Source organism: Pseudomonas sp. H1_F01, from assembly GCF_054681425.1.
In genome coordinates this window covers 1669144-1725382 of record NZ_CP162823.1, presented here as the reverse complement: position 1 = coordinate 1725382, position 56239 = coordinate 1669144, and the positions used below count along the sequence as shown (strand labels likewise).

The 56239-nt window shown below is 60.5% G+C and carries 55 protein-coding genes, 1 tRNA gene and 1 pseudogene (2 of these 57 running past the window's edge); 33 read left to right on the top strand and 24 right to left on the bottom strand.

The features are described 5' to 3' along the window. Both nth and AB4O09_RS07885 read left to right on the top strand, forming a co-directional pair. Positions 1-89 carry the end of an endonuclease III gene (nth, locus tag AB4O09_RS07890; protein WP_003204935.1) on the top strand. It extends 550 nt beyond the left edge of the window, so the window shows 89 of its 639 coding nt (coding positions 551-639); its start codon lies beyond the left edge, outside the window; it ends in the stop codon at positions 87-89. Positions 90-196: 107 nt separating this feature from the next. After that, positions 197-379: a PA3496 family putative envelope integrity protein gene (locus AB4O09_RS07885; RefSeq protein ID WP_003204937.1), complete on the top strand. Its 183-nt coding sequence runs from the start codon at positions 197-199 to the stop codon at positions 377-379. 55 nt (positions 380-434) lie between these two features. On the opposite strand, the gene AB4O09_RS07880 is transcribed toward AB4O09_RS07885, so the two are convergent. After that, positions 435-1061 (bottom strand): response regulator transcription factor, encoded by a 627-nt coding sequence (locus AB4O09_RS07880; RefSeq protein ID WP_003204939.1) that lies wholly within the window; start codon positions 1059-1061, stop codon positions 435-437. 470 nt (positions 1062-1531) lie between these two features. Here AB4O09_RS07880 and AB4O09_RS07875 point away from each other — a divergent pair. After that, positions 1532-1789 (top strand): annotated as a pseudogene (locus AB4O09_RS07875) (hypothetical protein); the annotation flags it as partial. Positions 1790-2105: 316 nt separating this feature from the next. Here the strand turns inward: AB4O09_RS07875 and AB4O09_RS07870 are convergent. Together AB4O09_RS07870 and AB4O09_RS07865 are read right to left on the bottom strand one after the other, a co-directional pair. Continuing rightward, on the bottom strand, positions 2106-3323 hold the full coding sequence (locus AB4O09_RS07870) for an argininosuccinate synthase (RefSeq protein WP_003204943.1): 1218 nt from the start codon (positions 3321-3323) through the stop codon (positions 2106-2108). Between the two features lie 128 nt (positions 3324-3451). Then, positions 3452-4429, bottom strand: coding sequence for a flagellar protein MotY (locus tag AB4O09_RS07865; RefSeq protein ID WP_038857903.1), 978 nt, complete (start codon positions 4427-4429; stop codon positions 3452-3454). Positions 4430-4619: 190 nt separating this feature from the next. On the opposite strand from AB4O09_RS07865, the gene pyrC reads away from it, so the two are divergent. Then, entirely contained in the window at positions 4620-5666 is a 1047-nt protein-coding gene (gene pyrC, locus AB4O09_RS07860; protein WP_003204946.1) for a dihydroorotase, read from the top strand. Next, on the top strand, positions 5663-6340 hold the full coding sequence (gene rnt / locus AB4O09_RS07855; RefSeq protein ID WP_003204947.1) for a ribonuclease T: 678 nt from the start codon (positions 5663-5665) through the stop codon (positions 6338-6340). Before pyrC ends, rnt begins: the two co-directional genes overlap by 4 nt. A gap of 217 nt (positions 6341-6557) precedes the next feature. Here the strand turns inward: rnt and AB4O09_RS07850 are convergent, their stop codons facing one another. Beyond that, positions 6558-7160: a peroxiredoxin gene (locus AB4O09_RS07850; protein ID WP_003204949.1), complete on the bottom strand. Its 603-nt coding sequence runs from the start codon at positions 7158-7160 to the stop codon at positions 6558-6560. Between the two features lie 313 nt (positions 7161-7473). On the opposite strand from AB4O09_RS07850, the gene AB4O09_RS07845 reads away from it, so the two are divergent. Together AB4O09_RS07845 and bfr are read left to right on the top strand one after the other, a co-directional pair. Beyond that, the gene (locus AB4O09_RS07845; protein WP_003204952.1) at positions 7474-7692 is read left to right on the top strand and encodes a bacterioferritin-associated ferredoxin; all 219 of its coding nucleotides are present in this window, start codon (positions 7474-7476) and stop codon (positions 7690-7692) included. Between the two features lie 208 nt (positions 7693-7900). Continuing rightward, positions 7901-8374: a bacterioferritin gene (gene bfr, locus AB4O09_RS07840; RefSeq protein ID WP_003204954.1), complete on the top strand. Its 474-nt coding sequence runs from the start codon at positions 7901-7903 to the stop codon at positions 8372-8374. A 167-nt stretch (positions 8375-8541) separates the two neighbouring features. Here bfr and grxD read toward each other — a convergent pair whose 3' ends face one another. The 3 genes from grxD to AB4O09_RS07825 form a co-directional block, all read right to left on the bottom strand. After that, positions 8542-8883 carry a Grx4 family monothiol glutaredoxin gene (gene grxD / locus AB4O09_RS07835; RefSeq protein ID WP_003204956.1) on the bottom strand — a complete coding sequence of 114 codons (342 nt, stop codon included), beginning with the start codon at positions 8881-8883 and terminating at the stop codon, positions 8542-8544. 89 nt (positions 8884-8972) lie between these two features. Beyond that, positions 8973-11081 carry a molybdopterin oxidoreductase family protein gene (locus AB4O09_RS07830; protein WP_460108073.1) on the bottom strand — a complete coding sequence of 703 codons (2109 nt, stop codon included), beginning with the start codon at positions 11079-11081 and terminating at the stop codon, positions 8973-8975. A 131-nt stretch (positions 11082-11212) separates the two neighbouring features. Further along, entirely contained in the window at positions 11213-11500 is a 288-nt protein-coding gene (locus AB4O09_RS07825) for a hypothetical protein (protein WP_003204960.1), read from the bottom strand. Between the two features lie 403 nt (positions 11501-11903). Here AB4O09_RS07825 and argF point away from each other — a divergent pair, with 403 nt between their 5' ends. After that, positions 11904-12824, top strand: coding sequence for an ornithine carbamoyltransferase (argF, locus tag AB4O09_RS07820; RefSeq protein WP_003204963.1), 921 nt, complete (start codon positions 11904-11906; stop codon positions 12822-12824). After that, positions 12821-13930: an ABC transporter ATP-binding protein gene (locus tag AB4O09_RS07815; protein ID WP_013694102.1), complete on the top strand. Its 1110-nt coding sequence runs from the start codon at positions 12821-12823 to the stop codon at positions 13928-13930. Before argF ends, AB4O09_RS07815 begins: the two co-directional genes overlap by 4 nt. A 177-nt stretch (positions 13931-14107) precedes the next feature. Here the strand turns inward: AB4O09_RS07815 and AB4O09_RS07810 are convergent, their stop codons facing one another. Then, complete coding sequence (locus AB4O09_RS07810; protein ID WP_003204966.1) at positions 14108-14890, bottom strand: PhzF family phenazine biosynthesis protein; 783 nt, start codon at positions 14888-14890, stop codon at positions 14108-14110. Between the two features lie 174 nt (positions 14891-15064). Further along, positions 15065-15535 (bottom strand): Cys-tRNA(Pro) deacylase, encoded by a 471-nt coding sequence (gene ybaK, locus AB4O09_RS07805; protein ID WP_003204968.1) that lies wholly within the window; start codon positions 15533-15535, stop codon positions 15065-15067. Between the two features lie 321 nt (positions 15536-15856). On the opposite strand from ybaK, the gene AB4O09_RS07800 reads away from it, so the two are divergent. The 11 genes from AB4O09_RS07800 (at position 15857) to AB4O09_RS07750 (ending at position 28448) form a co-directional block, all read left to right on the top strand. Beyond that, positions 15857-16708: an MIP/aquaporin family protein gene (locus AB4O09_RS07800; RefSeq protein WP_003204970.1), complete on the top strand. Its 852-nt coding sequence runs from the start codon at positions 15857-15859 to the stop codon at positions 16706-16708. Between the two features lie 76 nt (positions 16709-16784). Next, positions 16785-18290, top strand: a complete 1506-nt coding sequence (gene glpK, locus AB4O09_RS07795) for a glycerol kinase GlpK (RefSeq protein ID WP_003204972.1) — start codon at positions 16785-16787, stop codon at positions 18288-18290. Between the two features lie 85 nt (positions 18291-18375). Then, complete coding sequence (locus AB4O09_RS07790; RefSeq protein ID WP_003204973.1) at positions 18376-19131, top strand: DeoR/GlpR family transcriptional regulator; 756 nt, start codon at positions 18376-18378, stop codon at positions 19129-19131. 316 nt (positions 19132-19447) lie between these two features. After that, on the top strand, positions 19448-20986 hold the full coding sequence (glpD, locus tag AB4O09_RS07785; protein ID WP_003204975.1) for a glycerol-3-phosphate dehydrogenase: 1539 nt from the start codon (positions 19448-19450) through the stop codon (positions 20984-20986). Positions 20987-21434: 448 nt separating this feature from the next. Next, positions 21435-22349: a glutamate/aspartate ABC transporter substrate-binding protein gene (locus tag AB4O09_RS07780; RefSeq protein WP_003204977.1), complete on the top strand. Its 915-nt coding sequence runs from the start codon at positions 21435-21437 to the stop codon at positions 22347-22349. 190 nt (positions 22350-22539) lie between these two features. Next, a complete protein-coding gene (locus AB4O09_RS07775) occupies positions 22540-23286 on the top strand; it encodes an amino acid ABC transporter permease (protein WP_003204979.1) in 747 nt (248 codons plus the stop codon). After that, positions 23286-23957: an amino acid ABC transporter permease gene (locus AB4O09_RS07770; RefSeq protein ID WP_013694103.1), complete on the top strand. Its 672-nt coding sequence runs from the start codon at positions 23286-23288 to the stop codon at positions 23955-23957. The genes AB4O09_RS07775 and AB4O09_RS07770 overlap by 1 nt, the downstream gene beginning before the upstream one ends. Continuing rightward, entirely contained in the window at positions 23954-24688 is a 735-nt protein-coding gene (locus tag AB4O09_RS07765) for an amino acid ABC transporter ATP-binding protein (RefSeq protein ID WP_003204983.1), read from the top strand. Before AB4O09_RS07770 ends, AB4O09_RS07765 begins: the two co-directional genes overlap by 4 nt. A gap of 172 nt (positions 24689-24860) precedes the next feature. Next, positions 24861-26765 (top strand): two-component sensor histidine kinase AauS, encoded by a 1905-nt coding sequence (aauS, locus tag AB4O09_RS07760; protein ID WP_013694104.1) that lies wholly within the window; start codon positions 24861-24863, stop codon positions 26763-26765. Beyond that, positions 26762-28090: a two-component response regulator AauR gene (gene aauR, locus AB4O09_RS07755; protein ID WP_003204987.1), complete on the top strand. Its 1329-nt coding sequence runs from the start codon at positions 26762-26764 to the stop codon at positions 28088-28090. The genes aauS and aauR overlap by 4 nt, the downstream gene beginning before the upstream one ends. A 28-nt stretch (positions 28091-28118) precedes the next feature. Then, positions 28119-28448: a GlpM family protein gene (locus AB4O09_RS07750; protein ID WP_161796659.1), complete on the top strand. Its 330-nt coding sequence runs from the start codon at positions 28119-28121 to the stop codon at positions 28446-28448. 121 nt (positions 28449-28569) lie between these two features. Here the strand turns inward: AB4O09_RS07750 and AB4O09_RS07745 are convergent, their stop codons facing one another. Together AB4O09_RS07745 and AB4O09_RS07740 are read right to left on the bottom strand one after the other, a co-directional pair. Beyond that, complete coding sequence (locus AB4O09_RS07745) at positions 28570-29184, bottom strand: NAD(P)-dependent oxidoreductase (protein WP_003204990.1); 615 nt, start codon at positions 29182-29184, stop codon at positions 28570-28572. 145 nt (positions 29185-29329) lie between these two features. After that, positions 29330-30208, bottom strand: a complete 879-nt coding sequence (locus AB4O09_RS07740) for an MBL fold metallo-hydrolase (protein ID WP_003204993.1) — start codon at positions 30206-30208, stop codon at positions 29330-29332. A gap of 113 nt (positions 30209-30321) precedes the next feature. Between AB4O09_RS07740 and AB4O09_RS07735 the strand changes: the two genes are divergently transcribed. The 8 genes from AB4O09_RS07735 to AB4O09_RS07700 all read left to right on the top strand — a co-directional run bounded on the left by AB4O09_RS07735 (position 30322) and on the right by AB4O09_RS07700 (position 40367). Next, positions 30322-31227 (top strand): LysR family transcriptional regulator, encoded by a 906-nt coding sequence (locus AB4O09_RS07735; RefSeq protein WP_003204995.1) that lies wholly within the window; start codon positions 30322-30324, stop codon positions 31225-31227. 132 nt (positions 31228-31359) lie between these two features. After that, the gene (locus AB4O09_RS07730; protein WP_013694106.1) at positions 31360-32868 is read left to right on the top strand and encodes a sigma-54-dependent transcriptional regulator; all 1509 of its coding nucleotides are present in this window, start codon (positions 31360-31362) and stop codon (positions 32866-32868) included. Positions 32869-33203: 335 nt separating this feature from the next. Next, positions 33204-33587 (top strand): glycine cleavage system protein GcvH, encoded by a 384-nt coding sequence (gcvH, locus tag AB4O09_RS07725; RefSeq protein WP_003205000.1) that lies wholly within the window; start codon positions 33204-33206, stop codon positions 33585-33587. Positions 33588-33597: 10 nt separating this feature from the next. Next, complete coding sequence (gene gcvP, locus AB4O09_RS07720) at positions 33598-36447, top strand: aminomethyl-transferring glycine dehydrogenase (RefSeq protein ID WP_003205002.1); 2850 nt, start codon at positions 33598-33600, stop codon at positions 36445-36447. Positions 36448-36636: 189 nt separating this feature from the next. Next, the gene (locus tag AB4O09_RS07715; protein ID WP_003205004.1) at positions 36637-38013 is read left to right on the top strand and encodes an L-serine ammonia-lyase; all 1377 of its coding nucleotides are present in this window, start codon (positions 36637-36639) and stop codon (positions 38011-38013) included. Positions 38014-38052: 39 nt separating this feature from the next. Beyond that, positions 38053-39177 carry a glycine cleavage system aminomethyltransferase GcvT gene (gcvT, locus tag AB4O09_RS07710; protein WP_013694108.1) on the top strand — a complete coding sequence of 375 codons (1125 nt, stop codon included), beginning with the start codon at positions 38053-38055 and terminating at the stop codon, positions 39175-39177. 394 nt (positions 39178-39571) lie between these two features. Further along, on the top strand, positions 39572-39784 hold the full coding sequence (locus tag AB4O09_RS07705; protein WP_003175786.1) for a cold-shock protein: 213 nt from the start codon (positions 39572-39574) through the stop codon (positions 39782-39784). Positions 39785-39878: 94 nt separating this feature from the next. Beyond that, positions 39879-40367, top strand: coding sequence for an RDD family protein (locus AB4O09_RS07700; RefSeq protein WP_003205008.1), 489 nt, complete (start codon positions 39879-39881; stop codon positions 40365-40367). 140 nt (positions 40368-40507) lie between these two features. Here the strand turns inward: AB4O09_RS07700 and nadA are convergent, their stop codons facing one another. Next, positions 40508-41566 carry a quinolinate synthase NadA gene (gene nadA / locus AB4O09_RS07695; protein ID WP_003205010.1) on the bottom strand — a complete coding sequence of 353 codons (1059 nt, stop codon included), beginning with the start codon at positions 41564-41566 and terminating at the stop codon, positions 40508-40510. A gap of 316 nt (positions 41567-41882) precedes the next feature. Here nadA and AB4O09_RS07690 point away from each other — a divergent pair, with 316 nt between their 5' ends. The 5 genes from AB4O09_RS07690 to AB4O09_RS07670 all read left to right on the top strand — a co-directional run bounded on the left by AB4O09_RS07690 (position 41883) and on the right by AB4O09_RS07670 (position 47407). Continuing rightward, entirely contained in the window at positions 41883-43700 is a 1818-nt protein-coding gene (locus AB4O09_RS07690) for a copper resistance system multicopper oxidase (RefSeq protein ID WP_027911867.1), read from the top strand. Positions 43701-43710: 10 nt separating this feature from the next. Next, complete coding sequence (locus AB4O09_RS07685; protein WP_013694110.1) at positions 43711-44631, top strand: copper resistance protein B; 921 nt, start codon at positions 43711-43713, stop codon at positions 44629-44631. Between the two features lie 53 nt (positions 44632-44684). Next, positions 44685-45071, top strand: a complete 387-nt coding sequence (gene copC / locus AB4O09_RS07680) for a copper homeostasis periplasmic binding protein CopC (protein ID WP_003205017.1) — start codon at positions 44685-44687, stop codon at positions 45069-45071. 4 nt (positions 45072-45075) lie between these two features. Beyond that, on the top strand, positions 45076-45987 hold the full coding sequence (copD, locus tag AB4O09_RS07675) for a copper homeostasis membrane protein CopD (RefSeq protein ID WP_003205019.1): 912 nt from the start codon (positions 45076-45078) through the stop codon (positions 45985-45987). A gap of 232 nt (positions 45988-46219) precedes the next feature. After that, positions 46220-47407 carry a cyanate transporter gene (locus AB4O09_RS07670; RefSeq protein WP_003205021.1) on the top strand — a complete coding sequence of 396 codons (1188 nt, stop codon included), beginning with the start codon at positions 46220-46222 and terminating at the stop codon, positions 47405-47407. A 5-nt stretch (positions 47408-47412) separates the two neighbouring features. Here AB4O09_RS07670 and AB4O09_RS07665 read toward each other — a convergent pair whose 3' ends face one another. The 12 genes from AB4O09_RS07665 to ruvB all read right to left on the bottom strand — a co-directional run. After that, on the bottom strand, positions 47413-48096 hold the full coding sequence (locus tag AB4O09_RS07665) for a hypothetical protein (protein ID WP_003205022.1): 684 nt from the start codon (positions 48094-48096) through the stop codon (positions 47413-47415). Positions 48097-48340: 244 nt separating this feature from the next. Then, positions 48341-48416: transfer RNA gene (locus AB4O09_RS07660), tRNA-Lys, on the bottom strand. Positions 48417-48479: 63 nt separating this feature from the next. Then, on the bottom strand, positions 48480-49154 hold the full coding sequence (gene queC / locus AB4O09_RS07655; RefSeq protein WP_161796660.1) for a 7-cyano-7-deazaguanine synthase QueC: 675 nt from the start codon (positions 49152-49154) through the stop codon (positions 48480-48482). Between the two features lie 19 nt (positions 49155-49173). Further along, a complete protein-coding gene (gene queE, locus AB4O09_RS07650; protein WP_003205025.1) occupies positions 49174-49821 on the bottom strand; it encodes a 7-carboxy-7-deazaguanine synthase QueE in 648 nt (215 codons plus the stop codon). A 167-nt stretch (positions 49822-49988) separates the two neighbouring features. Further along, a complete protein-coding gene (gene ybgF, locus AB4O09_RS07645) occupies positions 49989-50828 on the bottom strand; it encodes a tol-pal system protein YbgF (RefSeq protein WP_003205027.1) in 840 nt (279 codons plus the stop codon). Between the two features lie 6 nt (positions 50829-50834). Then, a complete protein-coding gene (gene pal / locus AB4O09_RS07640; protein WP_003205029.1) occupies positions 50835-51332 on the bottom strand; it encodes a peptidoglycan-associated lipoprotein Pal in 498 nt (165 codons plus the stop codon). 52 nt (positions 51333-51384) lie between these two features. Then, the gene (tolB, locus tag AB4O09_RS07635; RefSeq protein ID WP_003205031.1) at positions 51385-52686 is read right to left on the bottom strand and encodes a Tol-Pal system beta propeller repeat protein TolB; all 1302 of its coding nucleotides are present in this window, start codon (positions 52684-52686) and stop codon (positions 51385-51387) included. Beyond that, entirely contained in the window at positions 52683-53762 is a 1080-nt protein-coding gene (tolA, locus tag AB4O09_RS07630; RefSeq protein WP_003205033.1) for a cell envelope integrity protein TolA, read from the bottom strand. The genes tolB and tolA overlap by 4 nt, the downstream gene beginning before the upstream one ends. Then, entirely contained in the window at positions 53762-54214 is a 453-nt protein-coding gene (gene tolR / locus AB4O09_RS07625) for a protein TolR (protein WP_161796096.1), read from the bottom strand. Before tolR ends, tolA begins: the two co-directional genes overlap by 1 nt. A gap of 23 nt (positions 54215-54237) precedes the next feature. Further along, positions 54238-54933: a protein TolQ gene (gene tolQ / locus AB4O09_RS07620; RefSeq protein WP_003205035.1), complete on the bottom strand. Its 696-nt coding sequence runs from the start codon at positions 54931-54933 to the stop codon at positions 54238-54240. Continuing rightward, positions 54923-55390, bottom strand: coding sequence for a tol-pal system-associated acyl-CoA thioesterase (gene ybgC / locus AB4O09_RS07615; protein WP_003205037.1), 468 nt, complete (start codon positions 55388-55390; stop codon positions 54923-54925). Before ybgC ends, tolQ begins: the two co-directional genes overlap by 11 nt. Before the next feature lie 127 nt (positions 55391-55517). Next, positions 55518-56239, bottom strand: the 3' portion of a protein-coding gene (gene ruvB / locus AB4O09_RS07610; protein ID WP_003178599.1) for a Holliday junction branch migration DNA helicase RuvB. 340 nt of this gene lie beyond the right edge of the window; the window shows 722 of its 1062 coding nt (coding positions 341-1062); the start codon falls outside the window, past its right edge; the stop codon is at positions 55518-55520.

Below are 56239 nucleotides of genomic sequence, written 5' to 3'. Positions count from 1 at the left end.
GTTACGTTTGCCTGGCGCGCAAGCCTCGCTGCGGCAGCTGCCGAATCGAAGATTTATGCGAATACAAGCACAAGACCTCCGACGATTGAGACGCTATTGCTTTTATCGATCCATCGATTGAAAAAATCTTTTTTACCCGCCCGTGGTTTATCGATATAAGGAGCGCCAATGGCAGTCTTAGCCTGGAGTCGAACCCATGAGTGCTGGCAAAGAACAACTGGATGTAGAAGACGAATTCATCGCCGCTGAAGCCGACGACGTCGAACCTGTGGTCGTGGAAGTGGCGAAAACCAACCTGAGCAAGCGCCGCACCATTGATAACCTGCTGGAAGAGCGTCGCCTGCAGAAACAACTGGCCGATTATGACTTTGACCTCTGACACGTAAAAGCCTCCCTGATGGAGGCTTTTTACTGAGTACGCGTGACCCGAAAACTCACACCAAGCCATTGCGCTGCGCCAGTTCGATCAGGTCGACCAGCGAACGGGCATTGAGCTTCAATAACAGGCGCGTCTTGTAGGTACTGACGGTCTTGTTGCTCAAGAACATTCCATCGGCGATCTCCTTGTTGGTCTTTCCGCGCGCCAGTTGCTGCAAGACCATCATTTCCCGCCCCGATAATCGATCGACCATATCGGACTCACTGGCATTACCCAGACTCGACCGCACCGTATGCAATGCCTGGTTGGGAAAGTAACTGTAACCGGAAAGTACCGCCTTGATTGCACTCAGTAACTCAGTGAGATCCTGTTGCTTGCATACATACCCGGCCGCCCCCGTCTGCATGCAACGCATCGAAAAATGTCCCGGTGCCTGGGAAGTCAGCACCAACACTTTCATGGGTGAAGGAATGGCCGTCAGGCGAGCGATGACTTCCAATCCGTCCAGCTTCGGAATACCGATATCGAGAATGACAATATCGGGCATAAGTTCGCGAGCAAACTGTAACGCATCAACGCCATTATCGGTTTCGGCAACGACTTCATAACCATGACGCTCCATCAGCAAACGTACAGCAAGACGAATGACGGGATGATCATCCACGATCAGCACTTTATTCATGGGCAAATCCAACTTCGCTGTTCGAATTTTTAGAGCACGCACAATAGCCTAGTCATTTCTACCTTGGCATGCTGCCCCCCCCTGAACGCTCGCATCGAGAGACAGAACCTACAAGCTATACAGAATATTCCTACAAATCGCCGCAAAAAAAATGTGTCATGGATTTTTTTAAAGAGAAGGAATGGCCGTTCTTAACAATCCCGAAACCCTATGAACAATGCGCTCTTTCACCGCCATACCCACCTGCAGGCAGCCTACTGAAAAGCGCTTTATTCATAGAAAGTAACTGAATTATTTACTGTCAAAACTGACTTCCACTCACTTAAGGAAGGGAAATTCATATATAAAACACACTCAGACGCCTAATATTCAACATGGCCGGCCATTGCGCCTTCGCCTATATTTCATTAGGCATGGACTGCCACTTTCCAACTCACTCTCCGAGCACAAGTATTCCATGAGCATTAACCATGAACAAACCGTTGAAGACCATAACCAACCCCATGACCCTCATCGCCATATTCGCAACTTTATCCGAAACTTCCGCAGCGATTTCCCTGCCCTTTCTGGATGACCAGGATCGTGAATACTATCTCTGGTTCCTGATCAGCTTTCCTTTTTATCTATTGCTGCTTTTTTTCATAACGCTCAACTTCAATTATCGCTCCTTGTATTCGCCTTCGGATTTTCGCAAGAGCAAACATTTCATAAAGACCATGGATGATTCGCCCTGTCGACGCAAACGACAGCTACGTCGGGCGGAGGACGTCAAGGAACGGCTGGTCATACGTCTTCATCGACGCAGGCGCGAACCAGACAGCCTTTGTATCGTATGCAGCCAATCGAAACGCCCGATCGAACCCCGTCGATCAAGACATTTGAAGCAAGCCAGCATCGTCGTGTACGTCATCTACAGCAACGCAGGCCTGGCAACGCAAGGGCAGGATGAATGAGCGACCGAGGGCAGCGCCGCAGCAAGGGTCACACAAAAAAAGAGCAAAAAAAACGGCCTGCTCATGGCAGGCCGCTTTCATGTCAACAGGGTCAGAACAACTTGCGACCCTTGTTCGCCGCGATGCGCATGCGCAGGGCGTTGAGCTTGATGAAGCCAGCCGCGTCAGCCTGGTTGTAGGCACCGCCGTCTTCTTCGAAGGTCGCGATGTTGGCATCGAACAGCGACTCGTCGGACTTGCGCCCGGTGACGATCACGTTGCCCTTGTACAGCTTCAGGCGGACCACGCCATTCACGTGAGCCTGGGAGGCGTCGATCATCTGTTGCAGCATCAGACGCTCCGGGCTCCACCAGTAGCCGGTGTAGATCAGGCTGGCGTACTTGGGCATCAACTCGTCTTTGAGGTGAGCCACTTCGCGGTCCAGGGTGATCGACTCGATCGCCCGGTGGGCGCGCAGCATGATGGTGCCGCCTGGGGTTTCGTAGCAACCGCGGGACTTCATGCCCACATAACGGTTTTCGACGATATCCAGACGACCGATGCCGTGTTCGCCACCGATGCGGTTCAGGGTCGCCAGCACAGTGGCCGGGCTCATCTCAACGCCGTCCAGAGCGACGATATCGCCGTTGCGATAGGTCAGTTCCAGGTATTGCGGGGTATCAGGAGCCTTCTCCGGGGAGACGGTCCAGCGCCACATGTCTTCTTCGTGCTCGGTCCAGGTGTCTTCCAGCACGCCGCCTTCATAGGAGATGTGCAGCAGGTTGGCATCCATCGAGTACGGGGATTTCTTCTTGCCGTGGCGCTCGATCGGAATAGCGTGCTTCTCGGCGTAGTCCATCAGTTTTTCACGGGACAGCAAGTCCCATTCACGCCACGGGGCAATGACTTTCACGCCCGGCTTGAGGGCATAGGCACCCAGTTCGAAACGCACCTGGTCGTTGCCTTTGCCGGTGGCGCCATGGGAAATGGCATCGGCACCGGTTTCGTTGGCGATTTCGATCAGGCGCTTGGCGATCAACGGACGGGCGATGGAGGTACCCAGCAGGTACTCGCCTTCGTAAACGGTGTTGGCGCGGAACATCGGGAACACGAAGTCGCGGACGAACTCTTCGCGCAGGTCATCGATGTAGATCTCTTTGACGCCCATGGCCTGGGCCTTGGCGCGTGCAGGCTCGACTTCTTCGCCCTGCCCCAGGTCAGCGGTGAAGGTCACCACTTCGCAGTTATAAGTGTCCTGCAGCCACTTGAGGATCACCGAAGTGTCCAGGCCGCCGGAATACGCCAGAACGACCTTGTTTACGTCCGCCATGCCATCACTCCACGGGTTGTACGGAAAGCCGGGAAGTCTAACGTCCAGCGCGGATAATTTACAGGGGCGCGACAGCTTATGACGACGAAGCGACAGATTATGTCGAGCGTGCGACGGTCAAAATCGACTCAGGACGTCCGTGCCGTAGCCCCAGCGGGCGCCTTGGCCGGTGCTGCGGTTGGCGCCGGAGCCTTGGCAGGCGCGGCAGTGGGCGCGGGCTGCGCGGCGGGTGCCTGCGGTGCCGGCGCTTCGGTCGGAGCCACGCGCTCCAGGCGCACGACTACGCGACGGTTCTTGGCTCGGTTGGCGGAGTTGGTGTTGGGCACCAGGGGATAACGCTCGCCGTGGAAGCGCAGGGTAATCTGCGACTCCTGGAAGCCATTGGCCTTGAAGAAGTCCTGGACCGCCAGGGCCCGGCGGCGTGACAGCTCACGGTTGGTCAGGCGGTTGCCGCTGTTGTCGGAGTGGCCGTCAAGCTCGACATGATTGACGCTGGGGTCGGCCTTGATGAAGTCGAGCATCACCTGCAACTGCGCCTTGGCATGGGCATCGAGTTCGGCAGCTTCGCCGGGGAAGCCGATCTGTGTCTGTTTCACCTGCTCGAAATTCTTTGGCAACAGTTTTGCCACGCAGCCTTGATAGTCGTTGAAGGCCTTGCTGAAACGCACCGGCAGCAGACGGACTTCCGAGACTCGCCCGTCCTCGGTGTTGCGGCGCACCACGGGGCTGCGACCTTCCATCAGCCCACTGATCAAGCGGCCAGCCTGGACCTGGGAGCTGTTGAACAGTACGTCGCCGCTGCCGATGCTGACCGAGCCCAGGTTGATATCGCCCCGCCCCGGCTGCCACGGTGCGGCGGCCGCCAGCAAGGTTGCCGAACCGCCACCAAGCATCGGGTTATAGGTCTTGAGGCGAAACGTCGCCTGTTCGCCCGCCCGGCGCACGAATTCGCCACTGCCAAAATCAGTGATCGGCTGGCTCAGCCGGCACTCGAACTTGTCGCCTTCGACCGTCCACTCAATGCTCTCCAGACGGGTCTGGAAAGTGAGCGCCATGGCGGGAAGGCTGGCAAACACACTGAGCAAGGCTAGATAACGCTGGCGCACGGGAGGCTCCACTGACTTTTATACAAAGATCGACGCATGCTGGAGGCATGACGCCTGTCCGGCGCACTGCACGGATTCGTGGCACACCTGTAGGAGCTATCGGTAAGTTGCGGCAGAACTTGATAGCGGGTGCCTGAATCGGTCTTTTCCGGTAGCATTCCCACAGTTTGACCCGCCTGGAAGCCCCCCAATGTCCGACCGCCTGACCCTGCTGCGTCCCGACGACTGGCATATTCATCTTCGCGATGGTGCTGTGTTGACCCATACCGTCGCCGATGTCGCGCGCACCTTCGGGCGCGCAATCATCATGCCTAACCTGGTTCCGCCAGTGCGCAACGCCGCCGAGGCCGACGGCTATCGCCAGCGCATCCTCGCCGCACGCCCGGCTGGCAGCCGCTTCGAACCGTTGATGGTGCTTTACCTCACCGACCGCACCCAGCCCGAAGAGATCCGCGAGGCCAAGGCCAGCGGCTTCGTCCATGCCGCCAAGCTGTACCCGGCCGGTGCCACCACCAACTCCGACTCCGGCGTCACCAGCATCGACAAGATTTTCCCGGCGCTGGAGGCCATGGCCGAAGTCGGCATGCCGTTGTTGATCCATGGTGAAGTCACCCGGGGCGACGTCGACGTGTTCGACCGCGAGAAAATCTTCATCGACGAGCACATGCGCCGCGTCGTGGAGCGTTTCCCGACGCTCAAGGTGGTGTTCGAACACATCACCACCGGCGATGCCGTGCAGTTCGTCAACGAGGCACCGGCCAACGTCGGCGCGACCATTACCGCCCATCACCTGCTGTACAACCGCAACCACATGCTGGTGGGCGGGATCCGGCCGCACTTCTATTGCCTGCCGATCCTCAAGCGCAATACCCACCAGGAAGCCTTGCTGGACGCCGCCACCAGCGGCAGCGCCAAGTTTTTCCTTGGAACCGACTCGGCACCCCACGCCCAGCACGCCAAGGAAGCGGCCTGCGGTTGCGCCGGCTGCTACACCGCCTATGCCGCCATCGAGATGTACGCCGAGGCGTTCGAACAGCGCAACGCGCTGGACAAACTCGAAGGTTTCGCCAGCCTGCATGGCCCGCGTTTCTATGGCCTGCCGGTGAACACCGATCGTATTACCCTGGTTCGCGATGAGTGGACCGCCCCCGCCAGCCTGCCTTTCGGCGACCTGGCTGTCATCCCGCTGCGCGCCGGTGAAAAACTGCGCTGGCGCCTGCTGGAGGAAAACGCGTGAGTGAAGATCATTTCGACGACGAACTGGACGGCAACGGTGGTTCGGGCGGCGCCCGTCACCCCATGGCTGCTCGGTTCCGTGGCTATCTGCCGGTTGTCGTCGACGTAGAAACCGGCGGTTTCAACTCCGCCACCGACGCCTTGCTGGAAATCGCGGCGACCACCATCGGCATGGACGAAAAAGGCTTTGTGTTCCCTGACCACACCTACTTCTTCCGTGTCGAACCGTTCGAAGGCGCCAACGTCGAAGCGGCGGCCCTGGAGTTCACCGGGATCAAGCTCGATCACCCGTTGCGCATGGCAGTCAGCGAAGAAACGGCCCTGACCGACATCTTCCGTGGCGTGCGCAAGGCGCTCAAGGCCAACGGTTGCAAGCGAGCGATCCTGGTCGGCCACAACAGCAGCTTCGACCTGGGCTTCCTCAACGCCGCCGTCGCGCGCCTGGACATGAAGCGCAACCCGTTCCACCCGTTCTCCAGCTTCGACACCGCGACCCTGGCTGGCCTGGCGTACGGCCAGACCGTCCTGGCCAAGGCGTGCCAGGCGGCTGACATCGATTTCGATGGCCGTGAAGCCCACTCGGCCCGCTACGACACCGAGAAGACCGCCGAGCTGTTCTGCGGCATCGTCAACCGGTGGAAAGAGATGGGTGGCTGGCAGGATTTCGACGACTAACCAGTAGAGCCATTGTGGCGGCCCTCCGTGGGAGCAAAGCTTGCTCGCGACACAGGCGACTCGGTCTTTGGAAGACCGCATCGCAGCCATCGCGGGCAAGCCTTGCTCTCACAGATAAATTCCTTCGCCATAAGGTCCTGTGTTTCAGCCGGCAAGTTTGAAACGCCCATAAAAAAACCGGCCCATCATGGGCCGGTTTTTTTATGCCTCGGTGCGCTTACAGCTTGTCGCTGTGCTCGCCCAGGTAAGCGGCAACGCCTTCAGGCGAAGCGGTCATGCCCTTGTCGCCTTTTTTCCAGTTGGCCGGGCAAACTTCGCCGTGCTCTTCGTGGAATTGCAGCGCATCGACCAGACGGATCAGTTCTTCCATGTTACGGCCCAGTGGCAGGTCGTTGATGATCTGCGAACGGACAACGCCTTTGTCGTCGATCAGGAACGCGCCACGGAAGGCCACGCCGCCTTCGGACTCAACGTCATAGGCCTTGGCGATTTCGTGCTTCATGTCGGCAGCCATGGTGTATTTCACCTGACCGATACCGCCATTGTTGATCGGGGTGTTGCGCCAGGCGTTGTGGGTGAAGTGCGAGTCGATCGAAACAGCGACCACTTCGACGTTGCGCGCCTTGAAATCATCCATGCGGTGATCCAGTGCGATCAGCTCGGACGGGCAGACGAAGGTGAAGTCCAGTGGATAGAAGAACACCAGGCCGTATTTGCCTTTGATGGCCGAGGACAGGGTGAAGCTGTCGACGATTTCGCCGTTGCCGAGGACGGCTGGAACGGTGAAGTCTGGGGCTTGTTTGCCTACGAGTACGCTCATTGGGTATCTCCTGATGTAATAGCGTGAAAACATGGTCCGGGCCAGCCTGTCACCCTCAGGCGACAGCCCTGTGACACGAACCCGCTTGCAAGGGCCGACCATCATACACCGCGCATTTGGACTGTCTTCAACGGTTTTTCGGTGACATCGAAAAATCGCCGTCCGGTTTCATGCAGCCTCAATTGTCCTGGACAAACCGTTCGTCAGCCTGGCAACGCTCAGACGCAAGACCTTGAGAAACCACTTTGACAATCATTCTCGTTAACATTAAGATCCGTCTCAATTGAGTCACAACCAGCGACGGTTCTCACTTATGTATGTATGCCTCTGCACTGGCGTCACCGACGGGCAAATCCGCGAAGCGATCTACGAAGGTTGCTGCAGCTATCGCGAAGTCCGCCAGACCACCGGCGTAGCCAGCCAATGCGGCAAATGTGCCTGCCTGGCCAAGGAAGTGGTTCGTGAAACCCTCGCCAAAGTGCAAACGGCACAGGCCTCGATCCCCTACCCGGTAGAATTTAGCGCCGCGTAACAGCACGTAATAAACAATTTTCAAGGAACCGGACCCAGTGTCCGGTTTTTTTATGCCTGCAAATCAATTGCTTAGCGTCCAGACGCGGAACACAAACATTCTTATTCCGATTAATTTTCATTTATTATTCAATAACTTAGGTTTGACACTCGTAAATGCGCGGCTCAAACTCTGCCTAATACACAGCTATTACAGGGCAGGCCTCATCATGAAAGGCGACATTACAGTCATCCAGCATCTCAACAAGATCCTTGCCAATGAGCTGGTCGCGATCAACCAATACTTCCTGCATGCACGCATGTACGAGGATTGGGGCCTGAACAAGCTGGGCAAGCACGAGTACCACGAATCGATCGACGAGATGAAGCACGCGGACAAGCTGATCAAGCGCATCCTGTTTCTCGAAGGCCTGCCGAACGTCCAGGACCTGGGCAAGCTGCACATCGGCGAACATACACGGGAAATGCTTGAGTGCGACCTGCGTATCGAGCGCACCGGCCACACCGACCTGAAGGCCGCTATCGCCCACTGCGAAAGCGTTGGCGACTTCGGTAGCCGTGAACTGCTGGAAGACATCCTCGAATCCGAGGAAGAGCACATCGACTGGCTGGAAACCCAATTGGGCCTGATCGACAAAGTCGGTCTTGAGAACTACCTGCAATCGCAGATGGGTGAAGAGTAAGCTTCCCCGAAAGCAAGCCACTAAAAAGCCCCGCCCTCTTTCGAGAGGCGGGGCTTTTTATTACCTGGGTTTCCAGGCCCACCTAAATCCACTGTGGGAGCGAGCTTGCTCGCTCCCACAAGGGTTCGTGTTCACCACAACCGGTGTAGTGAACAGAACCTCATGGATCAGGCTTCGGTCTTGTTCGCCGCCGCTTTTTCTACCGCTTCCTTGATCGTGGCCTGCAGAGAGCCGTCAGCAGCCATCTCGGTCATGATGTCGCTACCGCCGATCAGTTCACCACCCACCCACAGCTGTGGGAAGGTTGGCCAGTTGGCGTACTTGGGCAGGTTGGCGCGGATTTCTGGGTTCTGCAGGATGTCCACGTAGGCAAACTTCTCGCCACACGCCATCACAGCCTGAGCAGCCTTGGCCGAGAAACCGCACTGTGGCGCGTTCGGCGAGCCTTTCATGTAAAGCAGGATGGTGTTGTTGGCAATCTGGTCTTTAATCGTTTCGATGATATCCATGGAGCACCTCGGCTTAAAACTTTTGCGACTTAAGTTGTCGACACGGTGACGCATTGTAACGGAAAGCCGAACCTGCTCCAGAGACAATTTTACGCAGCCGCCACCTTCACCGGTACGCCGTTGAGTGCCGCGTTGCCGGACAACTCATCGAGCTGACAATCATCGGTCAGGTCGTTGGCGCTGGAGCCCGGTTGTCCGCTGGCGATGGTCATCTGCACGCCCGGCCGGGCATGGCCCCAGCCGTGGGGCAGGCTGACCACGCCTTTCATCATGTCCAGGCTGCCCAGCACCTCGACTTCGATGACGCCCACCCGCGAACTGACGGTCACCCGTTGCCCGTCGACCAGGCCACGACTGGCGAGGTCATCCGGGTGCATCAACAACTGATGACGCGGCTTGCCCTTCACCAGTCGATGAAAATTATGCATCCAGGAGTTATTGCTGCGCACATGGCGGCGGCCAATCATCAGCAATTCGTCCGGTTTTGGCGCCTGCAACGCAGCGAAGCGCGCAAGATCGGCGAGTATCACCGCTGGCGCAGCCTGCACCCGCTGGTTTTCGGTTTTCAGGCGTGCAGCCAGGTTGGGCTTGAGCGCACCGAGGTCGATGCCATGGGGATGATCGAACAGGGTCGTCAGGGACAGCTTGTGCGGCGAGGCGTCGCCATACGCCCCGCTACGCAGGCCGAAATCGATCATCTGCGCCGGCGGCATGGTCGGCTTGAGCTCCTTGCCGGTTCGGGTGGCAAAGGCCTTGGCCAAGCCGACGAAGATTTCCCAATCGTGCAGCGCACCCTCGGGCTTGGGCAGGATCGCCCGGTTGAAACGGGTCACGTTGCGCACCGCGAACAGGTTGAACGTGGTGTCGTAATGATCGTTCTCCAGGGCCGAGGTCGAGGGCAGGATCAGGTCGGCGTAACGCGTGGTTTCGTTGATGTACAAATCGAGGCTGACCATGAACTCCAGCCCGTCCAGGGCCTGCTCCAGTTGCCGCCCGTTGGGTGTGGACAGCACCGGGTTGCCGGCCACGGTGACCAGCGCACGAATCTGGCCTTCGCCTTCGGTGAGCATTTCCTCGGCCAGGGCCGACACCGGCAACTCCCCTGCGTACTCGGGACGCCCGGACACCCGGCTCTGCCAACGGTTGAAATGCCCGCCCGAGGTGGTAGCGACCAGGTCCACCGCTGGCTCGGTGCACAGCGCCCCGCCTACCCGATCAAGATTGCCGGTGACCAGGTTGATCAATTGAATCAGCCAATGGCACAGCGTGCCAAACGCCTGGGTCGACACCCCCATCCGCCCGTAGCACACCGCTGACGGCGCGGCGGCGAAGTCGCGGGCCAATTGCCGGATCTGCGCTGCAGGCACCGCACAGAGCGGGCTCATGGCTTCAGCTGTGAAAGTGGCGACGGCCTCGCGCACCTCGTCCAGGCCGTCCACCGGCAGGTGGCTGTCACGGGTCAGGCCTTCGCTGAACAATGTATTGAGCAAACCAAACAGCAGCGCAGCATCACCGCCGGGGCGTACAAAGACGTGCTGGTTGGCAATGGCCGCCGTTTCGCTGCGGCGCGGATCGACCACCACCACCTTGCCGCCACGGGCCTGGATCGCCTTGAGGCGCTTCTCCACGTCCGGCACGGTCATGATGCTGCCGTTGGACGCCAGCGGGTTGCCGCCCAGGATCAGCATGAAGTCGGTGTGGTCGATGTCCGGAATCGGCAGCAGCAGGCCGTGACCGTACATCAAGTAGCTGGTCAGGTGATGGGGCAGTTGGTCCACCGAAGTCGCCGAGAAACGGCTGCGGGTTTTCAACAGGCCCAGGAAATAGTTGCTGTGGGTCATCAGCCCATAGTTATGCACGCTGGGGTTGCCCTGGTAGACCGCCACCGCGTTCAGGCCATGGCGCGCCTGGATGTCCGCCAGGCGCTCGGCCACCAACGCGAAGGCGTCGTCCCAGGCAATCGGTTGCCATTCATTGCCAACGCGCTGCATGGGCTGGCGCAGCCGGTCTGGGTCGTTCTGGATATCTTGCAGCGCCACCGCCTTGGGGCAAATGTGACCGCGACTGAAGGTGTCCAGCGCATCGCCCTTGATCGAGGTGATCACCAGGCCCTGGCCGTCGGTTTCGGTGGTTTCGAGGGTGAAGCCGCAGATGGCTTCACACAAGTGGCACGCACGGTGGTGGAGAGTCTTGGTCATGGCCAGTCTCTGTTTTATTCGTGGCGGGCGCTTTCGGCCGCGGGAACAAAACTATGGCGCGTGATTCCCGGCAGCGCCAGCGACGTTCGTCCTGTGAATTGCCGGGCATCAGGCCCACCGATGAGAGGGCGTCAAGGCTGGTCGGGAGGCGGTGCCAGCATCTGGATTTCTTCGACGGTTTCCACCTGCTCCTGGGCAATGGGCACACCCGTTAGCTCGCCAATCAGCCGCCAATGCTCGTCGAGGCCGCTGCTGATAGTGGCCATGCGATCGATCATCCGACGGCCCGCGGCCTTGGTCACCTCGTCATCGCTGCGCAGCAATTCGAATGACATGGAAGTCACCGAAGCCGTCAGGTGCGTCAGCGATCGTGCAGTCAGCCCCAGCAGTTCCATCAGTTGTTGCTCTTTCGAATCCATTTCGGGCTCCTGTGCCGCTGAGGCTCATTTATAACTCAGGCCTTTGCATTAGGAAATGTTTCACGACCACCACCAGACCGGCGAAAGACTGGGGGGCCACGGCGCAAACCGCCCCTCATCCATCGCGCGCCCGCCGCGCTTGATTGCCAAGCCAAGCAACGCCAGTGTACAAATGGGTCGCTGCTGTCAGGAAACCGGCCACAAATATGCCATCGCATTCGCGTGATGGTCTCGCTGAAATCCCCAAAAACCGTAGCCCTATTGGTAAGACGCGACATTTAATTATAAGATCGCGCCTTCCCCTATTTCGTCGCCCCGTGCGGCTTTTGCCGCAGGTCTCGCCCGTTTTTTGAATAAACAAGGCTTTGAGCATCTGCGGTCAGTTACAAAAAGGTAGTCAATCATGAGCGCAAGGCACTTTCTCTCCCTGATGGATTTCACGCCCGATGAGTTGCTCGGCGTGATCCGTCGAGGCGTGGAGCTCAAGGACCTGCGTAACCGCGGCGTACTGTTCGAGCCCTTGAAAAACCGCGTGTTGGGGATGATCTTCGAGAAGTCATCGACCCGCACCCGCATCTCTTTCGAAGCCGGCATGATCCAGCTGGGCGGCCAGGCGATCTTCCTGTCGCCCCGCGACACCCAACTGGGCCGTGGCGAACCGGTCAGCGATTGCGCCATCGTCATGTCTAGCATGCTGGATGCAGTGATGATCCGTACCTTTGCCCACAGCACCCTGACCGAGTTCGCGGCCCATTCCCGCGTACCCGTCATCAATGGCCTGTCCGATGACCTGCACCCCTGCCAGTTGCTGGCCGACATGCAGACCTTCCTCGAGCATCGCGGCTCGATCCAGGGCAAGACCGTGGCCTGGATCGGCGATGGCAACAACATGTGCAACAGCTATATAGAAGCGGCGCTGCAATTCGACTTCCAGCTGCGCATTGCCTGCCCTGAAGGTTATGACCCCAATGCCGAGCTGCTCGCCAAGGCCGGGGACCGGGTGACCATCGTGCGTGATCCGAAACAGGCCGTGGCCGGTGCGCACCTGGTGAGCACCGACGTCTGGACCTCCATGGGCCAGGAAGAAGAAACCGCCAAGCGCCTCAAGCTGTTCGCGCCGCTACAGGTCAACCGGGCCTTGCTCGACCTGGCGGATGCCGACGTGCTGTTCATGCACTGCCTGCCGGCCCACCGTGGCGAGGAGATCAGCTTCGACTTGCTGGACGACCCGCGCTCGGTGGCCTGGGACCAGGCAGAAAATCGACTTCACGCGCAAAAGGCACTGCTCGAGTTCCTTGTCGAGCCGGCGTATCACCACGCATGAGCCATTCGCTGCTGCTGAATTTGCATAACCTGGCCTGCGGCTACCAAAACCAGCGGGTCGTGCAGAACCTCAACCTGCACCTCAATGCCGGCGATATCGGTTGCCTGCTCGGTTCGTCCGGGTGCGGCAAGACCACGACGTTGCGCGCCATCGCCGGCTTCGAACCGGTGCACGAGGGTGAAATCCAATTGGCCGGGGAAACCATCTCCCGCGCCGGTTTCACCCTCGCCCCGGAAAAACGCCGTATCGGCATGGTGTTCCAGGACTATGCCCTGTTTCCCCACCTGAGCGTGGCCGAGAACATCGCCTTTGGCATTCGCAAGCATCCGGACAAGGATCGCGTCGTCGAAGAGTTGTTGGAACTGGTCAATCTGAAGCACCTGGGCAAGCGCTTTCCCCATGAGTTGTCCGGCGGCCAGCAACAACGCGTGGCCCTGGCCCGCGCGCTGGCACCAGAACCACAACTGCTATTGCTCGATGAGCCGTTCTCCAACCTCGATGGCGAGTTGCGACGCAAGCTCAGCCATGAAGTGCGGGATATTCTCAAGGCCCGCGGCACCAGCGCGATCCTGGTCACACACGATCAGGAAGAAGCCTTCGCCGTGAGTGACCATGTCGGGGTATTCAAGGAAGGTCGACTGGAACAGTGGGACACGCCCTACAACCTGTATCACGAACCTCTGACGCCATACGTCGCCAGCTTCATTGGCCAGGGCTACTTCATTCGCGGCCGGCTCGACAGCCCGGAATCGGTGCAAACCGAGTTGGGCACCCTGCGCGGTAACCGGGCCTACACCTGGCCCATCGGCGGTGCGGTGGATGTGTTGCTGCGCCCAGACGATATCGTCTACGCACCGGACAGCCCGCTCACCGCCAGCATTGTCGGCAAGACCTTCCTGGGCGCTTCAACCTTGTATCGCCTGCAATTGCCCACAGGCGCGCAACTGGAATCGATCTTCCCCAGCCACGCCGACCATCAGCTCGGGGACAGTGTCGGCATCCGCGTGGCGGCTGAACACCTGGTGCTGTTCCAAGCCTCGGGCAGCACCGCGGCGCACATCCCGCCGGTGGACAGCGGTGTGCGGCGCCATAGCACCGCCAGCTGATAGCTCCCGCCCCACAAGGGAATTTGCAGCAGGCACAAATCAGCTGTCATCCATAAATCCTGTGGGAGCGAGCTTGCTCGCGATGGCATAGGCACATTCAGCATCGATGTACGCTGAACCACCGCTATCGCGAGCAAGCTCGCTCCCACAGTTGGTCTCATTGGCTTGAGTGCAGAGTCAACCCAGCATCAACGTCCCACTGGCCACCAACGTCGCATTCCCGCCGATCTTCACCCGCTCCCCCTCCAACCGGCAGAACAACGCCCCGCCCCGGGCCGAGCATTGGTAAGCCGTCAGCCCTTGCTTGCCCAAGCGCTTGGACCAATAGGGAATCAGGCTGCAGTGGGTCGAGCCGGTCACTGGGTCCTCGTTGATGCCAATCGCCGGGGCAAAATAGCGCGAGACAAAATCATGCTTGCTCCCCGGCGCGGTCACGATAGCGCCCGGCCAAGGCAGTTTTGCCAGGGCCGCCATGTCCGGCTTGCAATCGAGTACCGCTTGCTCCGATTCCAGCACCACGAACAGTTCGTTGGAACTCAGCACGTCCACCGCTTCGACACCCAAGGCACTCTGGACGGCCAAGGACGTGCCCAACTCGGCAGGCACGACAGCCGGAAAATCCAGCCACAACCGATCACCTTCGCGCGTAACGCTCAACGAACCGGACTTGCAGATGAAATCCAGTCGCTCGACCGTTTCGTGGTAGACCTCGAACAGTACATAAGCGCTGGCCAACGTAGCGTGCCCGCACAGCGGGACTTCGGTGGCAGGCGTGAACCAGCGGATATGCCAATGCTGGCCTTCACGCACCAGAAACGCGGTTTCAGCCTGGTTATGTTCGGCGGCGATCTTCTGCATCAAGTCATCGGCAAGCCAGCCGTCGAGTCTATAGACCATCGCCGGGTTACCGCCGAACGGCCGGTCACTGAACGCATCGACCTGATGAAACGCAAGCTGCATGGCACTTCTCCTTTTTTTGATGCGCCAGCATGCGGTGCAGCGGCACAGCTTAACCAGTGACAGATCAGTAGAATTTTCACCCTACAGCATGGGATGGAAGCTCTGACTCCTAGCTTAGCCTTTCACACCCTTGTGGCGAGAACGCTTGCTCCCGCTCGGCTGCGCAGCCGTTAATCAAGCACGTCCAATGTCAGCAAACGTCGCCCCGGTGTGCTCCTTCAATACCGAAGGCGCCAACTCGACTTCCAAGCCGCGCCGTCCCGCACTGACAAACATACTGGCGAGCGGCTGTGCGGAATTGTCGATAAAAGTGCGCAGGCGCTTCTTCTGCCCCAGCGGGCTGATGCCGCCAAGTAAATAACCGGTCGAACGCTGCGCGGCGGCTGGGTCGGCCATCTCGACCTTTTTCACCCCGGCGGCATGGGCCAGGCCTTTCAAGTCCAGGCTTCCGGCCACAGGCACCACCGCCACCAACAGTTCACCCTTTTCGCTGGCCGCCAACAACGTCTTGAACACCTGCGCCGGATCCAGGCCGAGCTTTTCCGCCGCTTCCAAACCGTAGGACGCGGCCTTGGGATCGTGTTCGTAACTGTGGATGCGATGTTCGGCGCGCACTTTCTTAAGCAGATCCAACGCGGGTGTCATGACTGCTCCTGACAAGGAAATGAAAAAAGAGTGGCCGGATTCTAAGCCATCGCCAGCGAAAAGGCTTGGGACGGGGTCGCGAGTACGGTGACCCACCGTCAGTGGAAGAGTCATTCACGCCACGAATAGTTGAAATGTGACCGATGGTTCACTTTCGACCTTTGACATCAGCGTTTCTTGTCTATATTTTTTCGAAACTGAAAGTCATATCGCAGGTCTCAAGCAGCAACCCGAGATCAGGATGGGGATCCTGCCTCGGTGGAGATCGCGCAATCGAGCTTTATCGAAGGCGCAGCAAAACAACAAAAAACCGAGGTTTGAATGACAACTGCTTTACAACAGCCGTCCCTGTCCGGCCAATGCCTGGCTGAATTCCTGGGCACTGCCCTGCTGATTTTTTTCGGAACTGGTTGTGTCGCGGCGCTCAAGGTCGCGGGTGCCAGCTTCGGCTTGTGGGAAATCAGCCTCATCTGGGGCGTCGGCGTCAGCATGGCGATCTATCTGAGCGCGGGCATTTCCGGCGCCCATCTCAACCCCGCCGTCAGCATTGCCCTGTGTATTTTCACTGACTTCGAAAAGCGCAAACTGCCTTTCTATATGCTGTCCCAAGTGGCCGGTGCTTTCTGCGGCGCACTTCTGGTCTACACGCTGTACAGCAACCTATTCTTCGATTTCGAACAGTCCCGGCACATGATTCGGGGCACCGAAGCCAGCCTCGAACTGGCGTCGGTGTTTTCCACCTACCCGCACGCAGCGCTGTCCACCGGCCAAGCCTTCCTCGTGGAGGTGATCATTACGGCCATCCTGATGGGCGTGATCATGTCCCTGACCGATGACAACAATGGTTTACCCCGTGGCCCACTGGCACCACTGCTGATCGGCCTGCTGATTGCGGTGATCGGCAGCTCCATGGGGCCGCTGACAGGCTTTGCGATGAACCCGGCGCGGGACTTCGGTCCTAAACTGATGACTTTCTTCGCCGGCTGGGGTGAAATTTCCCTCACGGGCGGACGCGACATCCCGTACTTCCTGGTTCCGATTTTTGCCCCGATTGTGGGTGCGTGCCTCGGTGCTGCGGCCTATCGCGGGTTGATTGCCCGCCACCTGCCCAGCGCCATAACTGCTACAAAGGATGCAGAACCGGCCATTGACGGCAAGCCCAGAACGTCCTGAAACAGTCGACGCTGGCTCCTGCCATTCGAGCCTGCGCCGTGGCTTCTTCCCTAATTTACGTCCCAAGGCAATCGACATGACCGACATACAGAACAAGAACTACATCATTGCCCTCGACCAGGGTACGACCAGCTCGCGCGCGATCATCTTCGACCGTGACGCCAACGTGGTCTGCACCGCCCAGCGCGAATTCGCCCAGCATTACCCACAGGCCGGCTGGGTCGAACACGACCCGATGGAAATCTTCGCCACCCAGAGCGCGGTCATGGTCGAAGCCCTCGCCCAGGCTGGCCTGCACCATGACCAGGTGGCCGCCATCGGCATCACCAACCAGCGTGAAACCACCGTGGTCTGGGACAAGACCACTGGCCGGCCGATCTACAACGCCATCGTCTGGCAATGCCGCCGCAGTACCGAAATCTGCCAGCAGCTCAAGCGCGATGGCCACGAGCAATACATCAGCCAAACCACCGGCCTGGTCACCGACCCGTACTTTTCCGGCACCAAGCTCAAGTGGATCCTGGACAACGTCGAAGGCAGCCGCGAGCGTGCACGCAACGGTGAACTGCTGTTCGGCACCGTCGACAGCTGGCTGATCTGGAAATTCACCGGTGGCAAGGTCCACGTCACCGACTACACCAACGCCTCGCGCACCATGCTCTTCAACATTCACTCGCTGGAATGGGACGCGAAGATGCTCGACATCCTCGACATCCCCCGCGAAATGCTCCCGCAAGTGAAATCGTCCTCGGAGATCTATGGCCGCACCAAGAGCGGCATCGCCATCGGCGGCATTGCCGGTGACCAGCAGGCGGCCCTTTTCGGCCAGATGTGCGTGGAGCCAGGCCAGGCGAAAAACACCTACGGCACCGGCTGCTTCCTGCTGATGAACACCGGCAGCAAGGCCGTCAAATCCAATCACGGCATGCTCACCACCATCGCCTGCGGCCCGCGCGGCGAAGTGGCCTACGCCCTGGAAGGCGCGGTGTTCAACGGCGGCTCCACGGTCCAGTGGCTGCGCGATGAGCTGAAGATCATCAACGACGCGCTGGATACCGAATACTTTGCCAACAAGGTCAAGGACAGCAACGGCGTGTACCTGGTGCCCGCCTTCACCGGCCTGGGCGCACCGTATTGGGACCCCTATGCCCGTGGCGCGCTGTTCGGCCTGACCCGCGGCGTACGCGTCGATCACATCATTCGCGCGGCGCTGGAGTCGATTGCCTACCAGACCCGCGACGTACTCGACGCCATGCAACAGGATTCGGGTGAACGCCTCAAGGCCCTGCGCGTCGACGGTGGCGCGGTGGCGAACAACTTCCTGATGCAGTTCCAGGCCGACATCCTGGGTACCCGGGTCGAACGCCCGAAAATGCGTGAAACCACCGCCCTGGGTGCTGCGTACCTGGCCGGCCTGGCGTGCGGCTTCTGGGGCAGCCTGGAAGAACTGCGCGGCAAAGCGGTGATCGAGCGCGAATTCGAACCGCAGCTGGACGAACAGGCGAAGGAAAAACTCTACGCCGGCTGGCAGAAGGCGGTCAGTCGCACCCGTGACTGGGAACCCCATGAAGACGCTGAATAAAGCCTGATAAGGTTCTGAAACTGGTCGGGAGTGGATTCCTGCGGCATCATGGGCAAATTTTGTACGGCAGCCCAAAGGAAGCCCCATGAATCTGCCTCCCCGCCAGCAGCAAATCCTCGAACTGGTCCGCGAACGCGGCTATGTCAGCATCGAGGAAATGGCGCAGCTATTCGTCGTCACCCCGCAAACCATTCGCCGCGATATCAATCAACTGGCGGAAGTGAACCTGCTGCGTCGCTACCACGGCGGCGCCGCCTACGATTCAAGCGTGGAAAACACCGCCTACGCCATGCGCGCCGATCAGATGCGCGACGAGAAGCAACGCATCGCCGAAGCCATCGCCGCCCAGATCCCCGATCATGCCTCGCTGTTCATCAACATCGGCACCACCACCGAATCCATTGCCCGGGCGCTGCTCAATCACAACCATCTGAAGGTCATTACCAATAACCTGCATGTGGCGTCGATCCTCAGCGCCAAGGACGACTTCGAAGTCCTGATCGCCGGCGGCAACGTACGACGTGACGGCGGCGTGGTAGGCCAGGCCAGCGTCGACTTCATCAACCAGTTCAAGGTCGACTTCGCCCTGGTGGGCATCAGCGGGATCGATGAAGACGGCAGCCTGCTGGACTTCGACTACCAGGAAGTGCGGGTCTCCCAAGCCATCATCGCCAACGCCCGGCAAGTGCTGCTGGCGGCGGACTCCAGCAAATTCGGGCGCAACGCCATGGTCCGCCTGGGGCCCATCAGCTTGATCGACTGCCTGGTGACCGACCAGCAACCGGTGCCGGCTTTGGCGCAATTGCTGAGCCAGCACAAGATTCGGCTGGAAGTGGTCTGACGATCTCCTCAATACCTTGTGGCAAGGCTGCTGCGGGAGCAGGGCTTGCCCGCGATGAAGGCAACACAGTTTCTACATAGAACGAGGCGTCTGTTCCGCGAGCAAGCTTTGCTCCCACAAACTCACTCGCCACAAAAGCGTGCCCAAGCACCTTCTCTCCTTCCTTCCATGTTCGAAAATTTTCCTTTCAGCTTCCCTTGATCAGTATTTTCAATCGAAGTTGACTGGCTGTTGCCGTCTTTATGGGCTAGTATTTTCGCAAATGAACATTTATGTTCGAATTCAAATATTGCGAAAAAGAGCCCGAGGCCAGCCGATGCCCACTTCTACCTTGCCTACGCCCCCTCTCGCCGAGGTTTACGACGTCGCCGTCATTGGTGGCGGTATCAACGGCGTGGGGATTGCCGCGGACGCTGCCGGTCGCGGTCTTTCGGTGTTCCTTTGCGAAAAGGACGACCTGGCCAGCCACACCTCGTCGGCCAGCAGCAAGCTGATCCACGGTGGCCTGCGCTACCTCGAACATTATGAATTCCGTCTGGTGCGCGAAGCGCTGGCCGAGCGCGAAGTGCTGCTGACCAAGGCCCCGCACATCGTCAAGCAAATGCGCTTCGTGCTGCCTCACCGCCCGCATCTGCGCCCGGCCTGGATGATCCGCGCCGGCCTGTTCCTCTACGATCACCTGGGCAAGCGTGAGCAGCTCGCCGGCTCGAAAAGCCTGAAGTTCGGTGCCGACAGTGCATTGAAAAGCGAGATCACCAAAGGTTTCGAATATTCCGACTGCTGGGTCGACGATGCGCGACTGGTAGTACTCAACGCCATGGCCGCCCGGGAAAAAGGCGCGCATATCCACACCCGCACGCGTTGCGTGAACGCCCGCCGCAGCAAAGGCCTGTGGCACTTGCACCTGGAACGTGCCGACGGCAGCCTGTTTTCGATCCGCGCCAAGGCACTGGTCAACGCCGCCGGCCCGTGGGTCGCCAAGTTCATTCGCGATGACCTGAAGCTGGAATCGCCCTACGGCATCCGCTTGATCCAGGGCAGCCACCTGATCGTGCCGAAACTCTACGAAGGCGAACATGCGCACATTCTGCAAAACGAAGACCAGCGCATCGTGTTCACCATTCCGTACCTGAACCAGTTCACCCTGATCGGCACGACTGACCGCGAATACACCGGTGACCCGGCCAAAGTGGCGATCACCGAGGGCGAAACCGATTATCTGTTGAAGGTGGTCAATGCCCACTTCAAGAAGCAGATCAGCCGCGGCGATATCCTGCACAGCTATTCCGGTGTGCGTCCGCTGTGCAACGACGAATCCGACAACCCATCGGCCGTGACCCGCGACTACACCCTGGCGCTGTCGGGTGGCGGTGAAGAAGCCCCCTTGCTGTCGGTGTTCGGCGGCAAGCTGACCACCTACCGCAAACTGGCCGAATCGGCGATGGCGCAACTGGCCCCGTACTTCACCCAGATGCGTCCGAGCTGGACCGCCGTAGAGGCCCTCCCCGGCGGCGAAAACATGACCACCCCGCAGGCGCTTTGCTCGGCGATCCGCGACAAGTTCGACTGGCTCCCAACCGACATCGCCCGCCGCTGGGCCACCACCTATGGCAGCCGCACCTGGCGCATGCTCGAAGGCGTGCACAACCTGGGTGACCTGGGCGAGCACATCGGCGCCGGTCTCTATACCCGCGAAGTCGACTACCTGTGCAGCGACGAGTGGGCCGTCGATGCCCAGGACATCCTGTGGCGCCGCAGCAAGCTGGGCTTGTTCACTACCCCGCTCGAGCAGGAGAAACTGCAGCAGTACCTGGACAAGGTCGAGCACAACCGCCGCAAGATCGAAGCGGCCTGAACGCTAGCCCGCAGAACCCAAAGCCCCTGAATCCTGCGATTCAGGGGCTTTTTGCATTCTGGAACACACTGCCGCCCCCCTGTAGGAGCGAGCTTGCTCGCGATGACACCTGCACATTCAACATCTATGTGGCTGGCACACCACATTCGCGAGCAAGCTCGCTCCCACAATGAATTGATGCGGCCTCAAGCCATTCGGTTTTCCGAACAGAACCCATCAGTCAGTTCGGTTAACCGGATGAAACAGGTCGCAAAAAACCCGAAACAAAACATTAATTATCTTTAAAAACAACATCTTAAACAGACGCAACTGGCCTGGCACGAGTCATGCTCTACACTCTTGGAGACGAATGCCTGTACGCCAACACAACAGGAGCTGCCAGGCACTTCGAAGTACTCAGGGCCGACAAACCGGCCGAAATAAAAAAAACAATGTCGAGGAAACATCGATGCGTATCGTTCCCCATCTCCTGGGCGCAGCCATTGCTGCCGCTCTGATCAGCACTCCGGTTTTCGCAGCCGAACTGACCGGCACACTGAAAAAGATCAAAGAGTCCGGCGTTGTCACGCTTGGCCATCGCGACGCTTCCATTCCGTTTTCCTACATCGCGGACGCTTCCGGCAAACCGGTTGGCTACTCCCACGATATCCAGATGAAAGTCGTCGAAGCGCTGAAAAAAGACCTGGACCTGCCCAACCTGCAGGTCAAATACAACCTGGTCACCTCGCAAACCCGTATCCCGCTGGTGCAGAACGGCACCGTGGACCTGGAATGCGGCTCCACCACCAACAACGTCGAGCGTCAGCAGCAGGTTGACTTCTCCGTCGGCATTTTCGAGATCGGCACCAAGCTGCTGTCCAAGAAAGACTCCAAGTACAAGGATTTCGACGACCTCAAGGGCAAGAACGTCGTGACCACCGCCGGCACCACGTCCGAGCGTATCCTCAAGGCGATGAACGCCGACAAGCAGATGGGCATGAACGTCATCTCCGCCAAGGACCACGGCGAATCCTTCCAGATGCTGGAATCGGGTCGTGCCGTCGCGTTCATGATGGACGATGCCCTGCTGGCTGGCGAAGCCGCCAAGGCCAAGAAAGCCGATGACTGGGCCGTGACCGGCACCCCGCAGTCCTACGAAATCTATGGCTGCATGATGCGCAAGGGCGACGAGCCGTTCAAAAAAGCTGTCGATGACGCCATCAAGGCCACCTACGCTTCGGGCGAGATCAACAAGATCTACGAAAAATGGTTCATGCAACCTATCCCGCCAAAAGGCCTGAACCTGAACTTCCCGATGAGCGACGAACTCAAGGCACTGATCGCCAAGCCGACCGATAAAGCGGCTGACGACAAGAAATCCTGATTTCTGACTAACCTTATCTCCTGAAGGGGCCCGGCCCTTTCAGGGGATGGTCACTCCCTGCTGGCAAATCTGGAAACACTCGAACCGGTGGCTGTCGAGCCGATCGCGTGTGCCTGGCCTTCAAGTCGGGCGGGAACGGAGTTTCCCCAGGCGGGCATTTGTACATCGAACGATCTGAGGGGAGACCCTAATGAATTACAACTGGGACTGGGGCGTGTTCTTCAAGTCCACCGGCGTGGGCAGCGAGACCTATCTCGACTGGTACGTGACCGGTTTGGGCTGGACCATCGCCATCGCCGTCGTAGCCTGGATCATCGCCCTGCTGCTGGGCTCGGTGCTAGGCGTCATGCGTACCGTGCCGAACCGGCTGGTATCGGGCATCGCTACCTGCTACGTGGAACTCTTTCGTAATGTGCCGCTGCTGGTTCAGCTGTTCATCTGGTACTTCCTGGTGCCGGACCTGCTGCCCGCCGATATGCAGGAGTGGTACAAGCAGGACCTGAACCCGACCACCTCGGCCTACCTGAGCGTCGTGGTGTGCCTGGGCCTGTTCACCGCCGCCCGGGTTTGCGAACAGGTGCGCACCGGTATCCAGGCGCTGCCGCGCGGCCAGGAATCCGCCGCCCGCGCCATGGGCTTCAAGCTGCCACAGATCTACTGGAACGTGCTGCTGCCCCAGGCCTACCGGATCATCATTCCGCCGCTTACCTCGGAATTCCTCAACGTCTTCAAGAACTCCTCCGTGGCCTCGCTGATCGGCCTGATGGAGTTGCTCGCGCAGACCAAGCAGACCGCCGAGTTCTCCGCCAACCTGTTCGAAGCCTTCACCCTGGCCACGCTGATCTATTTCACCCTGAACATGAGCCTGATGCTGCTCATGCGCATGGTCGAGAAGAAAGTCGCGGTGCCCGGCCTGATCTCCGTGGGGGGTAAATAATGGAATTCGACTTCACTGGCATCATCCCGGCCATTCCCGGTTTGTGGAACGGCATGGTGATGACCCTCAAGCTGATGGCCTTGGGCGTGGTCGGCGGGATCATCCTCGGCACGATCCTGGCGCTGATGCGCTTGTCCCATAACAAGCTGGTCTCCAATCTCGCTGGCGCCTATGTCAACTATTTCCGCTCGATCCCGCTGCTGCTGGTGATCACCTGGTTCTACCTGGCGGTGCCGTTCGTGCTGCGCTGGATCACCGGCGAAGACACGCCGATCGGGGCATTCGGTTCTTGCATCGTGGCGTTCATGATGTTCGAAGCGGCGTACTTCTGCGAAATCGTCCGGGCCGGCGTGCAGTCGATTCCCAAGGGCCAGATGGGCGCCGCCCAGGCACTGGGCATGAATTACGGCCAGACCATGCGCCTGATCATCCTGCCCCAGGCGTTTCGCAAGATGACCCCGCTGCTGTTGCAACAAAGCATCATCCTGTTTCAGGACACCTCGCTGGTCTACACGGTTGGCCTGGTGGACTTCCTCAATGCTTCGCGGGCCAGTGGTGACATCATCGGCCGCTCCAATGAGTTCCTGATCATCGCAGGTCTCGTGTACTTCACCGTCAGCTTTGCCGCCTCGCAGCTGGTCAAGCGTCTGCAAAAAAGGTTCGCCGTATGATCTCTATCAAAAACATCAACAAGTGGTATGGGGACTTCCAGGTACTGACCAATTGCAGCACCGAGGTCAGCAAGGGTGAGGTGGTGGTGGTGTGCGGGCCGTCGGGTTCGGGCAAGTCCACGCTGATCAAATGCGTGAACGCCCTGGAACCGTTCCAGAAAGGCGACATCGTGGTCGATGGCACGTCCATCGCCGACCCGAAGACCAACCTGCCGAAACTGCGGTCGCGCGTGGGCATGGTGTTCCAGCATTTCGAACTGTTCCCGCACCTGACCATCACCGAAAACCTGACGATCGCGCAGATCAAGGTGCTGGGCCGCAGCAAGGAAGAAGCCACCAAGAAAGGCCTGCAACTGCTTGAGCGGGTCGGCCTCTCGGCCCACGCCCACAAGCACCCGGGCCAGCTCTCCGGCGGCCAGCAGCAACGTGTGGCGATTGCCCGTGCCCTGGCGATGGACCCGGTGGTGATGCTGTTCGACGAACCGACCTCGGCCCTTGACCCGGAAATGGTCAACGAAGTGCTCGACGTCATGGTGCAACTGGCCCACGAAGGCATGACCATGATGTGCGTGACCCACGAAATGGGCTTCGCCCGCAAAGTGGCGAACCGGGTGATCTTCATGGACCAGGGCCAGATCATCGAAGACTGCAAGAAAGAAGAGTTCTTCGGCGACATCAGCGCCCGCTCCGAACGCGCGCAGCATTTCCTTGAGAAAATCCTGCAGCACTAAAAACACATTTGCGAAAGCTCCCACACCCCCTGTGGGAGCGAGCCTGCTCGCGATGAGGCCATCACAGTCAACATCAATGTTGAATGTAAGTCCGCCATCGCGAGCAGGCTCGCTCCCACAAGGGACCGTGGTGACTCTGAGTAAGTGTTGTGGTTGACCCAAGGCTTCTGTGATGAAATGCGACCCCACCCTCTATCGCGCCGCGCCGCCATCACTCGCCGTGAAACCCCGCCTGATCCGCCATCTGTTCCTGCCGCCACTGGTCATCGCCCTGATGATCGGCCTGGGTTACCTCGGCTTCTGGATCAGCGAGCACTATGGCGTACGTGGCCTCGCCGAGAATGGCGAACGCCAGTTGGAGCTGCACGCCCGTGCGGTCGAGAGCGAGATCAGCAAGTACACCTACCTGCCCAGCCTGCTGGAGCTTGAGTCGAGTGTCTCGCAACTGCTCGACGACCCGACGCCCGAGCACCGCAGGACCGTCAATGAATACCTCGAAGGCCTGAACCGCCGCAGCCGCAGCCGGGCCATCTACGTGATGGACACCACCGGCCGGGTGATGGCCACCAGCAACTGGCGCGATGTCGACAGTTACCTGGGCGAAGACCTGTCCTTTCGCGCCTATTTCCAGAACGCCGTGCGCGGCCAGCCGGGGCGCTTCTACGGCATCGGCAGCACCAACGGCGAACCTGGCTACTACCTGGCCCATGGCCTGGAGCAACAAGGCAAGATCATCGGCGTGGCCGTGGTCAAGGTGCGCCTCGAAGCCCTGGAGGAACGCTGGCAGCGTGCGCGGCTGGAGGCGTTCGTCAGTGACGAGAACGGCATCATCATCCTGTCCAGCGACCCGGCGCGGCGGCTCAAGTCGGTTCGTCCCCTGAGCGACGACACCAAGGAACGCCTGGCCCGCAGCCTGCAGTACTACTGGTTTCCGCTCAATGAACTGGTGCCCCTGGCCCGGGAACGCCTGGCCGAAGGCATGGAGAAACTGACGTTCCCGGCCAACAGCGAACTGGTGTCCGACGAGCGCGCCATCAGCTACTTGTCGCAGACCCGGCCCTTGAGCGATACCCCGTGGAATTTCACCCTGCTGACCCCACTTGAAGACCTGCGTCGCCAGGCGATCAACCAAGGCATCCTGGTAGCCGTGGCCTTCGCCCTGGTGGCGTTCCTGTTGATCGCCTGGAACGAACGGCGCAAGGTCATCGCCACCCGTCTCGCGGCCCGGGAAGCCTTGCAGCAAGCCAACAACCAGCTCGAGCGTCGGATTACCGAACGCACCACCGACCTGCGCGCCAGCAACGAACGACTCAAGGGCCAGATCCGCGAGCGGCGGCAGGCCGAAGAGACCTTGCGCCGGGCCCAGGACGAATTGGTCCAGGCCGGTAAACTGGCAGCCATCGGCCAGATGTCCACCAGCATCGCCCACGAACTCAACCAGCCGCTGGCGGCACTGCGCACCTTGTCCGGCAATACCGTGCGCTTCCTGGAACGCGGCCAGCTGGACATCGCCAGCGCCAACCTCAAGACCATCAACGATTTGATCGACCGCATGGGCCGGATCACCGCCAGCCTGCGCTCCTTTGCCCGCCGTGGCGACGACCAGGGCCAGGCCAGCCTCGGCAAAGGCGTCGAGGCTGCGCTGCAACTGCTGGGCGCCCGCCTTGAAAGCTTGAACATCCAGATTCATTCAAGCTTCGACGATGTCCAGGTGCACATTGACCAGACGCGCCTGGAGCAGATCCTGGTGAACCTGATCGGCAATGCCCTGGACGCCATGCAGACACAACCCGAACCGCAGCTGTGGCTCGAAGGCCAGGCCGGCGATGGCAAATATCGCCTGCGCGTGCGGGATAACGGCCATGGCATTGACCCGCAAGCACGCAAGCATCTGTTCGAACCCTTCTTCACCACCAAACCCGGCGAACAAGGCCTGGGCCTGGGCCTGACGCTTTCCGCCAGCCTGGCCGCCGCCACGGGTGGATACCTGGGTGTCGAGCATCCGGTCGAGGGCAGTGGAACCACGTTTGTCCTCAGTTTACCGTTGGTAAGCCTTTTACCTGCCGAGCCGCTATGAACAACGACCTGAGCGTACTGATCGTCGAAGACGACCCCCATGTCCTGCTGGGCTGCCAGCAGGCGCTGACCCTGGAAGACATTCCCTGCATCGGCGTGGGCAGCGCCGAAGAGGCCCTGGAGCGCGTCGACGATAACTTTGCCGGCATCGTCATCAGCGACATTCGCCTGCCGGGCATCGACGGCCTGGAACTGCTGACCCGCCTCAAGGCACGGGACCGCAGCTTGCCGGTGGTGCTGATCACTGGCCACGGCGACATCTCCATGGCCGTCGGCGCCATGCAAAAAGGCGCCTATGACTTCATGGAGAAACCCTTCTCCCCTGAACGCCTGGTGGACGTCGCCCGCCGTGCCCTGGAGCAGCGCAGCCTCGCCCGGGAAGTGTCATCGCTGCGTCGGCAATTGGCCGAACGCGATTCCCTGGAAGGCCGGATCATTGGCCGCTCGCCCGCCATGCAGCACCTGCGCGCGCTGATCGCCAACGTCGCCGATACCTCGGCCAACGTGCTGATCGAAGGAGAAACCGGCACCGGCAAGGAACTGGTCGCTCGCTGCCTGCACGATTTCAGCCGACGCCACGACAAGCAGTTCGTCGCGCTGAACTGCGGCGGCCTGCCGGAGAACCTGTTCGAAAGCGAGATTTTCGGCCACGAGGCCAATGCCTTTACCGGTGCCGGCAAACGGCGGATCGGCAAGATCGAGCACGCCGACGGTGGCACGCTGTTTCTCGATGAAGTGGAAAGCATGCCCCTGCCCTTGCAGATCAAGTTGCTGCGCGTGTTGCAGGAACGCACCCTCGAGCGCCTGGGTTCGAACCAGAGCGTGGCCGTGGATTGCCGGGTGATCGCCGCCACCAAGTCCGACCTGGACGAAATGGGCCGGACCGGGCAGTTCCGCAGCGACCTGTATTACCGACTCAACGTGGTGACCCTGGAACTGCCGCCACTGCGCGAGCGGCGCGAAGACATCCTGCAACTGTTCAAGCACTTTCTCCAGCAGTCGTCCCTGCGCTTCGATCGCACGGTACCGGAGCTGGACAACCAGACCCTGTCGAACCTGATGAGCCACGACTGGCCGGGCAACGTACGCGAACTGCGCAACGTCGCCGAGCGTTACGCCTTGGGCCTGCCGGCGTTCAAGCGCTCCGGTGCCAGCGGCGGCAACCAGGGCCTGGCCTTCGCCGAAGCAGTCGAAGCCTTCGAGCGCAACCTGCTGGTGGACGCCCTGCAACGCAGCGGTGGCAACCTGACCCAGGCCAGCCTGGAACTGGGCATGGCCAAGACCACGCTGTTCGACAAAGTCAAAAAATATGGCTTGAGCCATTAATCAACTGGGCGGGAAACCTGTGGATCTGATTTTCAAGGCGGCGCTCGGTGCAGCCGTGGTGGTCATCCTGGCGATGCTGGCCAAGACCAAGAACTATTACATCGCCGGGCTGGTGCCGCTGTTCCCGACCTTCGCCCTGATTGCCCATTACATCGTCGGCAAGGGCCGCTCGGTGGACGACCTGAAGACCACCATCGTGTTTGGGATGTGGTCGATCATTCCGTACTTCGTCTACTTGGCGACCCTTTACGTGATGGTCGACCGCATGCGCCTGGAGGCGTCCCTGGCCGTGGCGGCGGTGGCGTGGTTGATGGCGGCGACGGTGCTGGTCAGCGTCTGGGTGCGGGTTCACGGCTGATCCCTGTAGGAGCTGTCGAGCGAAGCGAGGCTGCGATCTTTTGATCTTTCGCTAGAGACTCAAGTGTCCAAGGAAAGATCGCAGCCTCGCGTTGCTCGACAGCTCCTACACAAACCAGTGATCAGTAGCCGACGGTAAACCGCGTCCGCGAAAACTGCGGTGTTTCCACTTCATCGATCATCGCAATGGCGTAATCGGCAAAGCTGATCCAACTGCGCCCGGCGGCGTCGAACAGCAAGTGATCCTTGCCAAGACGAAACTGCTCCGTGCGCTCGGTTTCGACGAACTCTGCCGAAGGCGAAAGGAAGGTCCAGTCCAGGTCCTGCTCCTGGCGCAGTACGTCCAGAAACAACGCTCCGGCGCTGGCTTCGGCCAGGTATTCCTCCGGGAAGCCATCGCTGTCGATCACACGAGAGCCGTCCGGGAGCAGCAACGAACCGGCCCCGCCGACCACCAGCAAACGCTTGACCCCGGCGGCTTTCACCGGCGCGATGACCTTGTCGGCCGGCACGGTGGCAAAGTGGGCCGCGCTGATCACCACATCGTGATCGGTCACCGCCGCGGTCAACGCCTCGCTGTCCAATACATCCAGCTGCTTGCTGACCACTCCGGCCCTTTCACCGATTTTCGCGGTGTTGCGGGCAATGGCCGTCACGCTGTGACCACGGCGCAGGGCTTCTTCCAGCAATTGGCTGCCAGCGCGACCGGTGGCGCCGATGATTGCGATTTTGCTCATGGTGTTCTCCAGTGATTACACATAGGGGCTATTAAAGCTGTGCTCGAAACGGACATGACAAAACTTTGCGGTATGTACACCGTTGTAACGAGGGAGCTTGCTCCCTCGCCACAAAAGCGCATCCGATACCCTGGAATCAGGGTTGTCACCACTTCATCTCGCCCTTTGCCACCTTGGCACTGAGCTCCAGGGAACTGTCTTCACCCAGGTTCGGGTAGCGTTGCTTCATGGCGGCGATCAGCGCGGCGGAATCCTTGGCCTTGGCGGTTTCTTCATCGAAGGCCTTGATGTAGCCGGCAGTGAATGTCACCGGAGCCAGGGACCGGGCGCTTTCACCCAGGTAGTGGCCCGGGATCACGGTGTTCGGTTGCAGCTTTTCAATACCGGCGAGGGTCGCCAGCCAGTCCTTGTGGGACTGCGGTGTCTGGGTGTCAGCCATCCAGACGTGAATGTTCTCGGCCACCACCACACCGCCTACCACGGCCTTGATCGATGGAATCCACACGAAACTGCGGTCCGGCTGTGGGCCATCGAGGCCGACGATCTGCAAGCGCTGGCCTTCCAGGGTCAGGCTGTCGCCCTTGAGCACCTGGGGCACGATGGCTTTGGCCGGGGCATCGGTCTTCAGGATCGGCCCCCAATATTTCAGCTTGCCGTCCATGGTCTGCTTGATGTGCGCGACGGTCGGCGCGGACGCCAGCACCTTGGCCTCAGGGAACGCGGCGGTGAGGGTTTCCAAACCAAAATAGTAGTCCGGATCGCCATGGCTGATGTAGATCGTGGTCAATCGCTTACCGCTGGCGCGGATTTTTTCCACCACCTGTGCGGCCTGGGTCTTGCCGAACTGGGCGTCTACCAGGATCGCTTCTTTTTCACCGCTGACCAACACCGAGGTCACCGGGAAAACCGCCGCTGCGCCGGGGTTGTAGACGTCCAGCGTCAAGCCGGCGGCCCAGGTCTGGGCGGTGAAGGCCAGGGCGGCGGTTGCCAGCAGCAGGCGCTTGAGGGGGATAAATCCGGTCATGGTGTGCTCCGTTGTCCAAAAGCCCGAAAGGGAATGAGATGGAGCTTAGTGACCTGACTCGTTTCAAAAAATGCGATGATCGAACATAGTTTGTTTCTGAAATCGGGCAGATCATGGATCGTCTACAAGCAATGCGGGTGTTCGTCACGGTGGTGGACCTGGGCAGCCAGTCGGCGGCGGCCGAGCATCTGGACCTGTCGCGGCCGGTGGTGTCGCGGTATCTGGCGGAGCTGGAGGACTGGGTCGGTGCCCGGCTGATGCACCGCACCACTCGCAAGCTGAGCCTGACGGCCGCAGGCACGGAGATCCTGCCGCGCTGCCGGCAGATGCTCGAGCTGTCCGGCGACATGCAAGCCGCCGTCAGCACCCCGGACGACGCGCCACGGGGCATGCTGCGCATCAGCGCCAGCACCTCGTTCGGCCAGGCCCAACTGGCGAGCGCCATGGCCGAATACGTCAAGCGCTACCCAGGGGTGAGCGTCGACCTGCAAATGCTCGACCGCACCGTGAACCTGGTGGATGAGCGCATCGACCTGGCGATCCGCATGAGCAACGACCTGGACCCGAACCTGATTGCCCGCCGCCTCACGGTCTGCCGCTCGGTGATCTGCGCCTCGCCGCACTATCTGCGTGAACACTCGACACCGCTGCGCGTGGAAGAGCTGAGCCGGCACAACTGCCTGACCCACTCCTACGTCGGCAAGAGCCTGTGGCATTTCGAGCAGGACGGCGAGCAGGTCTCGGTGCCGGTGCAGGGCAACATCAGCGCCAACGAAGCCAGCACATTGCTTCAGGCCACGATAGCCGGTGCCGGCGTGGCCATGCTGCCCAGCTACCAGGCCGGCGCTCACATCAAGAACGGCGAACTGATCCGCCTGCTGCCTCACGCCGAACCCCGACGGATGAACATGTACGCGGTGTACGCCTCACGCAAACACATGCCGTCGGCGCTGCGCAGCCTGCTGGATTTTCTGGTGCTGAAGTTTCCCGAGATGCCCGAGTGGGATGTGGGGCTATAAGCGATAGCCGCCTCACCGCCGACCGCCACTGTGGGAGCGGTCGGTGTATTCCTTGTCTCTTCGCCAGGATTTCACCATTAGCCCGCCCCAAGGCATACTTGCGGCCCTCCGAGTTCCAGAATCCATCGCCCCATGCGTATCCACGTCAGTTTTATCGACCGCGTCGGCATCACCCAGGAAGTCCTGGCCTTGCTCGGTGGGCGCAATCTCAATCTGGATGCGGTGGAGATGGTGCCGCCCAACGTCTACATCGACGCCCCGACCCTCAGCCCGCAAGTGCTCGACGAGTTGCGCGAGGCGCTGTTCAGCGTGCGCGGCGTGCAGGCGGTCACCGTGGTGGACATCCTGCCGGGCCAGCGTCGGCACTTGCAGCTCGATGCGTTGCTCGCGGCCATGACCGACCCGGTACTGGCCCTGGACAGTGCCGGCAAGGTGTTGCTGGCCAATCCGGCGCTGATTGCCCTGTACGGTCGTGAACCGGCCGGGGAAAGCGTGGCCGAGCTGTTCGGTGACGAGGCCTTGCTGGACGCCTTGCTGGAGAACGGTTTTCGCTTGCCGCTGCGGGAAATCACCCTCAACGGCCAGACCTTGCTGCTGGACGCCACACCCATCACCGACGCCGGCGCGCTGCTGACGCTGTATCAACCGAACCGCATCGGCGAGCGCCTGTCGGCCCTGCATCACGATCACGCCGAAGGTTTCGACGCGCTGCTGGGCGAATCCCCGGCGATCCGCACCCTCAAAGCCCGGGCCCAGCGGGTCGCGGCGCTGGATGCACCGCTGCTGATCCAGGGCGAAACCGGCACCGGCAAGGAACTGGTGGCCCGGGCTTGCCATGCCATCAGCGCCCGTCATGGCGCACCGTTCCTGGCCCTGAACTGCGCGGCATTGCCGGAGAATCTGGCGGAAAGCGAACTGTTCGGCTATGCCCCCGGCGCCTTCACCGGGGCGCAACGGGGCGGCAAGCCAGGGCTGATGGAGCTGGCGAACCAGGGCACGGTATTTCTCGATGAAATCGGCGAAATGTCGCCGTACCTGCAAGCCAAGCTGCTGCGCTTCCTGAACGATGGCAGCTTCCGCCGGGTGGGCGGCGACCGGGAGATCAAGGTCAACGTGCGGATCCTCAGCGCCACCCACCGCAACCTGGAGAAAATGGTCAGCGAGGGCTCGTTCCGCGAAGATCTGTTCTATCGCCTGAACGTGCTCAATGTCGAAGTCCCGCCGCTGCGGGAACGCGGCCAGGACATCCTGCTGCTGGCGCGTTACTTCATGCAGCAGGCCTGCGCGCAGATCCAGCGCCCGGTCTGCCGCCTGGCCCCCGGCACTTACCCGGCCCTGCTGGGCAACCGCTGGCCGGGCAACGTGCGGCAATTGCAGAACGTGATCTTCCGCGCCGCCGCCATTTGCGAAAGCAGCCTGGTGGATATCGGCGACCTGGACATCGCCGGCACCTCCGTGGCGCGTCAGGGCGATGTGGAAGTCGAAAGCCTGGAACAGGCCGTGGAAAGCTTCGAGAAGCACCTGCTCGAAAGCCTCTACGTCAACTACCCCTCCACCCGCCAGCTCGCCAACCGCCTGCAAACTTCCCACACCGCGATTGCCCATCGGTTGCGTAAATACGGGATTTCCGGGAAACCATAAGCTCGCTCCCACAAGGGTTCTGTGTTGTGGTCGAAATCACGTCAAAAACGACCTCCACCTGTACTGAAAGCGCTACAGTGGAACGATATCGCTACACTCATCGCTAAGCAGCGCTGCGCAAGGCTTTGATCCCACAACGATTTTATCCAGCCTCCCAGCTGTAGCGATTTCGCTACAGCGAAGTCGAGCCAAGCTTCGAAAAAACCAGTCAAGTGGTTGATATATAAGCACTTATTAATATTGGCCGCATTCTTGCTATGGGTATTAGCATTCGGCCGGGCCAAGCCCCGCGCCTTCTTCGCGTCCACCAGACGAATCTGGCCCCAGGAGTTTCCATGAGCGAGTTGCGTTTCACTGAAGATCACGAATGGCTGCGCACCGAAGCCGACGGCAGCGTTACTGTCGGTATTACTGCGTTTGCCCAGAACGCCTTGGGCGATGTGGTCTATGTTCAGTTACCGGAACTGCAAAGCTATGACAAGGGTGCCGAAGCCTCCACCGTGGAATCGGTGAAAGCGGCCAGCGGTGTCTACATGCCACTGGACGGTGAAGTGCTCGAAGTGAACCCGGCCCTGGAAAGCAATCCGGAACTGGTCAACGAAGATCCCCTGGGCGATGGCTGGTTTTTCCGTTTCAAGCCAGTCAACGCCGCTGCCGTTGGCCAACTGCTGGATCAGGACGCTTACGACCGCCTGATCAAAGCCAACGCCGAAGCCTGAGGAGCGCCACATGACCGTTAATCTCGGCACTGCCAACGAATTCATCGCCCGCCACATCGGCCCGCGTGCCAGCGACGAGCAAGCCATGCTCGAGCGCCTGGGCTACGACTCCCTTGAAGCCCTGAGCGCCAGCGTCATCCCGGAAAGCATCAAGGGCACCAGCGTGCTGGACATGGGCGACGGCCAGAGCGAAGCCGATGCACTGGCCTCGATCAAGGCCATCGCCGCCAAGAACCAACTGTTCAAGACCTACATCGGCCAGGGCTACTACAACTGCCATACGCCGTCACCGATCCTGCGCAATCTGCTGGAAAACCCGGCCTGGTACACCGCCTACACCCCGTACCAGCCAGAAATTTCCCAGGGCCGTCTCGAAGCGCTGTTGAACTTCCAGACCTTGATCAGCGACCTTACCGGCCTGCCGATCGCCAACGCCTCCTTGCTCGACGAAGCCACCGCCGCCGCCGAAGCCATGACCTTCTGCAAGCGCCTGAGCAAGAACAAGGGCAGCAACGCGTTCTTCGCCTCCATACACAGCCACCCGCAAACCCTCGACGTACTGCGCACCCGCGCCGAGCCCCTGGGCATCGACGTGGTGGTCGGCGATGAGCGCGAACTGAGCGACGTCAGCGGCTTCTTCGGCGCGCTGCTGCAATACCCGGCCAGCAACGGTGACCTGTTCGACTACCGCGAACTGACCGAACGCTTCCACGCCGCCAATGCCCTGGTGGCCGTGGCCGCGGACCTGCTGGCCCTGACCCTGTTGACCCCGCCAGGTGAATTCGGCGCCGACGTAGCCATCGGCAGCGCCCAGCGCTTCGGTGTGCCGCTGGGCTTCGGCGGCCCGCACGCGGCGTATTTCTCCACCAAGGACGCCTTCAAGCGCGACATGCCGGGCCGTCTGGTTGGCGTTTCCGTGGACCGTTTCGGCAAGCCGGCCCTGCGCCTGGCGATGCAGACCCGCGAGCAACACATCCGCCGCGAGAAAGCCACGAGCAACATCTGCACCGCCCAGGTACTGCTGGCCAACATCGCCAGCATGTACGCCGTGTACCACGGTCCCAAGGGCCTGGTGCAAATTGCCAATCGCATCCATCACCTGACCGCGATCCTCGCCAAGGGCCTGGGCGCGCTAGGGCTGAGCGTCGAGCAAGAGAGCTTCTTCGACACCCTGACCTTGCGCACCGGCGCGCAAACCGCTGCCCTGCACGACAAGGCCCGCGCACAGCGCATCAACCTGCGTGTGGTGGACGCTGAACGCCTAGGCCTGTCCCTGGACGAGACCACCAGCCAGGCTGACGTTGAAGCACTGTGGAAGCTGTTGGCCGACGGCAAGGCACTGCCGGACTTCGCGGCACTGGCCGCCAGCGTGCAAAGCCGTATCCCGGCCGAGCTGGTGCGCCAATCGGCGATCCTCAGCCACCCAGTGTTCAACCGCTACCACTCCGAAACCGAGCTGATGCGCTACCTGCGCAAGCTCGCCGACAAGGACCTGGCCCTGGATCGCACCATGATCCCGCTGGGTTCCTGCACCATGAAACTCAACGCCGCCAGCGAAATGATCCCGGTGACCTGGGCCGAGTTCGGCGCCCTGCACCCATTCGCCCCGGCCGAGCAGAGCGCTGGCTACCAGCAACTGACCGACGAGCTGGAGGCCATGCTCTGCGCCGCCACCGGCTATGACGCAGTGTCGCTGCAACCCAACGCCGGTTCCCAGGGCGAATACGCTGGCCTGCTGGCGATCCGTGCCTATCACCAGAGCCGTGGCGAAGACCGTCGCGACATTTGCCTGATCCCGTCCTCGGCCCACGGCACCAACCCGGCCACCGCCCACATGGCCGGCATGCGCGTGGTCGTGACCGCCTGCGATGCCCGCGGCAACGTCGACATCGAAGACCTGCGGGCCAAGGCCATCGAGCACCGCGAACACCTCGCCGCATTGATGATCACCTACCCGTCCACTCACGGTGTGTTCGAAGAAGGCATCCGCGAAATCTGCGGCATCATTCATGACAACGGCGGCCAGGTGTACATCGACGGCGCCAACATGAACGCCATGGTCGGCCTCTGCGCCCCAGGCAAGTTCGGCGGCGACGTGTCGCACCTGAACCTGCACAAGACCTTCTGCATTCCCCACGGCGGTGGCGGCCCGGGCGTCGGCCCGATTGGCGTCAAGTCGCACCTGGCACCGTTCCTGCCGGGCCACGCCAACATGGAACGCAAGGAAGGCGCGGTGTGCGCGGCGCCATTCGGCAGCGCGAGCATCCTGCCGATCACCTGGATGTATATCCGCATGATGGGCGGCGCCGGCCTCAAGCGCGCCTCGCAACTGGCGATCCTCAACGCCAACTACATCGCCCGTCGCCTGGAAGAGCACTACCCGGTGCTCTACTCCGGCAGTAACGGTCTGGTGGCCCATGAATGCATCCTCGACCTGCGTCCACTCAAGGACAGCAGCGGCATCAGCGTCGATGACGTGGCCAAGCGCCTGATCGACTTCGGTTTCCACGCGCCGACCATGTCGTTCCCGGTGGCCGGCACGTTGATGATCGAGCCGACCGAAAGCGAATCCAAGGAAGAACTGGACCGCTTCTGCGACGCCATGATCTGCATCCGCGAAGAAATTCGCGCGGTGGAAAACGGCAGCCTGGACAAAGACGACAACCCACTGAAAAACGCCCCGCACACCGCGGCGGAAATCGTCGGTGAGTGGACCCACCCTTACAGCCGCGAACAGGCGGTGTACCCGGTGGCGTCGTTGATCGAAGGCAAGTACTGGCCGCCCGTGGGCCGGGTCGACAACGTGTTCGGCGACCGCAACCTGGTCTGCGCCTGCCCGTCGATCGAAAGCTACGCTTGACCTGAACGGAGGGCGATCTACCAGCCCTCCGAATCCCCTGTGGGAGCGAGCCTGCTCGCGATAGCGGCGTAACAGCCAATAGAGATGTTGCCTGACACTCCGCTATCGCGAGCAGGCTCGCTCCCACAAGGATCCATGTCAGACCTTAAACCACCGTCGATCCTCATAAAAAGAAACCGGAGAAACACCATGTCGTTAAGCGTGTTCGACCTGTTCAAGATCGGTATCGGCCCTTCCAGCTCCCATACCGTCGGCCCGATGCGTGCCGCTGCCCGTTTCGCCGAGGGGCTGCGTCGCGATGACTTGCTCAATTGCACCACCAGCGTCAAGGTCGAGCTCTACGGCTCGCTCGGCGCCACGGGCAAGGGCCACGGCAGCGACAAGGCCGTGCTGCTGGGCCTGGAAGGCGAGCATCCCGACACCGTGGACACCGAAACCGTCGACGCCCGCCTGCAAGCGATCCGCAGCAGCGGTCGCCTGAACCTGCTCGGCGAACACTCCATCGAATTCAATGAAAAGCTGCACCTGGCGATGATCCGCAAGCCGCTGGCCTTCCACCCCAACGGCATGATCTTCCGCGCCTTTGATGCCGCCGGGCTGCAAGTGCGCAGCCGCGAGTACTACTCGGTCGGCGGCGGCTTTGTCGTCGATGAAGACGCGGCCGGCGCCGACCGCATCGTCGAAGATGCCACGCCCCTGACCTTCCCGTTCAAGAGTGCCAAGGACCTGCTGGGTCATTGCAGCACCTATGGCCTGTCCATCAGCCAGGTAATGCTGACCAACGAAAGCGCCTGGCGCCCCGAAGCCGAGACCCGTGCCGGCCTGCTGAAAATCTGGCAGGTGATGCAGGATTGCGTGGCCGCCGGCTGTCGCAACGAAGGGATTCTGCCAGGCGGGCTGAAGGTCAAGCGCCGGGCCGCGGCGTTGCACCGCCAGCTGTGCAAGAACCCGGAAGCCGCACTGCGCGACCCACTGTCAGTACTGGACTGGGTCAACCTGTATGCCTTGGCGGTCAACGAAGAAAACGCCTATGGCGGGCGCGTCGTCACCGCACCCACCAACGGGGCGGCGGGGATCATCCCGGCCGTGCTGCATTACTACATGCGCTTTATCCCCGGGGCCAGCGAGGATGGCGTGGTGCGTTTCCTGCTGACCGCCGCCGCCATCGGCATCCTGTACAAGGAAAACGCCTCCATCTCCGGCGCTGAAGTCGGTTGCCAGGGTGAAGTGGGCGTGGCCTGTTCCATGGCCGCCGGCGCCCTCTGCGAAGTGCTCGGCGGCAGCGTGCAGCAAGTGGAAAACGCCGCCGAGATCGGCATGGAACACAACCTCGGCCTGACCTGTGACCCGATCGGCGGCCTGGTGCAGGTGCCGTGCATCGAACGCAACGCCATGGGCTCGGTGAAGGCCATCAACGCGGTACGCATGGCCATGCGCGGCGACGGGCATCACTTCGTCTCCCTCGACAAAGTCATCCGCACCATGCGCCAGACCGGCGCCGACATGAAAAGCAAATACAAGGAGACCGCCCGCGGCGGTCTGGCGGTCAACATCATCGAATGCTGATGCGCTTGCCTCACTTCCACATTTTTTCCAGGAGCTGATATGTCCACCGAACAACTGCTGAAGACCCCGCTGCACGCGCTGCACCTCGAACTCGGTGCCCGCATGGTGCCGTTCGCCGGCTACGACATGCCGGTGCAGTACCCTCTGGGGGTGATGAAGGAACACCAGCACACCCGTGATCAGGCCGGGCTGTTCGACGTGTCCCACATGGGCCAGATCCGCCTGACCGGCGCAGGCGCCGCCAAGGCCCTGGAAACCCTGGTGCCGGTGGACATCATCGACCTGCCGGTGGGCATGCAGCGCTACGCCATGTTCACCAACGAGAACGGCGGCATCCTCGACGACCTGATGGTCGCCAACCTGGGCAATGACGAACTGTTCCTGGTGGTCAACGCGGCCTGCAAGGACCAGGACCTGGCTCACCTGCGGGCCCACATTGGTGCGCAGTGCAGCATCGAGCCGCTGTTCGAAGCCCGTGCCCTGCTCGCCCTGCAAGGCCCGGCTGCCGTCACCGTGCTCGCACGCCTGGCGCCGGACGTGGCGAAGATGACCTTCATGCAGTTCCAGCGCGTCACGCTGCTGGGCGTGGACTGCTTTGTCAGCCGTTCGGGCTACACCGGTGAAGACGGTTTCGAAATCTCGGTACCCGCCGCCGATGCGGAAAAACTGGCCCGCGCCCTGCTGGCCGAGCCGGAAGTCGCGGCCATCGGCCTCGGTGCCCGTGACTCCCTGCGCCTGGAAGCCGGCCTGTGCCTCTATGGCCACGACATGAACACCGAGACCACGCCGATCGAAGCCAGCCTGTTGTGGGCGATTTCCAAAGTACGTCGTGCCGACGGCGCTCGCGCTGGCGGTTTCCCCGGCGCTGAAACCGTGTTCGCCCAACAACAGGGCGGCGTGAAGCGCAAACGCGTCGGCCTGCTGCCCCAGGAACGCACACCGGTGCGCGAAGGCGCAGAGATCGTCAACGAAGCGGGCGAGATTATCGGGACGGTGTGCAGCGGCGGTTTCGGCCCGACCCTGGGCGGTCCGTTGGCGATGGGTTACCTGGACAGCGCCTATGTCGCGCTGGATACGCCAGTCTGGGCCATCGTGCGTGGGAAAAAGGTGCCTTTACTTGTAAGCAAAATGCCATTCGTCCCACAACGCTACTACCGCGGTTGATTGACTGTTTCTATAAGTAACGCGATTGCGTTATACGTGCACTAATGTGTAACGCAACCGCCATAAAAAGGTGCATATCCTTAGACATTCAATGGCGCTTATAACGGTCGTTAACAATTGAACTAGCCTATCGAATAAGCCCCGCCCGGCGATGTATGTAAATGCCTGCGAGCTGAGTAAATACGGGCTTCCCCGGGGGGTTGTTTTTTCATTCGTAGTTGGCGTAGAGTTTGGTCACTGTGTTTGCATGGGTCGCTTGGAATCGTGACCTGGGCAGTAGCTTATGAAGTTCGCTACATCCCGTTCGACGTCTCTTACTTTCCTGCAACCCAGCCCAGTACTCTTTCATGCGAAAGAGGCTGTCATCAATTTTAGCGTCAAAGGAAATAAGAAAATGTCTCAACGTCAGAGCGGTACCGTCAAGTGGTTCAACGACGAGAAGGGTTTTGGTTTTATCACGCCTGAAAGCGGTCCGGACCTGTTCGTGCATTTCCGCGCCATCCAGGGCAACGGCTTCAAGAGCCTGAAAGAAGGCCAGAAAGTCACTTTCGTTGCTGTGCAAGGCCAGAAAGGCATGCAGGCTGACGAGGTTCAAGCAGAAGCCTAAGGCTTTCGCACACTAAAAAAGCCCCTGATTGATATCAGGGGCTTTTTTATGGGCGTAAATCCGTAAAATGGCTTCTTTTTCAACTGAGGCCGTCATGTCGAAACACCTGCTCACTCCCCAGGGCGACTTTCCTCCCGCCGGCCTGGGCCGTCGCCTGGCAGCGATGTTTTATGACTTCTTGCTGTGCACGGCGCTGCTGATCGTCACCAGCGGTGCCTACAAGATGATCCAGATGGCGATCATCGGCGAAGAAAAAATGCGCGCCCTGACCGAAGCCGGCGCACTGGACGGTGACCCGCTGCTGTCCACCGTACTGCTGTTCGTGCTGTTCGGCTTCTTCGCCAAGTTCTGGACCCACAACGGCCAGACGCTGGGCATGCAGGTGTGGTGCATCCGTGTACAGAACGCCGATGGCACTGCCATCAGCCTGTGGCAGGCGCTGTTGCGGTTCGTGGTAGCGATTGCGTCATTGCTGCTGGTGGGGCTGGGCTTCATCTGGGCGCTGTTCGACAAGCGCAAGCGCAGTTGGCATGACATCTACTCGGATACGCAGTTGGTGCGGATTCCCAAGAAGACCAAATAACTTCGTTCATCCTTGATCGTTCCCACGCTCTGCGTGGGAACGCCTCTGCGGACGCTCCGCGTTCGGCTTTTTGGGACGCGGAGCGTCCCTGGCTACATTCCCACGCAGAGCGTGGGAACGATCAAGCCTCTCGCCTTCAATCAGGCATTGCCCGCCAGCTTCATCCGCGCCGCCTGAGTGAAGTCCAGCATGCGCTTGAGCGGGCGAATCGCCTGGGGGATCAGCGCCGGGTCGACGAAGATCTCGTTGGCGCCCTCCTGCAAGCTCTTGAGCGTGCGCTCCAGGGTATTCATCGCCATCCAAGGGCAGTGTGCACAACTGCGGCACGCCGCGCCGTTGCCGGCGGTAGGGGCTTCGATGAAGACCTTGTCCGGGCACAGCTGCTGCATCTTGTAGAAAATACCCCGGTCAGTGGCGACGATCAGCGTCTTGTTCGGCAGGGTCTGGGCCGCGGCGATCAATTGGCTGGTGGAGCCCACGGCATCCGCCAGTTCGATCACCGACGTCGGCGACTCCGGGTGCACCAGGATCGCGGCGTCCGGGTACAGCGCCTTCATGTCCTCCAACTGCTTGGACTTGAACTCTTCGTGGACGATGCAGGCACCGTCCCAGAGCAGCATGTCGGCGCCGGTCTTGCGCTGGATGTAAGTACCCAGGTGCTTGTCCGGGCCCCAGATGATCGTCTCGCCGTTGTCCATCAGGCTCTCGACGATTTCCAGCGCGCAACTGGACGTCACCACCCAGTCGGCCCGGGCCTTCACTGCCGCCGAAGTGTTGGCATACACCACCACGGTGCGCTCCGGATGCTGGTCGCAGAACGCTGAGAATTCGTCCACCGGGCAGCCCAGGTCCAGGGAGCAGGTGGCTTCCAGGGTGGGCATCAACACACGTTTTTCGGGGTTGAGGATCTTGGCGGTCTCGCCCATGAACTTGACCCCCGCTACCACCACGGTCTTGGCCGGGTGGGCATTGCCGAAGCGGGCCATTTCCAGGGAGTCGGACACGCAACCACCGGTCTCTTCGGCCAGGGCCTGGATGATCGGGTCGCAGTAGAAGTGCGCGACCAGCACCGCGTCCTGAGCCTTGAGCTCGGCGGCGATGGCGGCGCGGTACCAGGCCTCTTGCTCGGCGGTCAGCGGCTTGGGCTGCTTGGCGTCGAGGTGGGCCTGGACCAGAAGGCGTTCGGAAATTTGCGTCATGTTCGCAAGACCTGCAAGCGCGTTTAGCGCGAAAGTCGAGTATACACCCGGCTCCGGACCACTCGGGTACCGCCGGGAAAGTGGGTATCAATCAGGCACGGGACAGCGTGAAGCCGGCAAGGCTACAGAATATCCCGTCGATGCAAAAGATCATTCTGACCTGTGCCCGACCCTGGAACCGGACGCGCGCCCCAGCAAGAGCAAGCTGACCGAAATGTAATCACCTGCCCGGCCGGCTTATGTCATCTTCTTTTCAAAGCGACACCGGGGGATTGCCCCCGTGTTCGCTGCGAATCGACTGACGGACTTCCATCGTATGCAGACAAAAACTTCCCGGCGAACCTTCGTAAAGGGCCTGACTGCCGGCGGCATCCTCGGCGGCCTGGGCTTGTGGCGCGCGCCTGTCTGGGCGGTCACCGGCCCGGGCCAGCCCAACGTCCTGAGCGGCACCGAGTTCGATCTGTTCATCGGCGAAAGCCCGGTCAATTTCACCGGCAAGCCACGCACCGCCCAGACCATCAACGGTGGCATCCCCGGCCCGCTGCTGCGCTGGCGTGAAGGCGACACCGTGACCCTGCGGGTGCGCAATCGCTTGAAGGACACCACGTCCATCCACTGGCACGGCATCCTGCTGCCAGCCAACATGGACGGCGTTCCGGGGTTGAGTTTCAAGGGCATCGAACCCGACGGCATGTACGTGTATCAGTTCAAGGTCCGGCAAAACGGCACCTACTGGTACCACAGCCATTCCGGCTTCCAGGAACAATCCGGGGTCTACGGCCCGCTGGTGATCGACGCCCGGGAACCGGAGCCCTTCCAGTACGAACGGGACTATGTGGTGATGCTCACCGACTGGACCGATGAGGACCCCGGCAACATCCTTCGCAAGCTCAAGAAACAGTCGGACTACTACAACTACAACAAACGCACCGTCGGCGACTTCATTGACGATGTGGGCAAGAACGGCTGGGCCAGCACCGTGGCCGACCGCAAGATGTGGGCCGAGATGAAGATGAATCCCACTGACCTGGCCGATGTCAGTGGCGCCACCTACACCTACCTCATGAACGGCCAGGCGCCGGACATGAACTGGACCGGCCTGTTCAAGCCTGGCGAACGTCTTCGCCTGCGCTTTATCAACGGCTCGGCCATGAGCTATTTCGACGTGCGTATTCCCGGCTTGAAGATGACGGTGGTGGCGTCCGACGGCCAATACGTCAAACCGGTGAGCGTCGATGAGTTCCGGATCGCCGTGGCCGAAACCTATGACGTCATTGTCGAACCAACCCAGGAGGCCTACACCCTGTTCGCCCAGTCCATGGACCGCACCGGCTATGCCCGCGGCACCCTCGCGGCCAGGGCCGGGTTGTCGGCACCGGTGCCGCCCCTGGACCCGCGGCCATTGGTGACCATGGACGACATGGGCATGGGTGGCATGGACCACGGCAGCATGGGCGACATGGGGCAGATGAGTGGCATGGACCACGGCTCGATGCAGGGCATGGCCGGGATGGACGACAGCCAGATGCAAGGTATGGATCATAGCCAGATGCAGGGCATGGGCGACATGGCCGGGATGGATCACGGTGCCATGCAGGGCATGGACGGCATGCTGTCGCATCCCGACACCGAGAAAGACAACCCCCTGGTGGACATGCAGGCCATGACCGTCAAGCCCAAGCTCGACGACCCGGGCATGGGGCTGCGTAACAACGGCCGCAAAGTGCTCACCTACTCAGACCTGCGCAGCACCTTCCCCGACCCCGACGGCCGCGAGCCGGGCCGTACGATCGAGCTGCACCTGACCGGGCACATGGAAAAATTCGCCTGGTCGTTCAACGGCGTGAAATTTTCCGACGCCGCGCCGCTGCTGCTCAAGTACGGCGAGCGACTGCGCATCGTGCTGATCAACGACACCATGATGACCCACCCCATCCACCTGCACGGCATGTGGAGCGACCTGGAGGACGAGAGCGGCCAGTTCATGGTGCGCAAGCACACCATCGACGTGCCACCGGGTGCCAAGCGCAGCTACCGCGTCACCGCCGATGCCCTCGGGCGCTGGGCGTACCACTGTCATCTGCTGTTTCACATGGAGATGGGGATGTTCCGTGAAGTTCGGGTGCAGGAATGAGGAGCCGACCATGACCACTGTTTTTCACTACCCCATGGCACTCATTGCCAGCCTGACCCTCGGCGCCACCACCTCGGCCTGGGCGGCGGGCAACGACATGCAAGGCATGGATCACAGCCAGATGCCCGGGATGGACCATAGCCAGATGCAAGGTATGGATTCGATGCAAGGCATGGACTCGATGCAGGGCATGGAACCCATGCAATCAGCGCCGACCACCAGTCGCACGCCGATCCCGGAACTGACCGCCGCCGACCGCGCCGCCGTCTACGAGGATCATGGCGGACACGCGATGCATGACAGCGCCATCAATTCGTTTTTCCTCATCGACCAGCTGGAGTGGCAAGACGCCGATGACGGCAGCGCCCTGAGCTGGGATGCCTCCGGCTGGATCGGTGGCGACATCGACCGTTTGTGGCTGCGCTCCGAAGGTGAACGCCTCAACGGCAAGACCGAAGAGGCGGAACTTCAGGCCCTGTGGGGCCACGCCATCAGTCCTTGGTGGGACGTGGTGGCCGGCGTACGCCAGGACTTCAAGCCGGGCGATCCACAAACCTGGGCCGCCTTCGGCGTGCAAGGCATGGCGCTGTACAACTTCGAAGCCGAGGCCACCGCGTTCATCGGCGAAGGTGGCCAGAGCGCGGCGCGGCTGGAAGGCGACTACGACATCTTGCTGACCAATCGGTTGATCCTGCAGCCCACCGCCGAGGTCAACTTCTATGGCAAGAACGATCCTGCCCGCGGCGTCGGCTCAGGGCTGTCGGACACCGAACTCGGCGTACGGTTGCGTTATGAAATACGCCGCGAATTCGCACCCTACATTGGCGTCACCTGGAATCGGGTCTACGGCAACACCGCCGACTACGCCCGTGAAGAAGGCGAAGACCGCAGCGAAACCCGCCTGGTGTTGGGCGTGCGCATGTGGTTCTGAGCCACTGACCTGTTTCACTCAAAACTAAAAAACCAAGCTGTAGGAGTCCTTGCATGTCATTCATCAAAACCGCTGTTGTTGCTGTCGCCTTGTCCACCGGCCTGTTGGTCAGTGGCCTGGCCCAGGCCCACCCGAAACTGCTGTCCTCTACCCCTGCCGAAGGCGCCGAAGGTGCGGCACCGGCAAAGATCGAGCTGCATTTTTCCGAAAACCTGATGACCAAGTTTTCCGGTGCCAAGCTGATGATGACCGAGATGCCCGGCATGGCGGCGCATTCGCCCATGCCTATGCCAGCCAAGGTCTCCGGCAGCGATGACCCGAAAACCATGGTCATTGTCCCGAATGGTCCCCTCACCGCCGGCACCTATCAGGTCCAATGGCGCGCGGTGTCGTCCGACACTCACCCGATCACCGGTAACGTCACGTTCAAGGTGAAGTGAGTTGATGAGCGACTCGATCAACATTGCGCTGCGCTTTGCCCTGTACCTGGATTTGATGTTGTTGTTCGGCCTGGCCGCGTTCGGGCTCTATAGCCTGCGAGGCCAGGAACGGGTGTCAGGCGCGCAACTGCCTTTCACGCCACTGCTAGTGACCACGGCGGTGCTGGGCGGGTTGCTCTCCCTCGCCGCCATGGCGTGCATGGCCTGGGCCATGAGCGGCGTTGCGGACTGGGCCGAGCTGTGGCCGCACATTGAAATGATGGTGTTGGAGACCGACGTCGGCTCGAGTTGGACACTGCGGATGGCGGCGCTGCTGGTGGCCGTTGTCGCCGTGACGCTCAATAAACGTTGGCCGACTGCCAGCCTGGGCTTGGTCATGCTGGGCGGGGCCGTGGCCTTGGCGACGCTGGCCTGGGCAGGACACGGCGCCATGGACGAAGGCGCACGCCGCAACTGGCACTTCATCACCGACTTCCTGCACCTCTGGGCAGCGGGTGGCTGGGTCGGGGCCTTGGCCGCGTTTGCCCTGCTGCTTCGCCAGGCCGAACCGCAGTTGGCGGTACTGGCTCGGACATTGATCGGGTTTGAAACCGCCGGGGCGGTGATCGTGGTGCTCATCACCGTGACAGGGGTGGTCAATTATCTGTTCATCGTCGGCCCAAGCGTCGAAGGACTACTGGACAGCACCTATGGTCAGTTGCTGGCGCTCAAACTCGTCTTGTTCGCGGCCATGCTGGTGTTCGCCGCGCTGAACCGCTTTCACCTGAGCCCATTGCTGGAGCAGGCCCGACACACCGGCGAGCACAGGGTCGCGGTGACAGCCCTGCGGCGCAGCATGGTCCTGGAGTTCGCTGTGGCGGTGGCCATCCTTGGGTTGGTGGCATGGCTGGGGACACTGAGCCCGATGCCGGATTAAACCTTCCCCTCTGTGGGAGCGAGCTTGCTCGCGATAGCGGTGGGTCAGCTCGTACTGATGTGCAGGTATTGCCGCCATCGCGAGCAAGCTCGCTCCCACAAGGGATGGGCATTGGGCTCTCGGACAAGCTCCGTAGCGCTATCGAATTTTTAAATACCTCTGTCCAATTTTCAATTTGCCCACAACGTCCGGAGCCAGCCTAAATGCCCCTTTGCCCAGCAAAGGCGGCTCCATGGAAAATATTCGAACCTCAAGCACCCACGCCATCTGGCTGATGGTCAGCATCGTCTTGGTGGCGCTGAACCTGCGGCCCTCGATGGCAGCGGTCGGGCCGTTGTTGTCAGCTATTCGCGGCGAGGTGCCCTTGAGTTTCAGTACCGCCTCGCTGCTGACCATGTTGCCCGTCATGGCGATGGGCCTGGCGATGTTCTTGGGCATGCGCATCGCCCTGCGCATCGGTGAACACCGCACCATCGTGCTATCGCTGTTGATCATTGGCATCGCCACGGCCTCGCGCTTGTATCTGGACAGCGCCGCCGGGTTGATCGCCAGTGCGATCGTGGCCGGGCTCGGGATCGCCTTGATCCAGGCTGTGATGCCGGCACTGATCAAGTCGCGCTTCGCCGACAACGTCTCGCTGTTCATGGGCTTGTACGTCACCTCCATCATGGGTGGGGCGGCGATTGCCGCATCGTTTTCACCCTTTGTCCTGACCCAGACAGGCAGTTGGCGCGTCGGCCTGGCAATCTGGGCATTGTTGGCACTGGTCGCCCTGGGCTGCTGGTATGCCCAGCGCTCGAACATCACGCCCTTGCCCGACGGAGCGTCCCGGCATCACGAAGCGTTTTCCAGCAACGCCCGGGCCTGGCTCCTGGCGATTTTCTTTGGCCTGGGCACCGCCTCCTACACCTGTGTGCTGGCCTGGCTGGCACCGTACTACGTGGAAAAGGGCTGGAGCGAACAGCACGCTGGCCTGTTGCTGGGGTTCCTCACGGCAATGGAAGTGTTATCCGGCCTGGTCACTCCGGCGATTGCCAACCGCAGCCGGGATAAACGCCTGGTCCTGGCCGTCCTGCTGGCCCTGATCATCGGCGGCTTCTGCGGCCTGATCCTCAGCCCGGAACGCTTCAGCCTGCTCTGGGCCTGCCTGCTGGGGCTGGGTATCGGCGGCCTATTCCCCATGAGCCTGATCGTCTCCCTCGACCACCTGGACAACCCACGCCGGGCCGGCGGCCTTACCGCGTTCGTGCAGGGTGTCGGCTATCTCATCGCCGGCCTCTCGCCATTGATTGCCGGGATGATCCGCGACCAATTGGGGAGTTTTGAGTGGGCCTGGTGGTCGCTCACGGCGGTCATGGTGTTGATGATGGTGATGGTATTGCGGTTTGACCCAAAGGGTTATGGGCGACATATCCGCTAACGCTACTACTTTGTCCCGGTGAAAAAACGACTGCTGTACTCTTCCAAGGCTCGGATTTTCTCCTCGGTATCGGTCGAGAAGCGCAGTTGCAAGGGATCTTCGTCAACAACGGAAGTCGCCGCCGTGTAGGACAGCAGGTAACTGGCAAGGCCACTCTTCCAGGCAAGGATGCCGATCGCCTTGGTCAGCTCGTTCAGGTTCAGCGGCAGCGCATCTTCAATGGTGAATAAACCGATACCGTAATTGGGGTCGAACAACACCAGCTTGTCCCCGCCTCGGATGATGTAGCCAATATGGTTGGTCAGCCATTTGGAGTTTTTCAAGTAGGACGCATAACCCAGCACTGGAAACCATCCAGACAAGCTCAGGAGGACTTTACAGCCTCGCGCTTCAAACTTGGACTTATGCAGGTCACCGCAGACGTCACGGGTTTGCTGGTATCGGCCCAGGACGGCCTGCAGCGTTTCGGCCGTGTTGAGGTTGGAATTGATCTTCAGCAACGCCGCCTTGGCTTTTACAAAAGCGACATGCTCGACCCAATGCCCAAAATCGGGTTGCCCTTCCACATCATAGGAGCCGACGGCAATGCCGACCGTGGCGGTTACCCCGGCACACCATCCGCCCTTGATATCAGCCTTGATATCCTTGCCCTGATCGAATGGAGCAAACTGGGTAATTCGCAGCTTCATGTCGAATCCTCCTTGATCGAACCTCTCGCGTTTTATAACGAGGTGCACGCTGCGCTTGAACAAGGAGCGGGCTTCAACAGTCTAGGAGTTGAGGCCGGCTTTTCCAGGTTAATGGCGTAATCTCCCAAGGACTGGCGCCACACCAGTCAGATTCGGGACTTGTCCGGCCACTTTCTCGCAGGCAAAAAAAAATCCGGAAATCCTCACTTTCGTGGGCCTTCCAGACTTTTAAAACTGCAAAAAATGGTGGGTCGTGTGGGATTCGAACCTACGACCAATTGGTTAAAAGCCAACTGCTCTACCAACTGAGCTAACGACCCGCTGTGTGGTGGCGCGTATAATACTGATTTCTAAGGACTATTCAACACCTAATTTGAAATAAATCAAAAATAACGGGTTGGATCGCTCACACCCGCCGCAGCGAAGCCTTCTGCGCGCAGGCGGCAGCTGTCGCATTTGCCGCAAGCACGGCCCTGATCGTCGGCCTGATAGCAGGAAACAGTGAGCCCGTAGTCCACGCCAAGCTTCACACCGGCCTTGACGATGTCGGCCTTGCTGAGATTCTGCAACGGCGCCAGGATGCGGAAACCCTGCCCTTCTACACCGGCCTTGGTCGCCAGGTTCGCCATGCGCTCGAAGGCTTCGACGAACTCCGGGCGGCAATCCGGGTAACCGGAGTAATCCACGGCATTGACGCCGATGAAAATGTCCCGAGCGCCCAGCACTTCGGCCCAGCCCAATGCCAAGGACAGGAATACGGTGTTACGCGCCGGCACATAGGTCACCGGGATGCCTTCGCTAGGCGCCTCCGGCACGTCGATGGAACTGTCGGTCAAGGCCGAGCCACCAATGCCATTGAGGTTCAGGCCGATCACTTTGTGTTCCACCACGCCCAGGTCCCGGGCCACTCGCTCGGCAGCGTGCAGTTCAGCGCGGTGGCGCTGGCCATAATCGAAACTCATGGTGTAGCAGCGGTACCCCTCGGCACGGGCCATGGCCACGACGGTGGCCGAATCCAGGCCGCCGGACAACAGGATGACCGCACGTTTTTCGGCAATGTTCGAATGTTCAGTCATATCAGCGCCCCGGCTCGTCGTTCCAAAGATATTTATGCAGCTGCAGTTGCAGGCGCACCGGCAGGTTATCCGCCACCACCCAGTCCGCCAGGTCCCGGGCGCTCAAATCGTGATGGCTCGGCGACAACAACACTTCGCCGGCCCGCTGGTCGAGCCCGTACTGGATCAGCTTGGACACGGCCCAGTCGTAATCTTCCCGCGAACAGATCACGAACTTGACCTGATCGTTGGGGGTCAGCAACTCGATATTCTCGTAACGGTTGCGGTGCGCTTCCTTGGAGCCTGGAGTCTTCAGGTCCACGACGCGACTGACGCGCGGGTCGACGGCCGAGATATCCAGGGCGCCGCTGGTTTCCAGGGAAACCTCGTAACCGGCATCGCACAACTGCTTGAGCAAGGGGATGGCATTGGGTTGCGCCAATGGCTCACCACCCGTGACGCAGACATAACGCGGACGATAACTGGCCACTTGCTCAAGGATATCGTCGAGGGTTCGCAAGGTGCCGCCGCTGAACGCGTAGGCACTGTCGCAGTATTGGCAGCGCAACGGGCAACCGGTGAGGCGCACAAATACTGTGGGCAGCCCAGCCGTCCGCGTTTCACCCTGCAACGAGTAAAAAACTTCGGTGATTCTCAATGTGTCTTGCATAGTCGCCACGGGCGTAACAGCTAAACAGGCTGTCCGCCTCCGTCAGGCACTTCAAGGAACCCCGCCAACGCGCAGATCCCAAAAAGCGTGTTTCATAAAAAAGGGCGTGAATTCTAACGAAAAAACCCGCGACAGGCGCGGGTTTCTTCAAAACAGGTCAAGCCGACTTACATGCGTTGCAGATCACGCTGGGCCAACTGGGCGGCGGATGTACCCGGATATTGGGCCACCACCTGCTGCAGAATGCCTTTTACCTTGTCGGTGTGACCGAGGCGGCGCTCTACATCAGCCAGCTTGTACAGCGAATCCGGCACCTTGGCGTGCTTGGGATACAGTTGCGAAACCTTGGCGAATGCCTGGCCGGCACCTTGCAGGTCGCCTTTGGCCAGGTTCACTTCACCCAGCCAGTATTGGGCATTGCCCGCGTACTGGCTGTTTGGGTATTTGCGCAGGAAGGCGGCAAAGGCCTGGCTGGCCTTGTCGAAATCCTTGGCCTTGATCAGGTCGAAGGCAGCATCGTAATAGAGCTTTTCCTTCGCCGGATCAGCCGGCTCGCCACCGGCGGCAGGTGCTGCAGGAGCAGTTGCCCCCGCGCCTGCGGCTGCACCGGGGGCGTTCAAGTCGCCACCGGCAGGAGAATTCTCAGGAGTCGCGGCAGGTGCAGGTGCAACGCCGGTTCCTATGCGCCGATCAAGATCCTGGTATCGCTCCAGGTTTTCCTGCTTCATGCGCGAAATATCATTCTGCAGAACTTCGATCACGCCTTGCTGGCGCGAAAGCTGATCCTGCATTTGCTGGAGCTGGTTGAACAGCTCGCCCTGTGCCGAGACAGGGGCCGAAACCCCTCCCCCGGCATAGGCGCCGTTCGTACCGTAACCTGCAGGCGGATAGCTGCTCCCGCTATTGTTATAGCCGGCATCGTTATCGACCACAGGAACCGCAGCCCACGCCGCAAGCGGCGCGAGGCTGAGAGCCAGAACAGTTACAGCACGACGGCACGTTCGCATGACGAATTACTTACGCAGTTCGACGCGACGGTTTTGAGCCCAGGACTGCTCGTCGTTGCCGGTAGCAACTGGACGCTCTTCGCCGTAGGAAACCAGTTCCAGCTGAGCTGGGGAAACACCTTGCAGTACCAGGTAGCGTTGAACGGCTTTCGCACGACGCTCGCCCAGTGCCATGTTGTACTCACGAGTACCACGTTCGTCGGTGTTGCCTTCCAGAACAACGCGAGCGCCGTTCGACTTCAGGTCTTTGGCGTGAACGTCCAGAGCGCGCATGGCTTCTGGCTTCAGGTCCGAGCTGTCGTATTCGAAGTAGAAGGTGGTGATTGCGCGCAGAGCAGCTTCTTCGCTCAGGGAGCCGTCAACTGCACCGGTGTTAGCGCCGTAACCAGCGTTTGGATCAACAGCGCCTTCACCGGCATTGTCGCCGCCTTTGGACGAGCAACCTACAGCTACAGCCATGGCCAGAGCCAGCGCAGCAAATTTACCAAACTTCAGCATTTCCATCGTGAAACTCCTAATGAACCCCAGTGTGTTAAGTAAAACGTATAGCGCCGCGTCAGTTCAGGTAAGGGGACCAGGACGGTTCTCTGACTTCGCCTTGAGCGGTAGGAAGCGGGAGCCTCACGCGTCCATTAATGGACACGAGCATCAAGACTCCCCGGCCCTGCTGGCGGGTGGCGTAGATTACCATGGTGCCGTTGGGCGCAACAGTGGGTGACTCGTCCAGAGTGCTATCAGTGAGGATTTTTACGCTACCGCGCTGCAAATCCTGGGCCGCCACCTTGAAATTAGTGAAACCATCCTGGCGATGGATCATTACCAGGGTCTTTTCGTCCGCCGACAGTTTAGGGTTGGCGTTGTAGTTACCGACGAACGTCACGCGTTCGGCACCGCCACCACCAGCACTGGTCTTGTAGATCTGTGGCTTGCCGCCACGGTCGGAGGTGAAGTAGATGGTCGAGCCATCCTTGCCCCAGAACGGTTCGGTGTTGATGCCCGGGCCATTGGTGACGCGGGAGATCGAACGCGAAGCCAGGTTCATCACATAGATGTCCGGGTTACCGTCCTTGGACAGCACGAACGCCAAGCGCGAACCGTCCGGCGACCAGGCTGGCGCGCCGTTCAGGCCTTCGAAGTTGGTGATCTGCTCACGACGACCGGTGTCGATGTGCTGCACGAAAATGCGCGGACGCTTCTGCTCGAACGAGACATAGGCGATGCGCTTGCCATCGGGGGCGAAGCGCGGCGACAGGATTGGCTCGCGCGATTGCAGCAAGGTCACTGCACGGGCACCGTCATAGTCGGAGCGCTGCAGGGTGTAGCGGGTGTTGTTTTCGGAGAAGCGCTCGGCCGTCACGTAGAGCATGCGGGTAGAGAACGCGCCCTTGATGCCGGTGAGTTTCTCGAACGACTGGTCGGCGATGTAGTGCGACATGTCACGCAACTGATCGACGCTGCCCGACACGCTGCCGGTCAGCACTTGCTGCTCGGTGGCGACGTTGAACAGGGCGTACTGCACCTGCAGGCGACCGCCAGCCGGAACGATACTGCCGACCATGATGTACTGGGCGCCCAGGGCCTTCCAGTCACGGTAGATGACTTCGCTGGCCTGGGTCGGCAGGCTGATCATGTTCTGCTTCGGAATCGGCGCGTAGTAACCCGAGTTGCGCAGGTCGTTGCCGATGATTTCCGCCATGTCGTCCGGCAGGACGCTACCGCCCTGCCAGCCGAACGGTACGACGGCGATCGGGGTCGCCCGGTCGCTGCCGCTGGTGACCAGGATGTTCTTTTCCTCTGCTACCGCTATCCCTGCCAGGCAGCAGATAACGACCAGCATTGATCGAAGAAGGTTTCTCACAAGGCTAGATCCTCAGGTGTGAATGTCATCTTGAATGAACGATAGGGAGCAAAGTCGCTCGGTTTCATTCCTTGCATTTCCGTCAATCGCCCAATGTTCTTGACCGCTGCGACCGCCGAAGCGTCGAACGGACCGTCACCACTGGACTTGGCGACGCTGACCGAGGTAACCGTACCGTCGGGCAACATGCCGATTTGCAATACTACCGTCATGCCTTTGCGCGCCGAAGGGGGACGAGCCCAGCCTTCTGCCGCTCGTGCGCGAATCAAATCATCGTAGCTGCCGGCGACTTCATCGCCCTGCTCATCAGCCAATGCCTGCTGGCGCTCCGGCGTGTCGGAAAGCAGATCTGCCAAGGCCTGGGCCTTTTTGTCTTCGGCGGATTTACGCGCTGCGTCCTGGGCCTTTTTCTTGGCGGCGTCGGCGGCGGCTTTCTTCTTCGCGTCTTCGGCGACTTTCTTTTTCGCCTCTTCAGCTTCAGCTTTCTTCTTGGCGTCTTCGGCCGCTTTCTTCTTCGCGTCCTCGACGATCTTTTTCTTCGCTTCTTCAGCGGCCGCTTTCTTGGCCTCTTCTTCAGCGGCTTTCTTGGCTTCTTCTTCGGCCTTCTTCTTGGCTATATCAGCCAATTGTTTCTCTTCTGCCTTTTTGGCCTCGGCGGTTTTCTTCGCTTCGTCGGCTTTCTTGGCTTCGTCAGCCTTTTTCGCCTCGTCAGCTTTCTTCGCCTCATCAGCCTTCTTGGCTTCCTCGGCCTTTTGAGCCGCTTCCTCTTTCTTTTGTTCCGCGGCCTTTATCGCTTCCTGCTCGACCTTCTTCTGCTCCATCTGCTCGACTTCAGTCTGGCGCGCGGCGGATTTCTTCGCCTCACCGGCAAGCTTCTGGTTGGTCTGGGTGGTCGCCTGGCTTTTCGACTTGAGCTGGTACAACGTCGCCTGCACGATCGGCTTGGCCGGCGGCAGCTCAGGGGTCATGGCAAAACTGACGAACAGCATGCCGAACACCAGTACGTGCAGACCGATTGCCAGGACACTAGGCCAGAAGTAGCTTTCCGAGGCGGACGGCTCTCGCTGTTGCTGCATCAGGGCGCCTCAGTGATCAAGCCAACATTACCGACCCCGGCTTTCTGCAGGCCGCCCATGGCGCCCATCACGGCACCGTAGTCGACGGTCTTGTCACCGCGAATGAAGACCTGCGTGCGCTTGCCGGCGTCGTTGCCGACACGAATGATCTTGGTCACCGCATCGGTCATCTGCGGCAAGGTCATGGCCCGGTCCTGCTGCTTCTCGGTGTCGACTTCGCTGCCAAGGTTCCAGTAGTAGGTCTTGTCAGCCTTGATCGAAATGGTCAGTACCTGGGTGTTGTTGTCCTGCGGCAAGGCTTCGCTGGAAACCTTGGGCAGATCGACCTTCACGCCCTGATTGAGCATCGGCGCGGTCACCATGAAGATGACCAGCAGCACCAACATCACGTCGATGTAGGGCACCACGTTCATCTCGGCAACCGGCTTGCGCTTGTTTCGGGCTCGAGCGATTAAAGCCATGGGGAAATACCTGCTTATTCTTCGCTGGTGTGCACTTTGCGGTGCAGGATCGCCTGGAATTCATCGGCGAAGGTGTAGTAACGGCTGGTCAGCGCTTCGCTACGGGCAGCGAAGCGGTTGTAGGCGATCACGGCCGGAATGGCCGCGAACAGGCCGATGGCGGTGGCGACCAGTGCCTCGGCAATACCCGGGGCCACGGTGGCCAGGGTCGCTTGCTGGGCAGAGGCCAGGCCACGGAAGGAGTTCATGATCCCCCACACGGTGCCGAACAGACCGATGTACGGGCTGACCGAACCAACGGTGGCGAGGAACGACAGGCCTTGTTCGAGTTTTTCTTCCTCGCGGGAGATGGCCACGCGCATGGCACGAGCCACGCCTTCCATCACCGCTTCCGGGTCAACGCCTGGCTGCTGGCGCAGACGGGAGAATTCCTTGAAGCCGGCACGGAAGATCTGCTCCACGCCCGAATCCGGGTCCGGGTTGCTCCCGGCCTGACGGTAGAGCTTGGACAGGTCGATGCCGGACCAGAAGCGCTCTTCGAAGCTCTCCAGGGCACGGCGACCGGCGCGCAGCATGTTGCTGCGCTGAAAAATCATGATCCATGAGGTCACCGATGCGGCTACCAGGATCAGCATTACCAACTGCACCACGACGCTGGCATTGCTGACCAAGCTCCACATGGAGGTATGGTCGACGACGTTAGCTTCCACGCTTTATCTCCTGCTCTGAGTGTGTACCCGCGCCGCTCACGCCGGCAAAGGCCGCACGTAGAGCTTCGGGAATGGCCCGGGGTTTCAAACTATGGGTGCGCACACAGGCCACCAAAAACTGCCCTTCACAGAGCAGCACGTTATCCGTAGCCCGCCTGACCTGCTGCTTGAAACGCAGGCTGACACGGTTCAATTCGATGACATCGGCACTTACCACCAGTTCGTCGTCCAGTCGCGCCGGCGCGTGGTAGCGCGCTTCGCTGGAATGCACGACGAATAACAGGTCCTCCCCTGCCAGCGCGGATTGGGCAAAACCCAGTTCCCGCAGCCGTTCGGTTCGAGCCCGTTCCATAAACTTGAGGTAATTGACGTAGTAGACGATGCCGCCAGCATCGGTGTCCTCGTAATAAACGCGACAGCGATGTGCGAACGACTCCAGCCCGTTTTGCGCGCGCATACTCTAGTGCTTACTCCTCAGGTTGCCAATCGGCCAGGCAACTGTTTTTTCATTCTCGAACGCATTGACGCTCCAGGCGTGGTCTGGGACAGCACGAACTGGAAAAAAGTCGGCGTACAGAGCTCGTTCAATCGTCCACGGCATCGAGGAATTCGTCTACCACCGGCATCTCACCCATTCGTGTCGGGATGTTTAAGCCAAAATGCAAATAAGCATGACGGGTCACCACGCGCCCGCGAGGGGTACGCATGATGTAGCCCTGCTGGATCAGGTACGGTTCCAGCACATCTTCAATGGTGTGGCGCTCTTCGCTGATGGCCGCCGCCAGGCTGTCCACGCCCACCGGGCCACCGTCGAATTTCTCGATCATGGTCAGCAGCAGGCGCCGGTCCTGATGGTCGAAACCGCGCTCGTCGATGTCCAGCAGGTTCAACGCCAGGTCGGCAATCGGCTTGGTGATGTGGCCCTTGGCGCGGACTTCGGCAAAATCCCGGACCCGGCGCAGCAGGCGGTTGGCGATCCGCGGCGTACCCCGGGCACGCCGGGCGATCTCATACGCACCGTCCGGGTCCAGCGGCAACCCGAGGATGCCCGCCGAACGACTGACAATCGTCGCCAGGTCGGCGTTGTTGTAGAACTCCAGGCGCTGGACGATACCGAAGCGGTCCCGCAACGGGTTGGTCAGCATGCCAGCGCGGGTGGTGGCGCCCACCAGGGTGAAGGGCGGCAGGTCGAGCTTGATCGAGCGTGCCGCCGGCCCTTCGCCGATCATGATGTCAAGCTGGAAATCTTCCATGGCCGGATACAGCACTTCCTCGACGATCGGCGACAGCCGATGGATTTCGTCGA

Excerpts from the sequence above, each read along its gene's own strand:
- AB4O09_RS07885 (WP_003204937.1), top strand. The coding sequence starts at position 197 with ATGAGTGCTGGCAAAGAACAACTGGATGTAGAAGACGAATTCATCGCC.
- AB4O09_RS07880 (WP_003204939.1), bottom strand. The coding sequence starts at position 1,061 with ATGAATAAAGTGCTGATCGTGGATGATCATCCCGTCATTCGTCTTGCT.
- AB4O09_RS07870 (WP_003204943.1), bottom strand. The coding sequence starts at position 3,323 with ATGGCGGACGTAAACAAGGTCGTTCTGGCGTATTCCGGCGGCCTGGAC.
- pyrC (WP_003204946.1), top strand. The coding sequence starts at position 4,620 with ATGTCCGACCGCCTGACCCTGCTGCGTCCCGACGACTGGCATATTCAT.
- AB4O09_RS07850 (WP_003204949.1), bottom strand. The coding sequence starts at position 7,160 with ATGAGCGTACTCGTAGGCAAACAAGCCCCAGACTTCACCGTTCCAGCC.
- AB4O09_RS07845 (WP_003204952.1), top strand. The coding sequence starts at position 7,474 with ATGTATGTATGCCTCTGCACTGGCGTCACCGACGGGCAAATCCGCGAA.
- bfr (WP_003204954.1), top strand. The coding sequence starts at position 7,901 with ATGAAAGGCGACATTACAGTCATCCAGCATCTCAACAAGATCCTTGCC.
- grxD (WP_003204956.1), bottom strand. The coding sequence starts at position 8,883 with ATGGATATCATCGAAACGATTAAAGACCAGATTGCCAACAACACCATC.
- AB4O09_RS07830 (WP_460108073.1), bottom strand. The coding sequence starts at position 11,081 with ATGACCAAGACTCTCCACCACCGTGCGTGCCACTTGTGTGAAGCCATC.
- AB4O09_RS07825 (WP_003204960.1), bottom strand. The coding sequence starts at position 11,500 with ATGGATTCGAAAGAGCAACAACTGATGGAACTGCTGGGGCTGACTGCA.
- argF (WP_003204963.1), top strand. The coding sequence starts at position 11,904 with ATGAGCGCAAGGCACTTTCTCTCCCTGATGGATTTCACGCCCGATGAG.
- AB4O09_RS07815 (WP_013694102.1), top strand. The coding sequence starts at position 12,821 with ATGAGCCATTCGCTGCTGCTGAATTTGCATAACCTGGCCTGCGGCTAC.
- AB4O09_RS07810 (WP_003204966.1), bottom strand. The coding sequence starts at position 14,890 with ATGCAGCTTGCGTTTCATCAGGTCGATGCGTTCAGTGACCGGCCGTTC.
- ybaK (WP_003204968.1), bottom strand. The coding sequence starts at position 15,535 with ATGACACCCGCGTTGGATCTGCTTAAGAAAGTGCGCGCCGAACATCGC.
- AB4O09_RS07800 (WP_003204970.1), top strand. The coding sequence starts at position 15,857 with ATGACAACTGCTTTACAACAGCCGTCCCTGTCCGGCCAATGCCTGGCT.
- glpK (WP_003204972.1), top strand. The coding sequence starts at position 16,785 with ATGACCGACATACAGAACAAGAACTACATCATTGCCCTCGACCAGGGT.
- AB4O09_RS07790 (WP_003204973.1), top strand. The coding sequence starts at position 18,376 with ATGAATCTGCCTCCCCGCCAGCAGCAAATCCTCGAACTGGTCCGCGAA.
- glpD (WP_003204975.1), top strand. The coding sequence starts at position 19,448 with ATGCCCACTTCTACCTTGCCTACGCCCCCTCTCGCCGAGGTTTACGAC.
- AB4O09_RS07780 (WP_003204977.1), top strand. The coding sequence starts at position 21,435 with ATGCGTATCGTTCCCCATCTCCTGGGCGCAGCCATTGCTGCCGCTCTG.
- AB4O09_RS07775 (WP_003204979.1), top strand. The coding sequence starts at position 22,540 with ATGAATTACAACTGGGACTGGGGCGTGTTCTTCAAGTCCACCGGCGTG.
- AB4O09_RS07770 (WP_013694103.1), top strand. The coding sequence starts at position 23,286 with ATGGAATTCGACTTCACTGGCATCATCCCGGCCATTCCCGGTTTGTGG.
- AB4O09_RS07765 (WP_003204983.1), top strand. The coding sequence starts at position 23,954 with ATGATCTCTATCAAAAACATCAACAAGTGGTATGGGGACTTCCAGGTA.
- aauS (WP_013694104.1), top strand. The coding sequence starts at position 24,861 with ATGAAATGCGACCCCACCCTCTATCGCGCCGCGCCGCCATCACTCGCC.
- aauR (WP_003204987.1), top strand. The coding sequence starts at position 26,762 with ATGAACAACGACCTGAGCGTACTGATCGTCGAAGACGACCCCCATGTC.
- AB4O09_RS07745 (WP_003204990.1), bottom strand. The coding sequence starts at position 29,184 with ATGAGCAAAATCGCAATCATCGGCGCCACCGGTCGCGCTGGCAGCCAA.
- AB4O09_RS07740 (WP_003204993.1), bottom strand. The coding sequence starts at position 30,208 with ATGACCGGATTTATCCCCCTCAAGCGCCTGCTGCTGGCAACCGCCGCC.
- AB4O09_RS07735 (WP_003204995.1), top strand. The coding sequence starts at position 30,322 with ATGGATCGTCTACAAGCAATGCGGGTGTTCGTCACGGTGGTGGACCTG.
- AB4O09_RS07730 (WP_013694106.1), top strand. The coding sequence starts at position 31,360 with ATGCGTATCCACGTCAGTTTTATCGACCGCGTCGGCATCACCCAGGAA.
- gcvH (WP_003205000.1), top strand. The coding sequence starts at position 33,204 with ATGAGCGAGTTGCGTTTCACTGAAGATCACGAATGGCTGCGCACCGAA.
- gcvP (WP_003205002.1), top strand. The coding sequence starts at position 33,598 with ATGACCGTTAATCTCGGCACTGCCAACGAATTCATCGCCCGCCACATC.
- AB4O09_RS07715 (WP_003205004.1), top strand. The coding sequence starts at position 36,637 with ATGTCGTTAAGCGTGTTCGACCTGTTCAAGATCGGTATCGGCCCTTCC.
- gcvT (WP_013694108.1), top strand. The coding sequence starts at position 38,053 with ATGTCCACCGAACAACTGCTGAAGACCCCGCTGCACGCGCTGCACCTC.
- AB4O09_RS07705 (WP_003175786.1), top strand. The coding sequence starts at position 39,572 with ATGTCTCAACGTCAGAGCGGTACCGTCAAGTGGTTCAACGACGAGAAG.
- AB4O09_RS07700 (WP_003205008.1), top strand. The coding sequence starts at position 39,879 with ATGTCGAAACACCTGCTCACTCCCCAGGGCGACTTTCCTCCCGCCGGC.
- nadA (WP_003205010.1), bottom strand. The coding sequence starts at position 41,566 with ATGACGCAAATTTCCGAACGCCTTCTGGTCCAGGCCCACCTCGACGCC.
- AB4O09_RS07690 (WP_027911867.1), top strand. The coding sequence starts at position 41,883 with ATGCAGACAAAAACTTCCCGGCGAACCTTCGTAAAGGGCCTGACTGCC.
- AB4O09_RS07685 (WP_013694110.1), top strand. The coding sequence starts at position 43,711 with ATGACCACTGTTTTTCACTACCCCATGGCACTCATTGCCAGCCTGACC.
- copC (WP_003205017.1), top strand. The coding sequence starts at position 44,685 with ATGTCATTCATCAAAACCGCTGTTGTTGCTGTCGCCTTGTCCACCGGC.
- copD (WP_003205019.1), top strand. The coding sequence starts at position 45,076 with ATGAGCGACTCGATCAACATTGCGCTGCGCTTTGCCCTGTACCTGGAT.
- AB4O09_RS07670 (WP_003205021.1), top strand. The coding sequence starts at position 46,220 with ATGGAAAATATTCGAACCTCAAGCACCCACGCCATCTGGCTGATGGTC.
- AB4O09_RS07665 (WP_003205022.1), bottom strand. The coding sequence starts at position 48,096 with ATGAAGCTGCGAATTACCCAGTTTGCTCCATTCGATCAGGGCAAGGAT.
- queE (WP_003205025.1), bottom strand. The coding sequence starts at position 49,821 with ATGCAAGACACATTGAGAATCACCGAAGTTTTTTACTCGTTGCAGGGT.
- ybgF (WP_003205027.1), bottom strand. The coding sequence starts at position 50,828 with ATGCGAACGTGCCGTCGTGCTGTAACTGTTCTGGCTCTCAGCCTCGCG.
- pal (WP_003205029.1), bottom strand. The coding sequence starts at position 51,332 with ATGGAAATGCTGAAGTTTGGTAAATTTGCTGCGCTGGCTCTGGCCATG.
- tolA (WP_003205033.1), bottom strand. The coding sequence starts at position 53,762 with ATGCAGCAACAGCGAGAGCCGTCCGCCTCGGAAAGCTACTTCTGGCCT.
- ybgC (WP_003205037.1), bottom strand. The coding sequence starts at position 55,390 with ATGCGCGCGCAAAACGGGCTGGAGTCGTTCGCACATCGCTGTCGCGTT.